Source organism: Flavobacterium sp., assembly GCF_044341265.1.
Lineage (GTDB): Bacteria > Bacteroidota > Bacteroidia > Flavobacteriales > Flavobacteriaceae > Flavobacterium.
Window position 1 is genome coordinate 1 of record NZ_JBIISA010000016.1, and the last position, 57,671, is coordinate 57,671.

A 57,671-nucleotide genomic window follows, 5' to 3' on the forward strand; every position below is an offset into this window, starting at 1 on the left:
ATGGAATTGCTTAAATTACAAGTAAGTAAGCCTCTGTTCGAAACTGGTAAACGCATAGCTCAAACCTTAAAAGCATGGGTGTAAACCAACAAAAAATAGCCGTTTTGTGTAACTATGAGCTTCTTCCAGAGCGAGTAGGTGGCATGGACTATTTTTATTGGATGTTTGATGCAAAATGCAAAGAACAAGGTATTGAAATCGATTGGTTTTTTCCAAATCTCTCAAATCATGGAGGTTATTCTAAACTAAATTTACATTCAAGTAGCAACAAAAATGTTGAGAATTATTTTTTAGAAAATCATTCTAATAATCAGTATTCTCATGTAATAACTCATTTTATTGAGCTTTGCACGCCATTTTATAAAAAACTTAAAAAGATAAATAGTTCTAAGATAATTGCAATTGATCACAATCCGAGGCCATTATCTGGTTATCCTTTAAAAAAACGTTTAGAAAAAAAGACTAAAGGAATTTTATATGCCAAATACATCGATTTGTTTGTTGGAGTATCTGAATATTCTAAAAATCAATTAATTAAGGAATTAGGTTCTTTTATTAAAGATAGAATAAAAGTTGTTTGCAACGGTATAGAAATTCAAAAGTTCAAAGTAAAAACAGATTTTAGTGTTTCTAATAAATTTTTAACGGCCTCACATTTAAGAAAAGACAAAGGAATTCAAGATGTTATTTATGCTGTAGCAGCTTTGAAAAAAGAATCGAATGTTCCATTTACAATTGATGTTTATGGAGAAGGACCTTATGAAACTGATTTGAAAAATCTTGTTGATGAGTTTGATTTAGGGAAAACTATAATTTTTAAAGGAAGTATTTCCAATTTACATGAAGTGTATTCTGAATATTCTTATTTAGTTCATCCTTCACATGGCGAAACATTCTGTTATACTGTTGTGGAAGCTTTGTTGAGCAACTTACCAGTAATTACAACTAATGACCAAGGAAATGTGCTAAAAATGGTAAAAGAAAATAGCAATGGATTTTTATTTGATGTAGGTGATAGCTCTAAGTTGAAAATGATTTTATTATCCATTTTAAATGGAAAAAAAGCTATACTTAATGGTTTGGAAAAAGAGCCAGAAGTTTTGCAATTCTCTTTAGAGAAAATGGTTGATAATCATATAAAATTACTTCAATAATGCTTTTTAACTCGATTTCGTTTTTACTATTTCTACCCATAGTTTTTGCTATTTATTGGATGGTAAACAAACGCAGTTTGGAGTTGCAAAATATATTACTTTTAGTTGCAAGTTATTTCTTTTATGCTTGTTGGGATTGGCGTTTTCTGTTTCTTTTAATTTTTTCAACAGCTTTAGATTATTTTACTGGTTTGAAAATGCATGATGCTAAAAATCAAAAGCTTAAAACTTTTTGGTTTTGGTTAAGTATTGGAATTAATTTGGGATTTTTAGGTATTTTCAAATACTACAATTTCTTTGCCGAATCATTAGCAGAAGCTTTGTCAAAAATAGGTTTTCATGCCAGTTTTTGGACCTTAGAAGTTATTCTTCCGGTAGGTATTTCGTTTTATACCTTCCATGGATTGTCTTATGTAATCGATATTTATAAAAACAGAATAGAGCCAGAGCGCAATGTGGTAACCTATTCTTTATTTGTCAGTTATTTTCCGTTGTTGGTTGCTGGTCCGATAGAACGAGCTACGCATTTGTTGCCTCAAATTAAGAAGCAACGTATTTTCAACTATCATCTTGCTGTTCAAGGTGTGAAGCAAATCATTTGGGGTTTGTTTAAGAAAGTTGTCGTTGCCGATAATTGTGCTTTTTTTGTAAATCAAATTTTTGAAAACTCTTCCAGTCATTCAGCGACCGAACTTTGGATAGGTATGTTTTTGTTTTCTTTCCAAATTTATGGTGATTTTAGTGGGTATTCTGATATAGCTTTAGGAACTTCCAAACTCTTCGGAATTGACTTATTGCGTAATTTTAGCTTTCCCTATTTTTCAAGAGATATAGCCGATTTTTGGCGTCGTTGGCACATTTCACTTTCTTCATGGTTTAGAGATTACGTCTATATTCCACTAGGAGGAAGTAAAGGTTCTAAAGCTATGCAACTTCGCAATGTTATGGCGATTTTTCTTTTGAGTGGCTTCTGGCATGGCGCCAATTGGACTTTTATCTTTTGGGGATTATTGCATGCTTTGTTGTTCATTCCATTATTAATTTCAAATAAAAATAGAGCCAGTATTTCAGATACCAAATACAATTTTAAAGCTTATTCGAAAATAGCACTTACTTTTGTTTTGGTTTCAATGGCTTGGATATTTTTTAGAGCAAATACCATTTCAGAAGCCTTTCAATATGTTGGAGGAATGTTTGATTTTCATTCTTTGTCGGCGAACTATTTTTATAAAAATTCTAAATATGCTTTGCTGACTTTGATATGTATTGTCGCAATTCTATTTTTAATTTTCATTGAATGGAGAAATGTTACCAAAGGAAATCAAGAAGTAAAGCTTTCTAAATGGACTGTTTTTGTTCTTTTATTTATGCTTTTTTGCATGGGAACTTATAGAAATCAAATGAGTTTTATTTACTTTCAATTTTAAAAGATGAAGAAATTTTTACTCAAAATAGCACAATACGGATTTATAGCTTTACTACTTTTTAATGCTATCGCATGGTGCAATTTGTATTTCTTGAGAAACTCTTCTTTCTACAAACCACAATTTTTATATCATGAAGTAAAAGAAACCAACTTCGATTATATTGTTATTGGCTCTAGTATTGGTTTGACAGGTCTTAATACCATTCAAATGGATAGTTTGATTGGAACAAAAGGAATAAATTTATGCATCGATGATACCGGAATTAGTTCTAATTATTTGATGTTACAACATTTTTACAATCAAAAGAAGCAAGCTAAGTATTGTGTTTTAGCCATGAATCATTGGGATTTGGCTACCAAAAAACCAGAATTGAGCACTAATGATTATCGATTTTTACCTTTTGTTAGTGAAGATTTTGTTTATGATTATTATTCTAAATTGGAATCCGGATATTTTAAACCTTTGGCGTTTTCGAAGTATTTACCAATGATTGGTGTAGCTTATTATAATTCAGAAATTTTTTATCCATCATTGGTTGCCAAAATGAAGCCTAATAAACGCAATCGTTTTGATGAAAAAGGTAATTACTCTTATCCTGTAAATGCTGGCCTGAAAGAAATACCATTCAAAACCACAACTTTAAAATGGAACAATCCTTATGTTGATAAAATCAAGGAACTTTGTGATGCCCATAATACTAAACTAATTATTTATCAAGCACCAATTTATAAAACTAAAGTTGTAAATTCCAACACAGCGTTTACCTTTGTAAATCATTCCGACTTATTGAATAATAAGAATGATTTTTATAACGCAATACACGTCAATAAGTTTGGAAGAAAGAAAGTTTCTGCTGAATTTGCAGTAGTTTTGCAAAATCTTTTAAAAACCAATCCATAAGCATGAAGATTTGTTTCTTAACACCCGAATATCCGCATCATTCAACACGCTCTTCTGGTGGTATTGGAACTAGTATCTATAATTTAGCCAAAGGTCTTGTTGCTCTTGGTCATCAAGTTTCAGTTATCGTTTTTGCTCAATATGAAGAAGCAACATTTGAAGAAAATGGTGTTACGATATACAAATTAAAAAATATTTCTTTCAAAGGATTATCGTTTTATCTGACACAATTAAAGATAGCAAAACTTATCAATAAATTGTATTCAGAAAATAAAATAGATATTGTTGAAGCTCCAGATTGGACTGGTTGCACAGCATTTGTAAATGTAAAATGTCCAGTGGTACTTAGACTTAACGGAAGCGATACCTATTTCTGTCATTTAGACCAAAGACCTGTAAAAAGAAAGAATCGATTTTTTGAAAAAAGAGCTTTAAAAAGAGCTGATGGAATTATTTCGGTAAGTAAGTTTACAGGAAATTTAACCAATGAAGTTTTTGGTATTAAAAGAGATTTTGAGGTAATACCGAATGCAATTGACATGAGCCAATTTGAAGGAAGTTCCAATTCAAGCGATGAACAAACCATATTGTATTTTGGAACATTAATTAGAAAAAAAGGTTCTTTAGAATTGCCCTTGATTTTTAATGAAGTTTATAAGAAAAACAACCAAGCCAAACTAGTATTGGTAGGAAGAGATGCCTCAGACATTATAACTAATAATAAATCGGTTTGGCAAATGATGCAACCACTTTTTGATAAAGAAGCTTTCAAGAATGTTACTTATTTAGGAAGTGTGCCTTATTCTGAAATAAAAAATCTAATAAATAAGGCATCAGTTTGTGTTTTTCCAACATTTGCTGAAGCTTTACCAGTTTCCTGGCTCGAAGCTATGGCAATGCAAAAACCTATCGTGGCTTGCAATATTGGATGGTCAACAGAAGTCATTGAAGATGGAAAAGAAGGATTTTTAGTGCATCCCAAAGACCATGAACTTTATGCTGCTAAAATAGAAACACTTTTGCAAGATAAAGCCTTACAAGTAGCTTTCGGAAAAGCAGCTAAAGATAAGATTCTGCAAAAATTTAGTATTGAGGTTGTTGCAAAAAAATCATTAGCGTTTTATTCAACAATTTTGAAAGATTAATTTTTATGATTGAGTTTACTATTAATCCCGATTCACATTCAAAATTCTCTACTAAAACTGAGAATGAGTTATCTTTTGAAGATGGTTCCAAATTTAAAATTTTGAATGGAACACCAATATTATTTGGTAAGGATTCGATTTTTAATGAAGAAGAAATTTTAAATCAAACGATTACTACTCAAGACGCAAGTCACTTGGACACTTCAAGTTTGAAGAATTATATAAGAAGAAAATTATTGCCATCTCTTTGCAAAGATTTTAAAATTGAAGAGCGTTACAAAGAATTATCAAAAAAACTTTCAAATGATAGTCTAGTTTTAATTATTGGAACTGGTGAAAAAAAAGAATATTACAAGGAAATTTTTTCTCATTGTAAAGTAATTACATCTGATGTTCACAATGCGTTTAAACCAGATTATATTTTTGATGGGCATTATATTCCATTTCAAAATGATGTATTTGATTTGGTCTTAGCTGCGCAAGTTATAGAACACACTATTAATCCTTGGTTATTTTGTAAAGAATTACAAAGAGTTACAAAAATAGGTGGATTATTACAAATTGAAGCACCTCAAAATTTTCCTTATCACGCTGAGCCGTATGATTTTTTCAGATTTACATTTACTGGTATGCGAAGTTTATTTCCTCAATGTGAGGTCGTGAAAAGTGAGATTACAGAAGGAGGAGCTTCAATGGTAGCAGTAACTTTATCAAATTACATCGTAAATACTACTACAATTAAAGTTTTAAGAAGTATTTTTCTTTTTCTAACAATGTTGTTTTTCGGATGGATAAAATATTTAGATAAACTTCAAAGCACAGTAAATAAACGCACAATTTCATCACCAAAAGGATATGCTTTTACTTTCAGAAAAGATACTGTTTCAAGAAAATCTTCTGATTTATTAAAGGAGTTTTATTCATTAAATAGTTAATAATTATTTAGCAATTGCACTCTAATTAATTAGTATTTAAATTAAAAATAAAACTATTTTTGCAAATCTTTCTAATTGAACGGAAGTAGTAAAAAATCAGAATTTCTCTATGAATTTAAATTTCAAAGAATACAAAACGAGTCGAGGTGAAATTATTCTTTATCTAGGTACTCCTAATCTTGAAAAACTGGATGAACTTTCCAAAGGTTATGGCGATATTTGGCATAGTTCTTTTGAGCAAGGTTATAAAAATGCTTTTCCAGATTTGGTCTATCAAACGTTTGTTTTCTTTTGGTTTATCAATGATTTTGATAATCTTGATGAATGTATCAGTTGGCGTTTAAATCCTAACCATTTTGCAGTAAGAAAATCAGTTTGGGATTTACTTGGAGGTTTTGATAATGATTTTGAAAGTATTCAATTGGCTGCTTTTGATTTTGCTTACAATGCTGTTAGAAATAGAGGTGCAATTCCTTTATATGCCAAAGGTTTGTTTGATGTTTCAGAAAAAGAAACCATTACAATTTCTACAAAAGACAGGTATGTTTTCTTTAGAAAGAATTTTAGAGCGGCACATTCCATTTTTATGTTATATCGTAAAGGATTATGGAAACCTGCAGAATGGAAAGCTTTTTTAGGTGTAAAAAACAACTACAAACAACGTCCAATTCCAAGTGTAATTCCACCAAGAAAGCTTGACGAAATAAAAGGAAATCCAACAGTAAGTTACATCATTCCAACCATGATGCGTCAAGATTTTACTTTGAATTTAATGGAGGATTTAAAAAAGCAAACCTATTTGCCAACGCAAGTTATTGTAGTTGATGCAACTCCAGAAAGTAGTAGAGATGAATCGTTATATAATCCTGAGAATTATCCATTTGAAGTAATTTTTAAATGGCAAACTACAAAAGGTAGTTGTCGTGCAAGAAACGAAGCGATTGATTTATGTACTGGAGATTATATCGTTTTTGGAGATGATGATATTAGAGTAGAAACCGATTTTATTGAAAATCATATCCGTTTGCTTCAAACTTATGGTGCTGGTGCTTGCAATGGTTTAGACATTCAAGCCGATCATCAAAAGCAAACCTTAGATGATTTGAAAGTTAAATTAGATAATTATCCTTTTGAACGTTGGTATGTTGGTGCTTCACAGAGTTTTAGTAATGCCAATTCTTGTGTGAAAAGAGAATTTGTAACCAAAGTTGTCGGAAACGATATCAATTATGATGGTGGTTACGGAGAAGATAGTGATTTCGGAATTACACTGACTAAAATTGGTGTACCAGTTTTATACAATCCTTTTTCTACTAATTTACACTTGAAACCACCAGTTGGAGGTTACCGTTTTTGGGGTTCACAAGCCAAGATTATGGGTAAAAAGCGTAAAACCCAGCCATGGGAATTAGATACACCAGTAAAAAATATTCGCCCAGTTCCAAGTCCGACGATTATGTATCAAATTCATAAGCAATTTACGCCTCAACAATTTATAGAATACAAGCATAAATATTTTGTAATGTATCTTTTTAAAGGTAGCAAATGGTCTATTCCATTGAAATTGATAAAATTACCTTATCGAATGATGCAGTTTAACAAGTCGGTATTTTATGCAAAAAAATTGGTTCAGCTAGGAAAAAGAACAAAGTAAATGGTAAAATCAATCACTATTTTAGCAACATCAATTAAGGAAAACGTTAGTTTTTCAAGTGATTTTAATGCCAAAATAAGTGTCGATTGCCAACAAATTGCTTCTAAGTTCAATTCATTTTCTATCGAATTTGTTTTTGAAGTTCCAATTGTTTCTTTTAGAAATCATGATTATTTATGGGTTGATGTCAATGAAACTCGAATTGCTACTTCTTTATCTTCTAAAATATTAAAACTTAGTAATGGTTTTATAGTTCAAGCCAATATTAATAGAGGTATTTGGGAAGTAAGTCCAAAAAATAAAAAGGTTCTTTTATGGAAGTTCAATCCAGAATATTCTAATTCCTTAACCGAATACACTGGAATAAAAAATACAAAAAAATTAGTTTCAGCTAATTCTGCGCTTCACTTTGTGGAACAACCGAGCTTGCTTTTTACCAAAGCGGATGCTATAGAAATTAGTCGTTCTAAAATTCCGTTTTCAGCTATAGCTTGTTTTACAGATCATTGCGATTATGATACTTTACCCAATTTAAAATTACAACGTCAGTTATTTGCAAAAACGAATATTAAAACTACCAAAGGTTTTTTTCTCAATCATTTTTCTAAAAGAAACGATAATGCTTCTTTTGAAAACGATAAAAAGGAATTGGAATTTTGGAAAAATGACGGACATGAATTATGTTATCACTCCTTGTCACAATCCATAAAATCTGATGCAGAAAGTTTTGAAGATTTTCAAAATTTTCAACATCCTTTTGATGACATTCCTGTTTGGATAGATCATGGTTTTCAGCCTTATAATTTTTCGCTTTATAAAAACAACAAAGTTTCAAATACCACTTTTGAAAAGCAATTATCAGATAAAAAAATACAAGTTCTTTGGAATTACATTGATTCAGGAACAGCTACTTCTGGTGTTATTAATCAATTAAATACTACTCAATTTACACTAAATAATTATCGAAAAGGAATTGCTAAATTTTCTTTTAAGACTAAACTAGTAATGCTATTTAAGAATATCATTTTTCATTATGATAATGATGAAAATCGTGTTCGAAATTATATTGACGCTGTTGCTAATGCTCGAGCCATTATTAAAAAGAAACAGTTTTTGAAGGTATTCACTTTGATTAAGAATATAGTTCCTTTGTTAATGGTAGTGTTGAAAGTGTTATTTTTTTGGAATTCAGAGAAGAACAAACCCTACAAAGTAGCTCATTTCGCTCCAATTTTATTTAAACACAGAATTGATGTTAAAGATTTTTTTGTGTTTCAAACTTTAGAAATTGTTGATTTTAAAAAATCTTTACATCCACAAAATATTGAATCCTTGATTAGTGAATCGGGTATTTTTATTGCACATACTTATTTCTCTGTCGATATGAGTCATTATTCAGGGAAGCTATTCAAACAAGAAGGTGTTTTTGATGATGAAGTGGTGGCTAATTTTGAGAATTTATCACTTAAAATAAGAGAAAATAAGATTTGGAATCCAACACTTTCTCAACTCATAGAATATTTTAATATCTTTGAAGAGACGGTTTTTGATGTTGATGCTAATGGAGTTATTTATATCAAAAATCCTAACAATTTGTTATCTTCAAGAACCATTAATTAATGAATTTTATAATTACCAAAGACCCAAAATGGATTCAAAAATGGGACGAATTTCTATTAAATGAAAGTCGTGGTAGTCATTTAATTTATTCCCAATGGTTGCAATCTTATGCTTCTTATGGTTTTGATTATGAGATTTTTATTGTTCATGAAGACGAAGTAATTATTGGCGGATATGGTGCGGTAATTGCTAAAAGTTTTTTCTTCAAATTTTATATAGTTCCACATGGACCAATTGTTATTGCTGGAAAGGAAGATAAATTAGAACATATTTTAAGTCAGCTTTCTATTCAAGCCAAAAAGAGAGGATGTTGTTATGTGCAATACAGTTTACCAATTTCGAATGAGGTTGCTATTGAGCCTTATGGATATTCTACCAAAAATTTAAGTAGTACTAATTTAATTGGAAAAGAAGGCAATTTATTCAAATACGTTTACAGTAATTACGGAATAAATTGGGTTGATTTTAATACAACAACTTCAGCCGATGAATTATTACAACAAATGTCTGTTCAAGTAAGACGAAACATTAATTTATCCTATAAAAATGCTGCTGAAGTTTCTTTCGCAATAACCGAAGATGAATGTAAATTTGCCTACCTAGCCATTGAAGATAATGCCAAAGAAGCTCATTATTCCGTGAGGGCTTTTGAAGATTTTAAAGCCACAATTTTAGAATTAGTAGCCAAAGAAAGAGCTTATTTGCTAACTGCAAAAATCGAAGGAGTTATTAAAGGCGCTGGATTTGCAGTAAATTGTGGAAATCATTTGACTTATATTTCTGGTGGAACTAAAAAAGAGAAGCCCGATTTGAAATTAGGTTATTTATTGCATTGGGAACTCATCAAGAAGTCTTACGAATTGGGTTATAAAGGATACAACATATCTATGGGAGGTTCTAAAGGCGTAATGGAATTTAAAGCCAAATTCAATACGCAAACCATCTCATTTGAAAAACCACATCGACATATTATAATAAAGCCAATAATTTTTAAATTATATTTAATATTAAATTCTATTTTTGTTAAAAATAAGAAAACCATTTCTATTTTATTAAAACGTTTCAAATAGTACTCCAAATGAAGATTGAAAATAAAGATTTTTGGGAAAAAGAAAATATTATTGCTACTCAAGAAGTATTAAAAAAGGCTTCCGATTTTGAGGAATTTATGTTCGAAAAAGCAAAAGAACGCTATAGTTCTATTGGAAGCATTCAATCTATTAAAATTTTTGGTTGTGGAACAGGTAGAGAAATTGAATCAATTGCAGAGTTTTATAATCCAACAAAGATTGTAGCTTCTGATATTTCTGAAAATATGATTGCCAAGTGCAATGAGAATTTGAAGCTGTGGAATATTGATTCCATTACAGAAACTGTTGTTGGTGATGCCAAAGCTTACAATAAAGTGGATAATGTATTTGATTTGGTAACCATTTTAAATAGTATGTTAACCTACGTTCCTGTAAGACAAGATCGATTGACGATTTTTAAAAATGCTCTTCAAATATTGAAGCCTAAAGCGATCATTATTGGTACTGTTCACAATCAAGTTGGAGCAACTGCTAAAACCTATTATTTTAAGTTTAGAGGTTTGTTTTCCTTTGTTTTAGGAGAAAAAGTTGGTAATAGAAATACAGGTTTCAACGGATATAAAGTACCAGGATATTACTACAGTAAAAAAGGTTTGATAAACGACTTAATGACTGCTGGATTTAAGGACGTTGAAGTTTATTCACTTGAAGAATATTATGCTTTGTATGGTAAGAAGTATAATAGAAAAACTGGTTACAATAACTTAATCTTTATAGCAACAAAACCCTAATTTCTGTGGGAAATTCATCTAAAGTTTGTTTGATTATTTGCACGTACATGCGCGCGAAACCCTTGTTGAATTTATTAAATTCAATAAAACATCAAACGCTTTATCCTGATGAAATTTTAATAATTGATGGTTCTACCAATGATGAAACTAAAACTGTTTTAGAACAAAATCAATTTGATAAACTCATTTACTTTCAAGTTCCGCCAGAACATAGAGGTCTGACACGTCAGCGTAATTTTGGCACATCAAAAATTGGTAAAGGAATGGAAATCATTTGTTTCTTAGACGATGATACCGTTTTAGAACAAAATTATTTTGAAAATGTTGTAAAAACTTTTAATGAAAATCCAGATGCGGTTGGAGTAGGAGGTGTTGCTATTAATGAGAATAAATGGAAAGTAAATGATAAAGGAATAAAGCAAAGTTCCAAATATTACACTCTTGAAAATTATTACATTAAAGAATCTTCTAGAAATTATCTAAGAAATATTTTAGGATTAGGCGCCAATGAGTTGCCAGGAATAATGCCAGAATTTTCTAATGGAAAAACATGTTATTATCCATTAAATGAAAAGGCATATCCAGTTGATTTAATTGTAGGAATGTCCATGAATTTTAAGAGAGAAGTTTTCAATAAGATAAAATTCTCAACTTATTTTGAAGGTTATGGCTTATATGAAGATGCCGATTTTTCTCTAAGAACGTTACAATTTGGACAGAATTATATTGCAACATCAGTACAATTAAGTCATTATCATGATCATTCTGGTAGACCAAATAAATATAATTATGGCAAAATGGTATTGCGAAACGGATGGTATGTTTGGCGAGTAAAATATCCAAATCCGAGTCTTGTAGCAAGATTTAAGTGGAATTCTATTGCTTTTTTATTAACTTTAATCCGATTTACAAATATTTTTACCACCAATAAACCTAAAGAAGCTTTTACAGAAAGTTTGGGTAGAACTGTTGGTTGGTTTAGTTTGCTTTTCAATAAACCCAAAAGAAATGATTGATATAAATAGATTTAAGAATATTTTTTTTAAAGTAAATACTCAAAGTATCACAATACTTGCGATGCTTTTTTTGTTTATAAATGCTTATTTACAAGTACTTTTTTTTAATCAAACTTTTATGAATGTTGGCGCCAATGCTGACGAAACGGCTTACAGAGAGTTTTTAAATGCTACTACTGATTTTAGTTTTAGTTTGGTTTCTAATGCACAAGCACAACCCTATGCGTTTTTTGGATTATTGTTGAATAAATTTTTTCAAGACGCTCAATTTACCAACCGATTAATAAGCTTAATTTCTGCAGTTTTCTTATTGCTTTTTCTCTTTAGATATTATAAAAAACAAAAATTTACAAACCTTATACAAGGGAATCCTTTTATTAGTAATTTGATTGTTTTTAATGTTTTATCTTCTGTTTTATTAGTGTTATCTTGTCATTTTGTGGGTACATCAGACATGATTTCTGTTGCATTTGCATTGCCAGCTTTCATACTTTTAACCGAAGTTTTATTTTATAAAAAGCAGCATAGTGTTATTATTATTGGATTATTGTTTGCACTATCATTCACTTCGCGACCAACATTTTTAATCAGTTTAGCTGCATATTTGTTGAGTATTGTTTTTATAATGCGAAAACAATTATTCTCAAAGCAATTGATTTTTGTTGGTTTGTTTTTTGTTGCATTTACGGCATTAATTAATTTTAGCCCAATTGTAAATCAAGGAAAAATTGTTTTAGATATTAAAACAATTGCTAAAGAAACTGGAACTTCATGGTTTGAAATGAATTATTTGATGGCAAAGAAATGGGATGCAGGAGAAATACCAAATACGCAATGGCTTTCAAGTGATGATGTTATACAATATAAAAAGGAACATCCAGATTTTGTTTTTCCTAAAAATTATATTGATATTATGGTTAATGATACAGGAATGTTTACCAGACAATTACTTCGTTTGTTTGGAACTTCAATGTATTCTTCCTTTAGGTATATGTATGTGTTATTTCCGTTTTTAATTGTATTTCCATTTTTGAAAAAGAAAGAAGAAGATTTAGTAGTCAATAAAACAGTATATTTTACCCTAAGTTTTTATTTTATTTCTTTACTGATTTTTATAATAATTGCTATAAAATTAATGGAGTTTAGATGGATGCACATCGCTATAGTTTTTTATGCTTTCTATACTATTAATGCTACCAAAACGATATCAGAAAATAAGAGAGTTCTTCTTTTTAATAGTGTTTTTGTCGTTGGTATCTTGTTTTTTATTTTGAAAATGCTAAAAGGATAACTTTTAATTTTTATAAATGATTATTTAAATTAAACATCAAATAGTTTATGACATTTTGTATCATTACTCACGTTATTCATTTGCAATCTGAAGGCAAGTATTTAGGTTATGCTCCTTATGTAAATGAGATGAATGTATGGTTAAAACATGTTGATAAAGTAATAGTTGTAGCACCATTAAAACATATAGATAAGACTGCTATTCATCAGGCATACCAACATCATACTATTGAATTTATTGAAGTGCCTTCTTTTTCATTAATCAATTTTAAAGAAATAATCAAGTCGATTATATCGTTACCAGGATTGTTTTTTAAAATACTTGGGGCTATGAAAAGAAGTAATCATATACATCTAAGATGTCCAGGAAATATGGGTTTGTTGGGTGCTTTAGTTCAAATACTTTTTCCAAAAAAAGCAAAAACTGCAAAATATGCAGGTAATTGGGATTCTAATTCGAAGCAACCTCTTTCCTATAAAATTCAAAAATCGATATTGAGCAATACTTTTTTAACCAAAAACATGCAGGTTTTGGTATATGGAGATTGGAAAAATCAAACTAAAAACATCAAATCATTTTTTACAGCAACTTATAGAGAAAATGAAAAATCAACTGTTACAGCAAGAAGTTTTAATAGTAAACTTCAATTTTTGTTTGTTGGTACTTTATCCAAAGGGAAGCAACCCATTTACGCTGTAAAATTAGTTGAATCACTAAAAAATAAAGGTTTAAATGTACAATTGTCAATTTATGGTGAAGGTCAGGAAAAGGAAACTCTAGAAAATTATATTCAAGTTAATAATTTGAATGATGTAGTTTTTCTTAAAGGAAATGTAAACCGTGATGACATGAAGTTGATTTATCAGCAAAGTCATTTTTTGATTTTACCTTCCAAAAGTGAAGGTTGGCCCAAAGTTGTTGCTGAAGCAATGTTTTGGGGTTGTCTTCCTATTGCTTCAAAAGTGTCATGTGTGCCTAATATGCTTGGCAATGGAGAAAGAGGGATTTTACTTTCAGAAGAGTTGGAGGAGGATAGTTTGTCATTAGTAAATTGTATTCAAAATCAAGAATTGTATGATGCAAAAATAAATGCAGCAATAAGTTGGTCTCGTAACTTTACAATTGATAAATTTGAAAGCGAAATAGAAAAATTATTAAAAACATGAGAATTCTACAAATTATTGATTCATTAGATATAGGTGGTGCCGAAAAAATGGCCGTCAATTATGCTAATGCACTCTCAAATCAAGTAGCATTTTCGGGATTAGTAACTACAAGAAAAGAAGGAAGTTTAAAAGAACAAATAAATTCTAATGTTCCTTATTTATTTTTAAATAGAAAAAAAACTATTGATTTTTCTGCAATTTTCAGGTTAAAAAAATATTGTAAATCTAATGATATTCAATGTGTTCAAGCACATAGTAGTTCTTTTTTTACTGCTTTTTTGTTGAAGTTGATTTTGTTTAAAATCAAAATTATTTGGCATGATCATAATGGTTTGAGTGAATTTTTAAATGCTAGAAAATCATTAGCTTTAAAAATTGCTTCCTATTTTTTTGAAGGGATTATAGTTGTAAATTATCAATTAAAAAATTGGGCTGAACGAGAATTGAATTGTAAAAAAGTAATTTATCTAGCAAATTTTACAAGTATTTCACAAAATGGTTTGAAAGAAACTGCTCTTTTTGGTGAAAATGAGAAGCGAATTTTGTGTTTAGCTAATTTAAGATTCCAAAAAAATCATTTTTTATTGATTGATGTTGCTAAAAAATTGAAGTTGTCTCATCCAGATTGGACTTTTCATTTGGTAGGAAAAGATTTTAATGATGATTATTCAAGTAAAGTAAAAACTGCAATTACAGAAAATGATTTGCAAAATCATGTTTTTATTTATGGCTCTAAAAACGATACGCAAAACATAATTGAACAATCTGAAATAACAATTTTAACCTCTCAATCCGAAGGTTTACCAGTTGCTTTGTTAGAATACGGATTGAATAAAAAGGCAGTTGTTTCAACAGAGGTTGGAGAAATTCCATTAATAATTGTAAACAATGAAAATGGATTTATTGTTCCAAAGTTTGATGCAGAACAATATTATAGTGCTTTGATTGCAATGATTGAAAATAAAGATTTAAGAATGAAGTTGGGTGAAGCTTTGTATAAAACTATTCAACAAAATAATTCAGAAGAAGCTGTTTTAAACAAGTTTATAAGTTGGGTAAAAACCAAATAGTATGCAAAATAAAGAGAAGAATTACCTTTTTTTAGTTTTCATCCACATTGCGCTTGGAGTGTTTATTTATGCTGTACCATTTATTTCTAAAATTTATGGTGCATTAATGTTTATAGTTAGTGTTTACTATATAATAAAAACTCAAAACAAGAATAATGAAGTGCTTTATGCTTGCGCTTATATTGTAGGAAGCGAAGTTTTTCTGCGGATGACTAATGGAAATCCCAATCACGAATTTTCTAAATATGGAATAATTATTTTTATTTGGATGGGAATGTTTTATAGTGGTTTTTCTAAAAATGCAATACCCTATTGGATTTATCTTATATTACTAGTTCCTGGACTTGTAATCGCAACACAGACATTAAACTTAACAACTGTTGATATTAGAAAAACGATTTCTTTTAATATTTCTGGTCCATTATGCTTAGGTTTTGCCTCTTTATATTGTTACAACCGGAAAGTAAGAATAGAAGAGATTAATAATATTTTACTTGTAATGGGTTTGCCTATTTTGTCTTGTACAACTTATTTAATTTTATTTACTCCCAAAATTAAGGAGATTGTTACAAGTACAGTGTCTAATGTAGAAACTTCAGGTGGTTTTGGTCCTAATCAGGTTTCAACAGCTCTTGGTTTAGGTATGTTTATTTTTTTTACGAGAGTTATTGTTGCTTCAAGAACCAAAATTTTATTTTTAATAAATCTTGTAATCGTACTTAATATAAGTTACAGAGGCTTATTAACATTTTCTAGAGGAGGAATGATTACTGGTATTGTAATGATAGTTATTTTGGTGGTTATATTTTATATTAATTCAGAATATAAAGGAAGAGTAAAATTAAATTATTTAATTGTTATTTTAACAGCAGTATTAGTTGGAATATGGTTTTATACAGAAGATCAAACTGGAGGGTTAATTGGAAAAAGATATCAAAATAAAGATGCATCAGGTAGAACAAAAGAGAGCAATTTTTCCGGTAGAGAGCAAATTGCAGAATCAGAAATTAATGCTTTTTTAGAAAATCCTTTTTTTGGAATTGGAGTTGCTAAAGGAACTGAGTATCGACTTGAACAAACAGGCGAAATTGTTGCATCTCACAATGAATTAACAAGATTGTTGGGAGAGCATGGTTCAATTGGAATACTGATTTTATTAATATTATTTTTCACACCTATATTTTTGTATTTAGATAACAAACGGCACATTTATATGTTTTGTTTTTTGGCTTTTTGGTTACTGACGATAAATCATGCTGCTATGCGAACGGCAGCACCATCTTTTATTTACGCACTTTGTTTATTAAAAATTAGATTCATTAACGATGAAGCAGTTGCTTTACATAGGGAACAAGTTATCAAAACACGGTAATACGGCAACTTCTATAGAAACATTAGGTAGTTTTCTTGAAGTTGAAGGTTTTAAAGTGTTCTATGCTTCTTCTAAAAAAAATAAGGTTCTTAGGTTTTTAGACATGATTTTCTCTACAATTTGGTTTTCTAAAAAAGTAGATTATGTTTTGATTGATACCTATAGTACTCAAAATTTTTATTATGCATTAGTAACAAGTCAGTTATGTAGAATTTTAAATGTGAAATATATAGCTAAATTACATGGTGGAGATTTACCTAATAGATTGCAAAAAAGTCCATTTCTTTGTGAATTACTGTTTAGAAACGCCTATAAAATAACAGCGCCTTCAGCTTATCTGATGAAAGCATTTGAAGTAAAATATTATGAAAATTTAATTTACATCCCAAATACTATTGAAATTGATAAATATAATTTCTTAAAAAGAGAATACAATTTACCTAGGTTGTTATGGGTACGTTCTTTTTCGAAAATATATAATCCAAAAATGGCAATTGATGTATTATATAATCTCAAGAAAGATTTTCCAAATGCAACTCTAACAATGGTAGGTCCTGATAAAGAAAACCTTATTGATGATTGTAAAAAACATGCTTCAGAGTTAAATGTAGAAGTAGAATTTACTGGAAAATTAGCTAAAGAAGAATGGGTTGAATTGTCTAAAGATTATAATGTTTTTATTAATACAACACATTTTGATAATACTCCAATAAGTGTTATTGAAGCTATGGCATTAGGTTTACCAATAGTCTCAACCAATGTTGGAGGAATTCCATTTCTAATATCGGATAAAGAAAATGGACTATTAATTGCAGACAATGATACCGAAGGAATGACTAATGCAATTCTTGAAATTTTCAATAATGAAATTTTAAGAGAAAAAATTACCATAAATGCAAGAAATACTGTAGAATCCTTTGATTGGAATGTAATAAAGCAAAAATGGTTTGAAATATTGAAATAGTGTTTAAATTTGTATAGATTTTACTAACTTGCGTCACAGTTGTAAACGTACTAATGAATAGCAATAAAAAAATACATTTTGAGGTATCAGAAAGAAAGGTTCTTCTGAAGATTTTTGATGTAATCTTTGTATTACTATCATTGTACATTATAAGCTCTATTTTTGATTTTAAATATTTTACATTTTCTACTACAAATTATTATTGGGCAATTGTATTAGCTATCTATGTTAATATTTTTGGATCTGTTTTTGAAATGTATAATTTGCAAGTAGCAAGTAATCAATTTCAAATAATTAAAAGTATAATACTTGCTTCTTCTACAACAGTATTAATTTATCTTTTAACTCCAATTTATACACCTGTTTTACCTTCAAATAGACTACAGATTATTATATTTTTTGTAGCTATTTTTGGATCCTTACTAGCTTGGAGAATTTTTTATGTAAAATTTTTAGCATCTCATCGATTTGTAAAAAAAGCTATTTTAGTTTGTGATAAGGAGCAATTGCAAGAACTTGTTACAGGGATTGAAAATGCTGATCCACATTATAAAATAATAGCATTTGTTAATTCTGATGGGGAAGATTCTTTTAATTTTAAATACAAATCAATTAAGAATATTCATCCTAATGAATTAGAAAATTTTGTTAGAAATAATTCTATTTCTGAAATAGTAATTGCTTCTCAAAAAACCGAAGGAATAACAGTTAGTTTATATAATCAACTGATTCATTTATTAGAAAATGGTTTTATAATTAGAGAGTATACACAAGTATATGAGGCTATTACACAACGAATTCCTGTGCAATATGTTTCACGAGATTTTTACAGATATTTCCCTTTTAGTAGAAGTAATCAAAATCATTTGTATTTATTGGTATCTAGACTGATTGAAGTAATTTTTTCAGTAATTGGGTTGTCAATTGGGTTGTTGTTTTTTCCAATAATTTTAATTGGTAATCTTATTGGAAATAGAGGTGGCTTATTTTACACACAAGAACGTGTTGGCAAAAATGGCGAAGTATTTAAAATTTATAAATACAGAACTATGGTGAAAAATGCTGAGGCAAATGGAGCAGTGTTTACAACCGCCAATGATAGTAGAATTACACCTTTTGGTAAGTTTATGAGAAAAACTAGACTTGATGAATTTCCTCAATTTATAAATATACTAAAAGGAGATATGGCAATTATAGGACCAAGACCAGAACGTCCTATTTTTGTTAATGAAATCGCAGAAATAATGCCATTCTACGAAACTAGGCATGTTGTAAAGCCAGGATTAACAGGTTGGGCACAAGTGAATTATGCTTATGGCGATTCTATAGAAGATAGTTTGATGAAGCTACAATATGATTTATATTACATCAAGCATAGAAGTATTTTTCTTGATATCAATATTATCATTAAAACGTTTAGCACAGTATTGTTTTATAGAGGACAATAAGTTTCTTAAATGCTATTAGTCTCTAATTTTTTATTTCGCTTTAGTAATTTGAACAAAATATAATTGTTAGCCAAAATAAATGGAATCATTAAAGGTAAATGGGGCTTTCCTATCATAATTGCAATATAAACTAAGGTCATTGCAAAACAAACATTAGCCATTTTTCTAAACCAAATGCTTCCCAAAAACCCTAAGATTATATATATTGGATTAAACAGCAAAGCATTGTAATTCCACAAAACTTCTTTGTGTTCTGAGTATAATCCTACTAGGCAAAGAAAAATCCCCAATAATCCTGATAGGAATAGATAGGATAATGAAACATACTTATTATTGATTAAAGCTATTACTAGTAGAATAAGAGCTATGAAATAGATACTATTTAAAAAAGAAAAGGAAGAAGTAAGCTCAGCTCCTTTAATTAAGGTTTCTTTTTTTGTAACCAAAGGTTTACTTTCAATTTTGGCTTTGTCTAAACTATTTAACAGCTCAATAGGAAGAAATAGTTTTTCAGCTTTTGCATCTGTTTTTGCTCCAAAAATTATATTTATACCCAATTTATAATAAAAGTGATTATCAAAATAAGGATAAAGTAATTCTCTATATGAAATGGATTTATCATCCACTTTTTCGATTAATTTTTGACCTACAATGGCATTAATTTTATCTACAACCATCGTAGTACAATTTCGGTCTATAAATTTGTACGTATAATTTCTTTCTTCAGAATAAAGAGAAGCATTTAAAAGTTCAAATAGTTCTTGTTTTTTTGCTAATGGAAATGATAAAGTCTGTTCGATAACTTCGCGATTATCACTTTGATATTCAAAAATGAAGTCTTCATAAGAAGTAGCATTTATAAAATATTGTAAGTCACCTTTTACAAATTTTAAATAGAAATTTTCTGTTCTAAAATCGAAAGCACCATAGTTATATACAACGTCTAAGTTATTTATGGAATCTTTAATTCGTATGGCTGTATGACCAAAAGTGGAGTATAGTTCGTTTCCCCTTCCACAAGTAAAAATACTTACAGAAGCATTTTCTGATAGTGCTGAATTTTGAGAGAAACCAATGGTTTGAAAAAATAAGATAAGTAGAAGAAGTAATTTTTTAATCATAATGGTTATCTAAAAGCACTAAAATCAACTTTTACAGAAAAAATATTTGAATATAAAGCGGCACTTTGATCACCTAAATCTGTCAAAGCATAATCGACTTGAATTCCTTTGTATTTAAATCCAAGTCCAATATTGGGTTGAAAACCTACTTTTCTAGAACCATCTAATTGTGTGATGTTTTGAAAATTACCAACACCAGCTCTTAGAAATACTAAATCAGTATAATTGTATTCAAATCCTAAAGCAGGATCGATACTTACAAAGTTAGTTGATAATATATCATTGGTTCTAGCAAATTGCATATTCAAATTTCCAGAAGCTTTTAAATACGTTTCATTATGAAAATCGAATGTTTTCGACATTCCAAGTTGTGCTTTTGGTAGTGTAATTTCTGAACTTTCAGGTAAATCTTGATTTTCACCCGGAATGGCATTTTTTATTTTAGCATATTCTTCCTCATTAATAGCCCATACATTGTAGGTAGTAGTAATGTCTCTCAACATTAAACCAAATTTCCAATCGTCTCTTTCAAATTGTAATCCAAAATCGAAACCAAAACCCCATGAATTTGCAAAATCTCCAATAACACGTCGAATCACTTTTGCATTAACGCCATATTGAAAACCTGGTATTTTAAGTCTTCTGGCATAAGATAAAGTCAAGCCATAATCAGCAGTAGAAAATTTACTGATTCTATTAAAATCAATATTCCCATCACCATCAATAAGTTGTGTGGTGTTTAATATATCATCTACTCCAAATCGTATCAAGGAGATTCCCCAAGCACTATCATCATCAATAGGTTTGGCATAAGCTGCATAATCATATTGAGCAATATTTGCAAAATAACTTGCATGCATTAACGACGCTTGACCATCTTCCAATCCAAGTAATCCGGCTGGATTCCAGTAACCAGAATTAACATCATTAGTATGCGCCACAACAGCATTAGACATTCCCAATGCAGCAGCATCTACACCTATGTTCATAAACTCGTTAGAATATTTTCTAACAGCTTGACTATGAGCTAAAGTGCAGCCTAAAATGAAAGTTAAAAAAAGAATTTTCTTCAAAGCAAATATTTTTTCAAAAATAGAAATTTTTATTGAGCTAACTTCATATACAATTCATAATAATATCTCAAATAAAAACTCTAATTACAAACGTACTTATGTATAAACTTATTGTATTACATTTGTCTTTAGAAAAATTAAAAGCATGAACATCAAAAAACACACTCCTAATATACTTACTTTATTAAATTTATTATGTGGTTGTATCGCCATAGTTTTTGTCTCTAAATTGAGGTTTGACTTAGCTTTTTATTTTGTTTGCTTGGGAATATTTTTTGATTTTTTTGACGGTTTCTTCGCCAGAAAGTTTGGAGTTGCAGGACCTTTGGGTGTTCAGTTAGATTCCTTAGCAGATATGGTTACAAGTGGAGTCGCTCCTGGTTATGTAATGTATCAAATGTTGTCGTTTGATGGAAGTTTTATGCAAATTACAAATGATTTGTCTTTTTTTCAAGTCTCTTTTTTAGGTTTTATTATTACACTTGGCGCTTGTTATCGATTGGCAAATTTCAATATCGATACAAGACAATCTGATTCTTTTATTGGTTTGCCAACTCCTGCAAATGCACTTTTTATAATGAGTTTACCATTGGTTATTGAAGAGTGTCATTTTCTTACTTTAAGTGAACTTCTAAATATAAAATGGGTTCTTTTGGCAATTACATTGTTAAGTGCTTATGTAATGAATGCGGAAATTCCGTTGTTTTCATTGAAAATAAAGAATTTTAGTTTTCAAAAATATAAATTACAAATTGGATTTTTAGTTCTTTCAATAGTAATGATTGCTACTTTGCAATATCTTGCAATTCCCTTAATCATAATGACTTATGTTTTATTGTCGGTTGGAAATAATATGTTGGCAAAAAAGTAGTTATTTAGTATTAAGATTTTAGTAGTAAGTATCAAGACTTTTATGGCAAAAGCTACCACGAGAAAAACACCAATTCGAAAAAGAGCTACCAAGAAAAAGCAAACTTTTTTTTCTTTAAAGTTTATTATTATATCGCTTTTGATTATTCTTTTTTCTTTAGGAATATATCACTATCGTAATGCTATTCTATATTATTTTAGTTTCAAAACAGATAAAGTTTTAAAAGAAGATAAAGTGGCTCAAGCTAGAATTTATCAAATTTTAAAGCTCATAAAGAATTGACTTTCGGGTTTGATGTTTCTCAATATCAAGGCGAAATAGATTGGGAACAAATAGATTCTGTTGAAAATAAATTTCCATTACATTTTGTGCTTATTAGAGCAACAGCCGGAAATAATAAAGAGGATTCGGAGTTTGATGACAATTGGAAAGCTGCCAAAGAACATCATTTTATTCGTGGAGCTTACCATTATTATCGTCCAAACGAAAATTCAATCGAACAAGCCGAAAATTTTATTAAGACAGTAACTTTGCAAAAAGGTGATTTGCCTCCAGTATTAGATATAGAACAATTGCCAAAAGAGCAATCTATTGATAGTTTGAAAGTAGGATTGAAACGTTGGTTGAAAAAAATTGACGCACATTATAAGGTGAAACCTATTATCTATACCGGCGAAAAATATTATGAAGATTTTCTAAAAGAGGAATTCAAAGGATATACTTTTTGGGTTGCCAATTATAATTTCTTTGTAGAAAATATAAAAGAAGATTGGCTTTTTTGGCAATTCACAGAAAAAGCAACAATAAAAGGAATCAATGAAAAAGTTGATTTGAATATTTATAACGGTACACCTAAAATGTTAGAATATTTGACGATTAATTAATTTCCGTTTAATGAAATCATATAAATTATAAATCCGAAAAAGCACGCCATGCCTATCAAAAATAAGTAGGATTTTGGATGTGCAAAATTTATAGTTGCACCAAGATTCGGGTTTCGTTTATCAACTAATAATCTGTTGTCTTCTTTGTTATAATAAAACAAACCCCATTTCCAATTATTAGGGTCTTTATGCCAATTATCTAAAGTTTCTTTCGATGGATTTTCCATTTTTTTAAACGTCTAAATCTACTTTTGGAGCATTAAAGTCAATTTTGGTTTTACGTAATTCAAAATTCTGACCTAAATAAACTCTTCTAACCATCTCATCTTCAACTAATTCTTCAGGTTTTCCAGCTTTTAGAATTCCTCCTTCAAACATTAAGTAGGTTTTATCAGTAATAGCCAAAGTTTCTTGAACGTTGTGGTCAGTAATCAAAATTCCGATGTTTTTATTTTTTAACTGAGCCACAATTCTCTGAATATCTTCAACTGCAACAGGGTCAACTCCTGCAAAAGGTTCGTCAAGTAAGATAAATTTTGGATCGGTTGCTAATGCACGAGCAATCTCAGTTCTACGACGTTCACCACCAGAAAGTAAATCACCACGATTGGTTCTAATGTGTTCCAAACTGAATTCATGAATTAAGCTTTCCATTTTTGCAATTTGCTCTTCTTTTGTGTGATTTGTCAATTGCAATACACTCAAGATATTATCTTCAATACTTAATTTTCTAAAAACAGATGCTTCTTGAGCCAAATAACCAATACCATTTTGAGCACGTTTGTACATAGGAAACTCAGTAATATTCATGTCATCAAGATAAATATTTCCAGAATTTGGTTTTACCAATCCAACAATCATATAGAAAGAAGTAGTTTTTCCAGCACCATTTGGTCCCAAAAGCCCAACGATTTCTCCTTGATTTACTTCAACAGAAATTCCTTTTACAACGCTTCTACCTTTGTAGGTTTTGATTAAATTTTCGGCTCTTAATTTCATATCTAGATTATTAGATTTTTAGAAAGTTAGATTTTTAGACAAATTAACGAATAAACATATAACCTAATTGATGATTTAACAATTATTTAGTTTCTTCCTCTAATGATTCCCAAAATTCGTACGCTCTTCTTAAATGAGGAATAACTATAGTTCCACCAACTAAAGTCGCAATTCCCATAGCCTCCATCATTTCTTCTTTTGTAATACCTTCTTTGTGTGAGGTTTCTAAATGGTATTTTATACAATCATCACATCTAAGAACTGTTGAAGCTACTAAACCCAAAAGTTCTTTAGTTTTTACATCTAATGCACCTTCTGCGTAGGCATTAGTATCTAAATTGAAAATACGTTTTACAATTTTATTATTGTCAGCCAATAACTTTTCGTTCATTTTAGAACGATATTCATTAAATTCTTTAACTTGATTGCTCATCTGCTTTTAAACGTCTTTTTACTACGAATGCCGATATAAATATACTGACTTCATAAATTAATAACATTGGAATTGATACTATAATTTGGCTTACCACATCTGGTGGCGTAACTATTGCTGCTACAAAAAGAATAATTACGATGCCATATTTTCGGTATTTTCTAAGAAACTGTGGAGTAACTAAACCTAATTTTGTTAGGAAATAAATAATAATTGGTAATTCGAAAAACAAACCACATGCAATTACAGATGTTTTTATCATACCTATATAAGAGTCAACATTGAATTCGTTTTTAATAACACTACTTACAGTAAATGTGGCAAAAAAGTTAACCGACATTGGAACGATTACATAGTAACCGAATAAAACGCCAAGAAAGAATAAAATAGAGGCAATAAAAATAAAATATTTAGCATTTTTTCGTTCTTTTTCATAAAGTGCCGGACTAATAAAACTCCATAACAACCATAATATGTAGGGAAAAGCAAAAATAAATCCAGCCGTTATACAAGTCCAAATTAATATAGTGACTTGACCTTCCATATCTGTATTTTGAATCACAAACGGTAATTCAGTAACACAAATACTTTCCTGAAATCCAACGTAGTTGGATAACTCACAAAACAAACGATAAGTTATAAAATTTGGATTTGTTGGTCCGAAAATAATATTGTCAAATATAAAATCACTTATGAAAAAAGTTGCTGTTGCTCCAATTAGAACAGCAATTGTACTTCTTACCAACAACCATCTTAATTCTTCAAGATGTTCCATAAAGGACATTTCCTTCATTTCTTTTTTAGCCATTATACAATTCCTTCTTTTAAAATATCGTGTAAATGAATCACTCCTTTATATTGATCATTATCAACTACAACTAATTGTGTAATTGAAAAATCTTCCAATATGTTTAGTGCATCAACTACCATATCAGATGTTTTTATTGTTTTTGGATTTACCGTCATAATATCTTTTGCAGTTAATCCTGTAATGGTTTCTGTTTTATTTAGCATTCTTCTGATGTCGCCATCCGTTATAATACCAACTACTTTATCATTTTCAATAACAGCAGCAACACCTAGTCTTTTCTCAGAAATTTCAACAATTACATTTTTGATACTTGAGTCTGGACTTACAAATGGTTTTCTGCTAGTATCCAACATATCTTGAACTCTCAATAATAATTTTTTTCCTAAAGCACCTCCTGGATGATATTTTGCAAAATCTTCAGCTTTAAAATTTCTCATTTCCATTAAAGCAACTGCCATAGCATCACCCATAACTAACTGTGCTGTTGTGCTATTAGTTGGAGCCAAATTATTTGGACAAGCTTCACTTTCTACATAAGTATTTAAGGTAATATCAGATTCTTTTCCTAAAAATGAAGTTATATTACCAGTAATTCCAATTAGTTTATTACCAAATCTTTTTAATAACGGTACCAGAACTTTTATTTCTGGACTATTACCACTTTTTGAGATACAAATAACAACATCTCCATCTTGAACCATTCCTAAATCACCATGAATAGCTTCAGATGCATGTAAAAACATAGAAGGTGTTCCTGTTGAGTTCATTGTGGCAACAATTTTTTGTGCAATAATGGCACTTTTTCCAATTCCAGTAACAATTAAACGTCCTTTGGTATTGTATGTAATTTCAACAGCTTCTACAAAGCTATTGTCAATGAAATCAGTAAGTTTTGCAATTGACTGGCTCTCTGATAAGAGTGTTTTTTTGGCCGATTCAATGATGTTTTCTTTAGTTATCAAAATAGATTTGTTATAAAATTTGTATGAATAAAAGAAAGTTGTATATTTATGGTTGCAAATTTATGTAAAAATACTATTAAGTAAGAATGAATTCAAACGAAATTGACATACACAAAGAATTAAAAAAATATTTTGGTTTTAACCATTTCAAAGGTTTACAAGAAAAGGTTATCAAAAGTATTTTGGCAAAAGAAAATACATTTGTAATTATGCCAACAGGTGGCGGAAAGTCATTGTGCTATCAACTGCCTTCGCTTGTTCAAGAAGGAACTGCAATTGTAGTTTCTCCTTTGATTGCTTTAATGAAGAATCAAGTTGATGCTATAAGAAGTGTTTCAACTAATGATGGCATCGCGCATGTATTAAATTCGTCATTGACCAAAACCGAAATCAATCAGGTTAAAAAGGATATTACTTCTGGTATAACCAAACTATTATATGTAGCACCAGAGTCATTAACAAAAGAGGAATATGTAGAGTTTTTACAATCTGTTCCAATATCTTTTGTTGCTATTGATGAAGCACATTGTATTTCAGAATGGGGACATGACTTTAGACCTGAATACAGAAATTTACGAACTATTATTAAACAACTTGGGAATGTTCCTGTTATTGGATTAACAGCTACAGCAACTCCAAAAGTTCAAGAAGATATACTTAAGAATTTAGATATGTCTGATGCTACTACTTACAAAGCATCGTTCAATCGTCCGAATTTATTTTATGAAGTACGAACAAAAACCAAGAATATTGAAGCTGATATAATCCGATTTATAAAACAAAACAAAGGTAAATCAGGAATTATATATTGCTTAAGCCGAAAGAAAGTTGAAGCAATCGCTGAAGTTTTACAAGTAAACGGAATCAGTGCTGTTCCTTATCATGCAGGTTTGGATGCAAAAACTAGAGCAAAACATCAAGACATGTTCCTTATGGAGGATGTTGAAGTTGTTGTTGCAACAATCGCCTTCGGAATGGGAATTGACAAACCAGACGTTCGTTTTGTAATTCATCATGATATTCCAAAATCTTTAGAAAGTTATTATCAAGAAACAGGTCGCGCAGGTCGTGATGGAGGAGAAGGACATTGTTTAGCGTATTACTCTTATAAAGATGTAGAAAAGTTAGAAAAATTCATGTCAGGTAAACCAGTTGCTGAACAAGAAATTGGCTATGCTCTTTTACAAGAAGTAGTTGCCTATGCAGAAACTTCTATGTCAAGACGTAAGTTTTTATTACATTATTTTGGTGAAGAGTTCGATAGCGAAACAGGTGAAGGTGCCGACATGGACGACAATGTTCGTAATCCAAAAGCTAAAGTTGAATCTAAAGACAATGTCAAAAAATTATTAGAAGTTGTTCGCGATACCAAATATTTATATAAATCTAAAGAAGTTGTTTTTACCTTAATTGGAAGAGTAAATGCAACCATAAAAGCTCATAGAACCGATACTCAATCCTTTTTTGGTTGCGGAAAAGACCAAGAAGAACGCTATTGGATGGCTTTAATTCGTCAAGTTTTAGTAGACGGAATGCTTACAAAAGATATTGAAACTTATGGAATTTTAAAAGTTTCAGATAAAGGTCACGACTATATTAAGAATCCAACTTCCTTCATGATGTCAGAAGATCATGAATATAATGAAGCAGAAGATGATGCCATTGTAACAGCAGCTAAATCTTCAGGAACTGCTGATGAAGCTTTGATGGCGATGTTACGTGATTTACGTAAAAAAGTAGCAAAAAAATTGGGTGTTCCACCTTTCGTTGTTTTTCAAGATCCATCTTTAGAAGATATGGCTTTGAAATACCCAATTACTATGGATGAATTGATAAATATTCATGGAGTAGGTGAAGGTAAAGCGAAGAAGTATGGAAAAGAATTCGTAGAATTAATTAGCAGATATGTAGAAGATAACGACATTATTCGTCCAGATGATTTGGTTGTAAAATCTACTGGAGCTAATTCTGCAAACAAATTATATATCATTCAAAATATCGACAGAAAACTTTCTTTAGAAGATATTGCTTCTGCAAAAGGGATGAAAATGGATGATTTGCTAAAAGAAATGGAGCAAATTGTTTATTCAGGAACAAAATTGAATATCAAATATTGGATTGATGAAATACTAGATGAAGATCAACAAGAAGAGATTCACGATTATTTCATGGATTCAGAAACTGATAAAATTGAAGATGCTCTAAAAGAATTCGACGGCGATTATGATATCGAAGAATTACGATTAATGCGAATTAAATTTATTAGCGAAGTAGCTAACTAGGATGCAGTGTTCAGTGTTCAGTTGACAGAACTGATTACTGAGCACTGATTACTGCTAACTGTAAATCTCTCCTCGATGCGGTTTCAATGCATCACGAACTTGAATCATATTTTCGTCTGTAACTACCATAAATGCTATGGCATACATTTCATTTAAAACTTCAAATCCAGTGATGTTAATTGGTACCTGTTCTATTGCAATATATTCTTTCAAATGAATTTCATGATGTTCAGCTGTTTTTGCAGCAACTTCACCACGAAAATCCCATATAAGTTTTATTTTTCTTGACATCTTTAATAAAATTGAACGTCAAAGATAACTTTTTATTAAATTTGAAGAAATTCAAGATTATGAAATGTTTCAGATATGTGTTTTTTATTTTCTCAATTACATGTTCAGCTCAAAACCTTACTTTGAGTGATGCAAACCATCTAGCTTCTTTACCTATAAAATGTCTTCAACAAGAATATCCTAATAAGTTAGGTCAAATGCTCATTGATAGTACAGAGATTAAATCTCCAAAAGAGCTTCATCCAACTTTTTATGGATGTTTTGATTGGCATTCTTCTGTTCATGGTCATTGGAGTTTAGTTTATTTACTTAAGAAGTTTCCAAATCTTGAAAAAAGAGAAGAGATTATTAAAAAATTAAAAATAAATCTTTCAAAGCAAAATATTCAATCTGAAATAGATTACTTAAATAAAAAGCATGAAAAATCATTTGAACGAACTTATGGTTGGAATTGGTTATTGAAATTACAACTTGAATTAGAAACTTTTGATGATCCATTTGCAAAAGAACTAGCTCAAAACCTAAAGCCATTATCTAATTTAATTATAGAAAGATATATAGAGTTTTTACCAAAACTATTATATCCAATTCGTGTTGGAACACATTCTAATTCAGCATTTGGCTTGACTTATGCATGGGATTATGCTGTTTTTTCTAATAATATTGAGTTTCAAAATGTAATAAAATCCAATGCAAAGCGATTGTATTTATCAGATAAGGATTGCCCATTTAGTTGGGAGCCAAGCGGTACCGATTTTCTTTCACCTTGTTTTGAAGAAATGGCACTTATGCAACGTGTTTTATCAAAAAATGAGTTCATTGTTTGGTTAAAAAAGTTTGCTCCACAATTATTTAGTAAAAAGTTTACTATTGAAACTGCTAAAGTTTCTGATAGAACCGATGGGCATTTGGTACATCTAGACGGATTAAATTTTAGTAGAGCATGGAATCTTTATTACCTTATCAATCAATATCCTAAAGAGTTTTCGCATCTAAAAAAAGTTGCCGATATTCATTTAAACTTTTCTTTACCTTCAATTGTAGATGGAAATTATGAAGGAGAACATTGGTTGGCTTCCTTTGCTTTAAGAGCATTTGAAGAAAAAAAATAATTCATTTGATTACTTTTGTCAAAAATTACCTTTATGCCTCGCGAAATTCAAACTCAAGTCTCACCAGAAGTAGCTCACAACGAATCATTAATTAATGAACATGTTGCAAGATTATTGAATACTTCTGTGAAGGAAATTCAAAAGGTTGTGGTTTTAAAACGTTCAATTGATGCTCGTCAAAAAGCTATCAAATTCAATGTAAAAGCAACTGTTTATTTTAAAGGTGAAGATTTTATTGAACAAAAAATTGAACTTCCAGAATATAAAAATGTATCTAATTCACAAGAAGTAATAATTGTTGGCGCTGGTCCAGCTGGACTTTTCGCAGCTTTACAACTTGTAGAACTTGGTTTAAAACCTATTGTAATTGAAAGAGGAAAAGACGTTCGTGGCAGAAGAAGAGATTTGAAAGCCATAAACGTTGACCATATTGTTAATGAGGATTCCAATTACTGTTTTGGTGAAGGTGGCGCAGGAACTTATTCAGACGGAAAATTATATACTCGTTCCAAAAAACGTGGCGATGTTGACAGAATTTTGAGATTATTAGTAGGTTTTGGAGCTTCAGATGATATTCTAGTAGAAGCTCATCCACACATCGGAACCAATAAACTACCTCAAATTATTCAAGATATACGTGAGAAAATAATAGAATGTGGCGGAAAAGTTTTGTTTGAAACTCGCGTAACGGATTTCATTATAAAAAATAATGAAATTCAAGGAATTGTAACCCAAAATGGCGATACTATTTCGGCAAATAAAGTAATTCTTGCAACAGGACATTCAGCTAGAGATATTTTTGAATTATTGGATAAAAAGAAAATTTTCATTGAAGCTAAACCATTTGCATTAGGAGTTAGAGCAGAACATCCACAGGAATTGATTGATAAAATCCAATATTCGTGTGATTTCCGTGGTGAATTTTTACCGCCATCACCTTATTCTATTGTAAAACAAGTAAACGGTCGAGGAATGTACTCGTTTTGCATGTGTCCTGGTGGCGTAATTGCTCCTTGCGCAACAAGTCCAGGTGAAGTGGTAACTAATGGTTGGTCGCCTTCAAAACGTGATCAAGCTACTGCAAATTCAGGAATAGTTGTCGAATTGAAATTAGAAGATTTTAAACCCTTTGCTAAATTCGGAGCACTTGCCGGAATGGAATTTCAAAAAGCTATAGAACAAAAAGCATGGCATTTGGCAGGTCAAACTCAAAAAGTTCCTGCACAACGAATGGTTGATTTTACTCAAAATAAAGTTTCTACAACTATTCCAAAAACTTCTTATGTTCCAGGAACGACTTCAGTAGAAATGGGACAAGTTTTACCGGGATTTCTATCTCAAATTATGAGGGAAGGATTTAATGAATTTGGAAAAACAATGCGAGGATATTTGACAAACGATGCAATTCTTCACGCACCAGAAAGCAGAACATCATCTCCAGTCAGAATTCCGAGAGATAACGAGACTTTAGAACATGTTCAAATAAAAGGTTTGTATCCGTGTGGTGAAGGAGCAGGTTATGCCGGCGGAATTATTTCTGCTGCCATCGATGGCGAAAAATGTGCTTTAAAAATAGCTGAAACTTTAAAGATGCTCTAAAAAATAGGTTATGAAGAATTTCATCATTTTAATTTTAATAGTTTTTTCTTTTCAAATTGGTTTTGCTCAAGTTGAACATGTAAATCAATTGTATAGTAATGGCAAACCCAAAGAAGTTGGTACATATGTCGACGGAAAGAAAAATGGTGAATACATTACCTACTACGAAAATGGTAACGTTAGGTCTTATGCCAATTATATTTTCGGAAAACGACAAGGTGTTCAAAAAGAGTTTTACAAAAATGGTCAGCTTAGGTCGGAATTAGAATGTATTAATGATGTTTGTCACGGAATTAGTAAGACTTATTATATAGACGGAAAATTAGAATCTTCTTCTCGTAATAAAAATGGAGTTAAAGATGGAAAAGTTGTCGGTTACAACAAGGATGGGGTATTAACTGTGAAGGAAGAATGGGATAACGGTAAACTTGTAGGAGAGAGTGTTTATTATTACGATTCAGGTCAAATTAGAAGAAGAGTAGTTTTAGATAAAAAAGGAAATGTAAAAACAACAGAGTCTTACTACGAAAATGGGAAGAAAAACTTTTTTTCTGATGTTGATAAAAATGGAAATGGCGTTAATTATTCCATATATCCAAATGACACTATAAAGTCTAGAAATTATGTAAAAAACCATAAAATAGTTAAAGAAGAAACATTTACAGAGCAAGGAAAACGCAAGAAAATTACTGAATATAACGAAGATAATACTTATAAGAATATCAAAGATTTTGATGATTATGAAAACTTAAAAAGTGATTCAAATTACGAAAATCATAAAATGGTTAATTCCATAGTATATAATGGTGACATAATTGAAAAAGCGAAACATAAAAATGGCCATCGTGATGGCGATTTTGAGTCTTTTTATTTGAATGGTACTTTGGCAGAAAAAGGAACTTATTTTAAAAGCGAAAAAATAGGAAAGTGGAAATCCTATTATGAAGATGGTGCTATTAAATTTATTGGGAATTACGTAAAAACTAGTGATAGAGGCAATTTTAAAGATAGTATTCATACCTACTATTTCAATTCAGGTCAAATTGAAAAATTTGAAAATTATTACATCGCAAAGATTAATAGAAGTAGTAATAGACCAGATGATTTTTATGAAAGAACTCACAAAACTGGACAATGGAAAACGTTCTATGAAAATGGTAAATTGAGTCAAATTGCCAATTATAATGAAGATAAATTGCACGGTGAATTTATTGAATATTTTAACGACGAAACTAATTCTGTAAAGTTCAAATGCACTTATCGCAACGGACTAAAAATTGGTTTAGAACAAGAATATTATGAAAACGGAAAACTTTACAAGTCTAAAGAAAAAGATAGTAATGGTTATCAAATAGGAAAAGATATTGTCATTTTTGAGAATGGTATTGTAAAAGAACTAATAGAATATTTAGAAAGCCAAAAACAAGGAAAATATCTTCAAAATTATGAAAACGGAAAACCAAAAGTTGAAGGACGCTACAATTCAGGACAAGAAATAGGAATTTGGAATTATTACTACAACAACGGAAAATTGTTCAAGTCAATTAGGTATGATGAAGGCGTTAAAGAGAAAACATTCTTTTATAATGATGGAGTTAAATTTGCTCACATTTTATATGATTATGACGAAGATAGCGCCAATGAAACCTTTACTTTTTACAATAAATTGGGTGCGATTATTTCGTTTCAAGAATTGTTTGACAAGAAATGTGATAATTGTAAAATAATCGAATTTAATGTAACTATCAACACAGAAGAAGATGATATCTTTTTTGTAAATTTAAGTGCAATGGATGAAGTTCAGAAAAGATCAATAAGTTCAAATTTTACTTTCAATTCAGTCAATCATAAATAAAAAAAAACCGCTCATTTTCATAAGCGGTTCTTTAATTAACAATTAGTTCTTTTTCAATCTATCTTTAAAAACCTTTTCAAATTTTTCAATTTTGGGTTGAATTACCATTTGGCAATAAGGTTTGTCTTTGTTGTTTTCATAATAACCTTGGTGATATTCTTCTGCTTTATAGAATTTTTTTAGAGGTTCTAAAGTCGTTACAATTTTATTTGCAAATACTTTTTCATTCAATTCAGTAATCAAATTTTGAGCTGCTTTTTTCTCGTTTTCGTTTTTATAAAAAATCACAGAACGGTATTGTGTTCCTGAATCAGCACCTTGACGATTTAGTGTTGTCGGGTCGTGAACAGTAAAAAATACTTGAAAGATTTCATCTAAATTAGTTTTAGTTTTGTCGTATGTGATTTCCACAACTTCTGCAGCGCCAGTTCTACCAGTACAAACTTGCTCATAACTTGGATCTTCTACCATGCCACCAGCATAACCAGAGTAAACGCTTTTTACACCTTCAAGGTTTTGATAAACGGCTTCTACACACCAAAAACAACCACCACCAAGAACAATAGTTTCTAAGTTTCCAGTATTTGAAGCAACTGCATCTGGAACAAAATCTAACGAAATGGCATTCATACAATATCTTTTACCTGTTGGCTCCGGACCATCATCAAATAAATGTCCTAAGTGCGAATCACATCGTCCGCAATTGGCTTCAATTCTTCTCATTCCATAAGAATTGTCATCTTTAAAAGTGATACTTTCTTTATTGTCTTGTTCGAAGAAACTTGGCCAACCACAACTGCTCGTGAATTTTTGATTGGATTTAAATAATTTGTAGCCACAAGTCGCACAATAGTAAGTTCCTTTGGTTTCATCATTCCACATGGTTCCTGTAAAAGCTCTTTCGGTATCTGCTTCTCTCGCTACAGCATACAAATCAGGTGATAAAACTTTTTTCCATTCGGCATTTGAAACATTTAGTTTCATAGTATCCGTATTTGAATAGTAAGGATTTTCGGGTTTACTAATTACATTTTCCATAGCTGAAGTATCTTTTTTTGAAGTTTTTTTGTTTGATTGTCCACAAGCCGTTAGCGTAAGCAAAGGAATCAAAAACAAAATAGTGATTATTTTTCTCATAACAATTAAATTAATTGATGTACAAATTTACAATAGAAGTACGTTGCAAAATGTCTTACAGTTTACAAATTGAGATGATTTAAGGAAAGTTTAACGGTTGTTGACGCTACTAAATTCTGTTAGGATTTATTTTTTCGTATTTTTGACCATCATAAAAAATCTATGAAAGAAGAACAAGTAATTTTAGTCAACGAAAAAGACGAACCTATTGGTTTAATGAACAAACTTGAAGCTCACGAAAAAGCAGTTTTGCATCGTGCGTTTTCGGTATTTGTTTTAAATGATAAAAATGAAGTCATGTTGCAACAACGTGCACATCACAAGTATCATTCACCTTTACTTTGGACAAACACTTGTTGCAGTCATCAACGTGCTGGCGAAACTAACATAGAAGCTGGAAAACGTCGTTTATTCGAAGAAATGGGTTTCAAAACTGAATTGAAGGAATTGTTTCATTTCATCTACAAAGCACCATTTGATAACGGTTTAACCGAACACGAACTAGATCATGTAATGATTGGCTATTCTAATGAAGAACCAAACATCAATTGTGAAGAAGTAGAAAGCTGGAAATGGATGACCATTGAAGATATCAAAGAAGATATGATTCAAAATCCTGATATTTATACAGTTTGGTTCAAAATAATATTTGATGAGTTTTACCATTATCTAGAAGAACATAAATTATAAACCCATAACTAAATGAAAGTTACCGTTTCAAGAAAAGCACATTTCAACGCAGCACATCGATTGTATCGAAAAGATTGGTCAATGGAGCAAAACGATTTGGTTTTTGGAAAATGCAATAATCCCAATTTTCATGGACACAATTATGAGTTAATCGTTTCTGTTACAGGTGAAATTGACCAAGAAACTGGTTTCGTAATTGATGTAAAAATATTGTCAGATTTGATTAAAGAACATATCGAAAATGCTTTTGATCATAAAAATTTGAATCTTGATGTTCCAGATTTTGCCGATTTAAATCCAACTGCCGAAAATATTGCGGTTGTAATTTGGAATAAATTAAGGAAATACATTGATACTAATAAAGAATTAGAAGTGGTTCTTTATGAGACACCAAGAAATTTTGTAACCTATAAAGGAAACTAATATGTCTTTAAAAATAGGAGATAAGCTTCCCAGTTTTTCAGCAAAAGATACTAATGGAAACATTTTTAATTCGCAAGACTATATTGGAAAACAACCACTTGTAATTTACTTTTATCCAAAAGATGATACACCTGGTTGCACAGCGCAAGCTTGCAGTTTTAGAGATAATTATCAAGAATTTAAAGATTTAGGAGCCGAAGTAATCGGAATTAGTTCTGATACTGTGACTTCTCATTTAAAGTTTAAAAGCAAATTCAATCTTCCATTTATTTTACTTTCAGATAATGATAAAAAACTGCGTAAACTTTTTGGTGTTCAAAACAGTTTGTTTATAATTCCAGGTCGTGAAACCTTTGTAATTGATAAACAAGGTGTGGTGATAATGGTTTTTAATAGTATGTCATCTGAAATTCATATTACAAAAGCACTAAAAGTTTTGAAAAAATTGACAAATTAGTTTTGGGTTAGCTATACTTTTTAACCATTCACCGAACTTGCTATATAATTGATAGAAATTATTAATTCGTTACGTTAAAAATATCCATCTTTGCATTCAAAATTATAACAAATGAAATTTTATCCCTTGCAATTTCAACCTATTCTTAAAGATAGAATTTGGGGCGGAACAAAACTGAAAGATTATTTAAACAAACCAATTTCATCAGAAATCACAGGTGAAAGTTGGGAAATTTCTACTGTAGAAAATGATGTTAGTGTAATTGCTAATGGAGTTTTTGCAGGAAAATCGTTAAACGAATTAATAAATGAATCTCCAGAGCAAGTTTTAGGAACAAAAGTTTATGAAAAGTTCGGAAAACAATTCCCACTACTTTTTAAATATCTTGATGCTCGCGAGGATTTATCTATTCAAGTGCATCCTAATGATGAATTGGCGGCTAAACGACATAATTCCTTTGGTAAAACCGAAATGTGGTACGTTATGCAAGCCGACCAAGATGCAAGATTAATTGTTGGTTTCAAAGAAAAATCCTCTCAAAAAGAATATTTAGAGAATCTTGAAAACAAAACTTTAATTGATATTCTGGATACCAAAAAGGTAAAAAAAGGAGATGTTTTCTTTTTAGAAACCGGAACGGTTCACGCAATTGGTGCAGGAACTGTAATTGCAGAAATCCAACAAACATCTGACATTACTTATAGATTGTACGATTTTGATAGAGTAGATGCTAATGGGAATACACGAGAGCTTCATGTTGATTTAGCGTTAGATGCTATAAATTATGATGTAGTTGATGCTGAAAAAAGCTATTCTAAAGTTGAAAACGAAGCTAATGCTATAGTTGATTGTCCTTATTTCACAACAAATTTTATTCCTCTTGATGGAAGTTTAGAAGTTGTAAATGATGAAAATTCCTTTTTAGTTTATATGTGTGTTGAAGGAAGTTTTGAATTAAAACATGATGATGTAAACTATTCTTATAAGACAGGTGATACGGTTTTAATTCCAGCAAAAATGAGCGAATTTGAAATTCACGGAAAAGCATCTATGTTAGAAATTTACATTTCTTAACTTGTATTCAAAAGATTATGTGTAATTTTGCACCTGAATTTAAAAAATAAAGAAAATGCCAAGCGTTAAAAATTTAAAAAAAGACATCAACTTCGTTTTAGGAGATATTATTGAAGCAGTTTATATTCACGAAATGACTAGCGAAGGAAAGCCAACAGCAGCTACTAATGCAGTTATAGATGAAGCAATTACATCTTTTGATGCTTTAATCGTTAAGGTTAATGCTAAAAAAGTAGAAAATAAAAAAGCGCATTTCAAACAAATCAATGCAGAATTAGAACAAACTGCTAATCAATTGATTGAAAAAATCAACGCACTTTAATTAAAAAAATCATCAAAAAAGTGTAAAAAAGTTTTGGAGATTTAAAAATCACTATTATATTTGCACCAGAAATGAGACCGGCCAGCGTAGCTCAGTTGGCTAGAGCAGCTGATTTGTAATCAGCAGGTCGTGGGTTCGAGTCCCTCCGCCGGCTCTTCGTAAAACCATCACAGCAATGTGGTGGTTTTTTATTTGTATTAAATCCATAAAAAAATCCATCTAGTTTTAATTAGCCCTTCGCTACTTTAGGAATCCTTTCGTGTGGTTTTTTTTCAAAACTCATAAAAAAACATTTTTTCAAGATATAACATTTTTATTATTAGTTAAACAAAAAAAACCGGATATAAATAAAAATGTAAAAATAATTTTATTTTTTTAGGAGTCTAGTTGTGCGGATATTTCCCACAACAGATAGTCTCGATTTGCATTCTGTCCATACAAAGAAAAAAAAATCATTCAATTCGTGGTAGAACCATATTTATTATAAAAACAGCCATTAAAAATAAGGGCTATTTTATTTAAAGATGTAAATTAAATTCTTTTAGTTCTTTATTATTTTTTGAAAATAGGTAAATTCAGAACTATTGATTTTGATGATATATATACCCGATTGGCAATTGGATAAATCAATGTTTTTTTTCACCGGTAGTAAAAGAATCACTTTCTTCAAATACAATCCTACCACTGATATCAAACACTTGAAGGTCAATTTCACCACTAAAATTTGGGATGTTTATAGTAATCAATCCTGTTGATGGATTAGGTGTTACTGTTATATTTTCTATTGAAAAAGTTTCAATACCCAATGGTTGACAGTAAGCCGTAATGGTTTGGGTGGTTGTAGATGTACATCCGGCGGCATTAACTTTGGTTAGCGTAATTATACCCGGTAAACTAGTCCAGTTGATGTTTACACTGGGTTGGTTATTAATTGAGCCAGTTATAGTGCCACCGCCACCGGTTATAGACCAAGTCACTGATTCTGCTGTATTAACCACAGTAGAGTTGTTGGTAATGTTTTCATTCACACGGGTTAGACACGCAGTAGTACTTCCCATAATTGCTGATGGAGATGCAGTATTAATGATAATGGGTGAACTAGTACCCAAAAGCACATTAGCACTACTTTTGACTGTTACGATGTAGGTTCCATTTTGAGTGAAATTGTATGTTGGATTGGTTGCCGTTGTTGTAAAACTAGTTCCCAATGTGGTATTGGTAAAAGTCCAAATAAAAGAAGTTCCACAAACATTTGGAAAGAATTTAAACGTATTACAAGCGGTAATATATTTGCAAATTACATTGGGGGTGTTAGGTGCAAAATAAGCTGTTTCTTGTTTGGCATCAATGACATTAGGCAATGCAGGCCATGCAATAGCGTTAGGAACTGTTGTTCTGGGACCATTAGTTGTAAAGTTACAGGCGTTAGGATTTTCTGTAGTTGAGAGTTCATTTGGATTGTGAATTACGGATAATTGCTGATCATATCCAATATCCGTCATCGTAATGTACAGTTTATTATCCGGACCCATTTGTATGTTCCAAAGCCCAGTAAGCGTAGATGCAACTTCTTTTCTGGTATTGTTTATATTTAACGAATTAACATTAAACTGGTATAATTTTTTAGCAAAATAATCAGTGACATATAACAAGTTGGAATCAGGACTAAACGAACAGCCAAACATCTGGCCAAAAAGACCTGTTGATTGTGGTAATGCAATGGAAGAAAAAACAGCTCCCACCAAACCCTCTGCCTTATTAAAGTCGTAGATACGGCTAGTAAAGATTGCGTTATCTACGTTCCAAATAAGAAGCTTATTGCCATTAGGTGATATTTCAATCATATTATCCGTCGAATAGCCACCACCTATTGGAGTAAGTATCCTTTCGCTATGGTATGTCAAACCGGAACTTGTTAGAGAAAACACTACTAAATAAGGAGTACTTACTTTATTTAATATAGCCAAAATCCAATAATCGTTGCTACCGCATTTTTTTACTGCAGAAATTCCGCTTAATCCCAATAAAGCCCCATCTGCAGCAGCATCAAAACCATAAGTTGCCGGCAATGTTATAGGTTGTTGTATGACTCCCATAGTAGCAGTTGTTCCCGAGACATTGACTATATTATATCGGAATCCTCTATCGGACGAAGTTTCATAATGAGGCTGTTGGGTAAAAATATAATATTCTGAGATTTCATTTCCTACGAGTGGTGGTTTTGGAATCGGCAATACCTGATAACTGTTACTGCCAACATCAATCATCATTAAATCTGTTGTGTTGATTTGAACATGTTGGTTATTCCAAACTTTAAAACTGTTGGTATAAAAAAGTAAATTCCCGTTGGCATCACACTGCGAATTACACGATACGTTATTTTGGTCGAGATATGGAAAAGTTGAATCAAAAACAGCCTCTCCAGTTCTAAAATCTAATCCACAATGGTTACTAACATACCAATAAGCATTGCTGTTATTGATAGGTGCGCAATTAGTAACATAAATCTTTTCAGTAGAAACACTTGAACTTCCGGTGCTGTTTGTCACTGTTAAAGTTACGGTATAAGGTGAATTGGCTGCTGAAGTATATATATGTGATGCGTTTTGTGTATTGGCCGTATTCGGATTGGAAACTGTGGCAAAATTATCCCCAAAATCCCAGGAATAAGTTGTTGCAAATGGTGCATTAAAAGTTGTTGCCACTGTAGAACTGGCGCAAGGTGAAAAATTACTTGGTGTTATAGTTGATGAGATTAAGTTAGATGAGCCACAAGTTGCTGTATAGATTAAGTTTTGAGTTGTGTATAAAGTACTTCTGCTTGAACTTAAAACCGCCAACATTCGCTCAATTTGTCCAGTTGTAAAATGGTTTTGACAATAGTTATTACCATAATCCATATAATTGGATAAATCGTCCAAGATTGCGGGCGTCTCAACACAAGAATTGGTTCCAGTTATACAATTAAAATTGGGTGCGGCAACTCTTGGTGTATCACAAACCTTATCACCATCCGAATAACAGTCGCCAGCACTCGCTGAACAACCGCCTTCGAAAGTATGATATAAACCAAGGTAATGACCTACTTCATGAACCAATACTTTTCCCAAATTATAATTGGGAAACATATTTGGATTTCCATTTCCAAAAACATCATATCGCATTACAATTCCATCGAAAATATATGACGTATTGGGAAACATTGAATATCCCAATATTCCTGAAGCAGTTCCGTCAATACTCTTAACAACCCATATTCTTAAGTATCTTTCTTTGGTTATTTGCGTATTTGCTGTATCGACTAAGTCTTGCTGTGCATTAGAAAAATGATTGGATAATGTAGCATTGTTAACATGAATAATGCCCATTGTGGTTTGTTCGTCCGAGGCAGTTACAGTTGGTATTGGATTTGCACCATCGACCTTGGTTGCTAAACAAAATTTTATTCCGGTATTTAAAAAATAATCATTGAGTGCCGTGATCTGGTTTACTACCTGTGCATCCGAGATATTGGTTAAAGCGGTTCCATCATGTACAATATAAACCACCACAGGAATGGTGATAGAACCTGGCGGTGGAATAGCGCTTTCGGTTTTATTGGCAACACTAATTCGGGCATTTCTTAAATCTTTTTCAAACGATTCTAATCTTTGCTTTACCTCAGGAAAATTATCCGTCAAACTCTTTAATAATGCGTCCGTTACACAAGGTTCACTAGTAGTTTGGGAATAAGAAACAGTGTTAATAAAAACGAAAAGGGTAAATAAAATTTTTTTCATAAATCAGTTTTTTACTTTAGATGCATTAAAACAAAAAAGGTTGCGTTATCTAATTAAAATAGTGAAAATAAAAACAGGCATCGCCAATAACCCCAGCTGCGCAAAGTGTTCTTTATTGATCTGAGCTGTGCAAATGTATCCAGACTTTGCGCAGCTAGGTGTTTTTTTTATTTGTATTAAATTCATAAAAAAATCCGTGTCGTTCAAAATCTTTAACGACACGGATTTTGTATTTATATAAGAAAAATTACTTTCTCTTAATTACTCTTTCTACAGCTTCAACAATAGCTTCGTTGTTAAGTTTGTATTTATTCATTAATTGCTCTGGAGTTCCGCTTTCACCAAATGAATCTTGAACAGCTACAAACTCTTGTGGTGTAGGATTATTTAAAGCTAATGTTCTTGCAACACTTTCTCCTAAACCACCAAGTATATTATGCTCTTCGGCAGTTACTACACAACCAGTTTTTGCAACAGATTTTAGAATTGCGTCTTCATCCAAAGGTTTAATGGTGTGAATATTGATTACTTCAGCAGAAATTCCTTTTGCTTCAAGTGCTTCAGCTGCAATTAACGCTTCCCAAACTAAATGACCAGTAGCGATAATAGTTACATCGGTTCCTTCGTTTAACATAATTGCTTTTCCAATAACAAAAGGTTCGTCAGCTGGCATAAAATTAGGTACCACTGGACGACCAAAACGCAAATAAGCTGGCCCATGATGATCTGCTAATGCAATTGTTGCTGCTTTGGTTTGATTGTAATCACAAGTGTTGATTACAGTCATTCCTGGCAACATCTTCATCAAACCAATATCTTCCAATATTTGGTGTGTTGCTCCATCTTCACCAAGTGTCAAACCTGCGTGTGAAGCACAAATTTTCACATTTTTATCTGAGTAAGCTACCGATTGACGAATTTGATCGTAAACTCTTCCAGTAGAAAAGTTAGCGAAAGTTCCTGTAAATGGAATTTTGCCACCAATAGTTAAACCTGCTGCAATTCCAATCATGTTAGCTTCAGCAATTCCGATTTGGAAAAAGCGTTCTGGATGATTTTTTTTGAAATCGTCAAACTTTAACGAACCAATTAAATCGGCGCAAAGTGCAACAACATTTTCGTTTTTCTGTCCCAATTCGGTCATTCCTGCGCCAAATCCTGAACGTGTATCTTTACTTCCTGTGTTAGTATATTTTTTCATTTAATTTGGAATGTATAATTGTGTGTTTATGTCTTTTTTTGGTGAAATTTTAAAAATATGATCTTTAAAATTTTTTTGTTTAATTGTAATTTTTGATGGATAAGGAAAGGTAATTTTGAAATTAGCATTTTCAAGCCGAAGGTGTGCGCATCGACTTAAGAAACTTTCATTTAATTTGAAGTTGCTTTCATCATAAATTACTTCAATCGTTTTTTTTATTTTTTTATTTTTCTTGTTTGAATACGCGAAAATTGTGAGTTGTTTGGATTGGTTCACTTTTTTTTCCTCTTTCTCATAATAATAAGTCGCAAAAGTGTGATTTTTTTCAATTGCTTTCGTCTTGTTACTTTCAATATATTGAAATGCAATATCATTTAATTTTTTATGAATTTCGAATTTATGAGAAGTATTATTTTTATAATCTATCAAACTACCCTTCATTGAATAGCTACTCCCAGAAAAATAATAGGTAGTATCAGAGGAATTAAAAAGAAAAAAATCAATCACATTGTTTTGGTTATTTGTATATTCTATAAATGAATCAAAAGTATAAGAACTTTTTGTAGTATCCTTTTTTAATAAAAAAATAGTAATTAATGATAAAATAATTATTTTCATTTTAATAATCCCCCAAAGTTGCTGCGTTTTGTCCTAAAGCATTTGCTAATTGTTCGTCACTTGGTGCTTTTCCGTGCCAAGCATGAGTGTGCATCATAAAATCTACACCATTACCCATTTCGGTATGAAGAATTACGCAAACTGGTTTTCCTTTTCCAGTTCTTGATTTTGCTTCGTTCATTCCAGCGATAATTGCTTCAATATTGTTTCCTTCGGTGATTTCTAATACATCCCAATCGAAAGCTTCAAATTTAGCTCTCAAGTTGCCCATGTTCAAAACGTCTTTGGTAGAACCATCAATTTGTTGACCATTGTAATCTACAGTTGCGATTAAATTATCTACATTTTTTGCAGAAGCATACATAATTGCTTCCCAATTTTGACCTTCTTGTAATTCACCATCACCTGTAAGAGCGTATACCAAATGATTGTCATTGTTCAATTTTTTTGCTTGAGCAGCACCAATTGCAACAGATAAACCTTGTCCTAATGAACCTGAAGCAACTCTTACACCAGGTAAACCTTCATGTGTCGTTGGATGACCTTGCAAACGCGTGTTTAATTTTCTGAATGTAGCTAATTCAGAAACAGGGAAATAGCCACTTCTTGCTAAAACGCTGTAAAAAACTGGAGAAATATGACCGTTTGACAAGAAGAAAATATCTTCGTTTGTTCCGTTCATTTCAAATCCTTCGTTGCGTTTCATGAGGTCTTGGTAAAGCGCTACTAAAAATTCTGCACAACCAAGAGAACCTCCTGGATGACCTGAATTTACGGCATGAACCATGCGAAGAATGTCTCTTCGTACTTGTGTTGTAAAATCTTGTAGTTGTTGAATGTTAGACATTTTATGTAGTTATAAATTATAATTCGTCAAAAGTAAATCTATTTTTTTGGTGAGACAAAAGATTTTATTACAAGTTATCAAGATATTGGCAGTCAATTTTATAATTTATAAATGATTTTATGTAAATGATTTCTTTTTTTCAGAACTAGTTTTACAGCAATCCAAAACACTATGAAAAGTTCAAAAAAAATATATTATTTAGTTGATTCTCTGGATGATTTCAGTTTTTTAAAAGGAATTGGAGATGATATAGGATACCAAATAATTGTTTACCTAGATGGAAAATTCATGTTAAGAACATTAGAACTTCAAGAAGAAAAACCAGAAATAATTATTTTAGATATACATATGCCAATTTTTAATGGTGAAGAAATAGTAGAAATAATTAGAAAAAAGCAGTCTTTAAAGCATATACCTATAATTATGATTTCAAGTGCTTATCCAAAAAAGTTAATTAGCGAATTCAATAAATTAGGAGTGAAGCACCTTTTTAAGAGAAATAATTTAAAAGATTTTAAAGGAACCATTGAAAAGGTTTTAGAGGAATCAATGAAAATGGATGAGGTTGAATGTAACTAAATTTTTGTAATCCGATTTATAATCAAGGCAAGTGCATTTGTTCTTTGCATAGTTTTTTTATTTTGAAAATCATAAATCATTATTAAAAAATTGCATTTCGTAATTCAAGTTTTTTAATTCTGTTATCTTTGCGAATTGAAAATGCCTATATGAAATTCGATTTATTACAAAAAGATGCCCACTCTAAAGCTAGAGCTGGAAAAATTACTACTGACCATGGAGTTATAGAAACTCCTATTTTTATGCCAGTTGGAACTGTTGCCTCTGTAAAAGGAGTACACCAACGCGAATTAAAAGAAGAAATAAATCCTGATATTATTTTAGGGAATACCTACCATTTATACCTTCGTCCACAAACAGAAATTCTTGAAAAAGCTGGTGGATTACATAAATTTATGAATTGGGATAGAAATATCTTAACTGATTCTGGCGGATATCAAGTATACTCGCTTTCGGCAAACAGAAAAATTAAGGAAGAAGGCGTAAAGTTCAAATCACATATTGACGGTTCCTACCACTTTTTTACACCCGAAAATGTAATGGAAATTCAACGTACCATTGGTGCTGATATCATTATGGCATTTGATGAATGTACTCCATATCCATGCGATTATCGTTATGCACAACGTTCCATGAAAATGACACATCGTTGGTTGGATAGATGTATTAATCATTTGGAAAAAGTTCCAGTAAAGTATGGTTATAATCAAGCATTTTTTCCAATAGTTCAAGGAAGCACTTATAAAGATTTGAGAATGCAAAGTGCCGAATACATTGCCAATTCTAATCAAGTTGGAAATGCTATTGGTGGACTTTCTGTTGGTGAGCCGGCCGAAGAAATGTACGCTATGACAGAGGTTGTTTGTGATATTCTTCCAGAAGACAAACCACGTTACTTAATGGGAGTTGGAACTCCGATTAATATTTTAGAAAATATAGCTCTTGGTGTAGATATGTTTGATTGTGTTATGCCAACTCGTAATGCAAGAAACGGAATGTTATTTACAGCAAACGGAACCATAAACATCAAAAATAAGAAGTGGGAAGATGATTTTTCTCCTTTAGATGAAATGGGAATCACTTTTGTGGATACCGAATACACAAAAGCTTATCTTCGACATTTATTTGCTGCCAATGAGTATCTTGGAAAACAAATTGCAACTATCCACAATTTAGGTTTTTATATGTGGTTGGTTCGTGAAGCAAGAAAACATATTATTGCTGGCGATTTTAGAGTTTGGAAAGAAATGATGGTTAAGCAAATGAGTCAACGATTATAAAATTTATTGATGCTTACAATATTAGATAAATACATATTAAAACGCTATTTAACCACATTTTCTGTAATGTTGTTGATGTTTATTCCTATTGGGATAACCATTGACGTATCTGAAAAGGTCAATAAAATGATTGAGAACAATGTGCCTTTTAGTGCTATTGCTCAATATTATGTCGATTTTACTATTTATTTTGCTAATTTACTTTTTCCTATATTTTTATTTCTATCTATAATTTGGTTTACTTCAAAACTTGCTAATAATACTGAAATTATAGCCATATTAAGTTCAGGAATTTCATTTACAAGATTTTTGAGACCTTATATTATTGGAGCAACAATAGTTTCCATATTTGCTTTGTTGATGGGATTCTTTTTGGTTCCAAAAGCCAGTGAAGGATTTAAAAACTTTAGATACATGTACCTTATTGGAAACGGACAAAATGAGATGCGCGACAACTCAGATGTTTATCGTCAAATCAATAAAGAAGAATATATTTATGTAAGTAGTTTTAATTCGGTTTCTAAAATGGCATTTAATTTTTCTATGGAAAAATTTGAAAAAGATAAATTAAAATACAAAGTATCTGCTAGTAGAATAAAATGGAATCCAAGAGATAGTTCCTATACTTTATTTGATTTCAAAAAAAGAAAAGTAGGTGAGTTAGGTGATGTTATAATTTCTGAACAAACAAAAGATACAGTTCTTAATTTTGATTTAGAAGATTTAACACCAGTTGTTTACATTGCAGAAACACTGTCTTATTTTGATTTGACTAAATTTATTGAAAAAGAAAAAACTAGAGGTTCTACTAATATCAACACTTATTTAGTGGTTTTATATAAAAAATATAGCATACCTGTTTCTGCTTTTATTCTAACAATTATTGCTGTAGCCGTTTCTTCAATGAAGCGAAGAGGAGGAATGGGAATTAATCTTGCTATTGGTATTTTGCTTGCTTTTGCTTTTGTGTTTTTAGACAAAGTTTTTGGCGTTTTGGCAGAAAAATCATCAGCACCACCAATAATTGCAGTGTGGATTCCAAATATTCTTTTTGGAATCTTAGCAATATATTTATTACGTAATGCTAAGCGATAACAACAAAAGTTACTTACATCTTCATTTGATAGTTTTCATTTGGGGTTTCACGGCAATTCTAGGAAGACTAATTACTCTTGATGCTTTACCATTGGTTTGGTATCGAATGTTGTTTGCTGTCGGATTTATTTTTATTTACATCAAATACAAAAGAATGCCTATAAAGATTCCTAAGCGAATTCTTTTGAAGTTTCTTGTTGCTGGATTAGTAATTGCATTGCATTGGTTTACTTTTTTTAGAGCTATCAAAGTTTCAAATGTTTCTATTACGCTTGCTTGTTTATCAACAGGTGCATTTTTTACTTCACTTATCGAACCTATTTTCTTCGGAAAAAAGATTATTTGGTACGAAATTTTCTTCGGATTGATTGTTGTTTTCGGACTTTCAATCATATTTAATGTTGAAGGAAGATATACCGAGGGAATAATTTTAGCATTGACCTCTGCCTTTCTTTCTGCTTCTTTTGCAGTAATCAATAGTAAGTTTGTTAAAGACTATGATCCAACGGTAATTTCTTATTACGAATTGGGCGGAGGTGTTTTGTTTTTCTCAATATTCCTACTTTTTACCAATAGTTTTAATTCTGAATTTTTTCAACTGACTACTTCCGATTTTATTTATTTATTGATATTAAGTTCGGTTTGTACAGCATATGCTTTTATTGCCTCAACAGCGGTTATGAAATTTTTAAGTCCTTATACAGTGATGCTTACCATTAATTTAGAACCTATTTACGGAATCATTCTTGCGGTTCTAATTTTTGAAGATAAAGAACAAATGAGTCCACAATTTTATGTTGGAGCTGTAATTATCTTATTAACTGTTATTTTAAACGGAATTTTAAAAAGCAGATTAAAAGCAACTTAGCTTTTGTTTAAAACTTATAGTGTAAAATTACTTTTACAAAAGATTTAAAATTTTATCTTTGTAGTTCGAATTTTAATTAAAATGCACAAATCCTATGGAATATTTAGATTTTGAGCTTCCTATTAAAGAGTTGGAAGACCAATTAGACAAATGTCAGATTATTGGTCTAGAATCAGATGTTGATGTAACCAATACTTGCAAACAAATCGAGAAAAAACTTGAAGAAACAAAGCGTAAAATATACAAAAATTTAACAGCTTGGCAACGTGTTCAACTTTCTCGTCATCCTAACAGACCTTATACTTTAGAGCATATTACAACTTTAACTAAAGGAACTTTTTTAGAACTTTTTGGAGACAGAAATTTTAAAGACGATAAAGCCATGATTGGTGGTTTAGGTCAAATTGACGGACAATCATTTATGCTTATAGGTCAACAAAAAGGAATCAATACCAAGATGCGTCAGTATAGAAATTTTGGAATGGCAAATCCTGAAGGCTATAGAAAAGCACTTCGATTGATGAAAATGGCAGAAAAATTTGGAATTCCTGTAGTTACTTTTATTGATACTCCCGGAGCATATCCTGGTTTAGAAGCAGAAGAAAGAGGTCAAGGAGAAGCAATTGCAAGAAATATTTTTGAAATGTGCCGTCTTAAAGTGCCAATTATTTGTGTAATTGTTGGTGAAGGTGCTTCTGGTGGAGCTTTAGGAATTGGTGTTGGTGATAGAGTTTTAATGATGGAAAACACCTGGTATTCTGTAATTTCTCCTGAATCTTGTTCTTCTATTTTATGGAAAAGTTGGGAATATAAAGAGCAGGCAGCTGATGCATTAAAATTGACTTCTGCTGATATGAAAAAGCAAAAATTAGTCGACGATATTATTCCAGAACCACTTGGTGGTGCTCATTATGATAAAGAAACAACTTTCAAAACGGTAGAGCAATATATCATGAAAGCTTTTAATGAATTGAAAGATTTATCAACAACTGAATTAGTTTCCCAGAGAATGGACAAATACAGCAAAATGGGCGAATATAAAGAGTAAAATCTTACAAAATTAATCAAAATCCGTCTCGTCCTAAAAGCTAGGATTAGACGGATTTTTTTTAGGTTGTTAACAAAAAATACTTAGTTATAAACAATAAATAGTAATAACTAAAGTTCATAAAAATTACAGAATTGGTTACTTTCGCTACATGGAAAATCTCAAAAATATAAACCCAATTAAAGTAGATAAAACTACTATAATCAATCTAGAAAAAGGGAAGTTACCTCCACAAGCATTAGACCTTGAGGAAGCAGTTCTTGGTGCGATGATGATTGATAAAAAAGGTGTTGATGAGGTTATTGATATATTACAATCTGATGCCTTTTACAAAGATGCTCATAAGCACATATTTGAAGCAATTTTTCAGTTATTCACAGATTCTCAGCCTATTGACTTGTTAACAGTTTCGGCTCAGTTAAAAAAGAATGCTAAACTAGAATTGGCAGGAGGTGATTTTTACCTTATTCAACTTACACAAAAAATATCTTCTTCTGCACATATTGAGTTTCACTCGCGAATTATTTTACAAAAATTCATTCAAAGAAGTTTGATAAGAATATCTTCAGAAATCATTGAAGAATCTTACGATGAAACTACAGATGTATTCGATTTACTTGACAAAGCCGAATCTAAATTATATGAAGTAACGCAAGGAAATATCAAACGAAGTTCAGAAACAGCTCAGAGTTTAGTAATTCAAGCTAAAAAACGAATTGAAGAAATTGCAAACAAAGAAGGTTTATCAGGAATTGCAACTGGTTTTGATAAATTAGATAAAGTAACTTCGGGTTGGCAACCATCTGATTTAGTTATTATTGCGGCTCGTCCAGGTATGGGTAAAACAGCTTTTGTACTTTCAATGGCAAGAAATATGGCTATTGATTTCGGTCATCCTGTAGCATTATTTTCTCTTGAGATGTCTTCTGTTCAGTTGATAACTCGTCTAATTTCATCAGAAACTGGTTTGTCATCTGAAAAACTTCGTACAGGAAAATTAGAAAAACATGAATGGGAGCAACTTTCTGTAAAAGTAAAAGATTTAGAAAAAGCACCTTTATATATAGATGATACTCCATCGTTGTCCATTTTTGATTTGCGTGCCAAAGCAAGACGTTTATCTTCTCAACACGGAATAAAATTGATTATTGTCGATTACCTTCAATTGATGACAGCAGGAGGAAACGGAAAAGGTGGTGGAAATCGTGAGCAAGAAATTTCAACAATTTCAAGAAACTTAAAAGCTTTAGCAAAAGAATTAGAAGTTCCAGTAATTGCGCTTTCACAATTATCTCGTGCGGTTGAAACTCGTGGTTCTAGTAAAAGACCATTGCTTTCTGACTTACGTGAATCTGGAGCAATTGAGCAAGATGCCGATATTGTATCGTTTATTTATCGTCCAGAATATTATAAAATTGAAGAATGGGATGATGATGAACAATCGCCAACTGCTGGTCAAGCCGAATTTATTATTGCAAAACACAGAAATGGTTCGTTAGAAAATGTTCGTTTAAAATTCATTGGAAATCTTGGAAAATTCGATAACCTTGAAGAATATGGTGGCGGATTTGACGATTTACCTTCTAAAATGAATTTAGGTGATGATAATCCATTTTTCACCAAGAATTTACCTTCACCAAATGAAGCCTTTGGAAGTAGTTCCAACTCCAATGACGACGATAGTGATGTGCCATTTTAAAATATTGAAAGTTCTGAGAAATCAGGACTTTTTTTTATATTAAAAAACACGTAGTTTTACGTGGTTTTAAACCAAAACATTATTATAATTTTATGCACTTCAAAGTAAGGCATAAATTATATGATTGATAATAATTTAAATAGTGAGCAATTTATTAATTTGATAAAGATTCTCTTTACGGTCTCTTTGTCAATGGCTCTTTTAATTATTATTATTTTTCATTATTACAGAAACAAGTATTTAACCTTAACTAAATATAAATAATCATGGCAGAAAACACAATTACATTAGAGCAAGCACAAAAATGGGCAAGAAATTGGAGAAACAATCCTAATACAAAAGTTATTGCTTTTCTAATTCCCGAAGTCGATTTAACTCAAGTAATGGCAGAGAAAAATACTGTCAACATTAGAACTTATCTTGGTATTGATGATCAAAACAATTCTAAATTAATGATTGTTGGAGTTGATTCTAATGGTAAAGATTTGATAGATGATAAGAATGGTCAATACATTTATGATATGACGTCGGCTTGCCAACCTGATTGTGATGTCAATAGTCCGTTATTTAATATTTAATAAATAAAGATGTTTCATATATTAAGAACTATTTCATTTATATTATTAATATTAAATTTTATACTTTTTCTTTCTCAATTCAAAAAAGAAAATAAACCATATAAAATTTATGCCATTTATTTATGCGCGATGCTTTTAAATGAAATTTTAATAAGGGTAGTTGTAATTTATGGATATCAAAATTTAATTTTTTCGCACACCTATTTTTCGGGACAATTTATTCTGTTAAGTTTATTTTATTTACAGTTACTGAAAGAAAATTATCAGAAGAAGATTGTAAAATTTAATTTGATTTTTATTCCATCTATTTTAGTAGTAAATTTTTTAATTTTCCCAGAGCAATTACACGAGTTTTGTATGATTGAAATACTGTTAACTTCAATAGCTATTATAAGTTACAGTACGTTTTATTTTTACAATATGTTGTCTAATAAAAAAGAGTTTTATTTAATAAATTGTGGAATTCTAATCTACTTATTTGGAAGTACAGTTACTTTTCTACCAAGAAATTTGTATATTTCTTATGGAAAAAGTTTTTATATGTTATTAAGTAATTTAAACATTGTGTTGTACATAGTATATCTAGTTTTTATTTTTTTAGAATGGCGACAAATTAAAACAAGAAGTAAAGGATGAAAAAAATTAACGATTCCATTGTTGGCAATAACGTTGACATTTATGTTGTTGTAGGATATTTATTCATTGCGTTCTTGTTAATGGCTAGCGTCTTAATTTTGTTCTTTTATTTTTCAAGAAAGAAAATCATCCAGAAAGAAATTGAAAAAAAAAATCTAGAAATTAATCATCAGAAAGAACTTTTACGTTCCGTAATCCTTACTCAGGAAGCTGAAAGAAAAAGAATTGCACAGGATTTACATGATGATATCAGTTCTAAATTGAATGTAGTTTCACTAAACACACATCTTTTAAAAACTCCAAATTTATCTGATGACGAGCTGCTAGATATTACAAATAATATTACCGATTTAACTCAAAAAGCATTAGAAAATTCCAGAAGAATCGCACACGATTTATTGCCTCCAGTGCTTGAGAAGTTTGGACTTCATGCTGGTGTTGAAGAGTTAGTTGTTGAATTTAATAGCTCTAAAGTTGTCCTAGTGAAATATACTAATGAGTTGAATTTTAATATTGATGACATAGATAAGCATCTTCACATTTTTAGAATACTACAAGAGTTGCTAAATAATTCAGTAAGGCATGGAAAAGCTACTGAAATTTCAATCGCTTTTAAATCGATTGATAATCAAAACACTTGCATTTATTCAGATAATGGAATTGGATTTGATAGCAATTCTGATTCTGCTCAAAAAGGATTAGGTATGAAAAACATTGAAAGTAGGATCAATTTTTTAAATGGAACTTTTTCTTTGAATTCATCTTTAAATAATGGTGTTAAAATCAATTTTACATTTTAATCTATGGATAATATTATCAAAATAGTTTTAGCTGATGATGAAGAATTATTCCGAAAAGGAATTTATTTTTTGTTACAAAGAGAAAAAAATATTGAAGTAGTTTTCGAAGCTTCTAATGGTGCTGAAATAATTGATTATCTAAAAACATGCGAAACTCAACCCGATATCATTCTAATGGATTTAAAAATGCCTGGAATAAATGGAGTTGAAGCTACTAAAATTATTCATAAAGAGTTTTCGGAGGTTAAAATTATCGCTTTAACTAGTTATAATACAAAATCATTTATAGCTAATATGATCAATGTCGGAGCTGTTTCTTATTTGGTAAAAAATGCTTCTCCATCCGAAATGGTTGAAACAATTAATGAGGTTTCAAAAAAAGGTTTTTATTATAATGATACAGTTTTGGAAGTAATTCAAGATGATATTATTTTATCAGGTAATAAATCTAATAAAAGTGCTTTTGATGATGAATTTTTGACTAGTCGTGAACGAGAGGTTTTAACTTTAATTTGCCAACAATTGAGTACTAATGAAATTGCCGAAAAGTTATTTATAAGTTCTAGAACTGTAGAAGGGCATAGAACTAATTTGATGTTGAAGACAGAATCAAAGAATATTGCAGGTTTAGTTGTATATGCAATACAAAATAAATTGTTATTAACAGACGAGCTTTAACTTGCTAAAGAGTGACCGCCCCAACCAATAATTTCAAACAAATTTGGGCTAAATGAATTTTCATTTCCAAGAACACTGTTTATACCATTAGCAACTGAAGAAAATCTTGTTGCTTCACTTAAAGTAATAATTAATCTTGCAATCGAATCATATTCAGCTTGACCAATATCTTTACTATTTTTAACATTATTCAGAATATTAATACTTTCAAATAGGTTTTTATCTGTTATTACAGGTAATTTCATTCCAAAGCCTAAACTTTTGTAAGTTCCATTAACAGCTAATTTTTTAGCTTTAATTGTAGTTTCTTCACACGGAAAAGGAACTATATTAAATATAAATTCTTGATTGTTTTTTGTTTTAAAACCTAAGATATTTAATGAAGCAATTATTGGAGGATTTTTTGAATTGGTTTCCAATCCAAAATTCATTAGAAGTGTAATTTCAGCACCATTAGGATGTGAAACATTGATTGAATCACATGTGACTTTATTACCATTTAATTTTATTGAATTAATAATGGTTTGAATATCAGAAATATAAATTCCTTTTGAATCAAGTCTTAGTCTGTAATTCATTTAATGATTAGCTTAAAATGAATTTTATTGATAAAACAAAATATGCTAATAACATTACTAATAATAATGTAAGCCCTAATTTTTTAAAAATATTCATGCTTTTAAAAGAATTACTCATGGTTATTGTTTCGTTTATGTTCATGTTAAATTGTATTAAATTGTTAATCCAAAATTAACTACAATAAATTTCTCTCATATACGTAGTTTTACGTGTTTTTAGTTTTAATGTAAAATATTTAACAAAACATTATCTTTGACTATATAATCTAAAAATAGTATCTTCGAAGATAAATTTATTCATTTAATATGAAATTCTTAAAGTCAGTTTGTCTAATGCTTCTTTTGGTTTGTGTAACCAAGGTTCACGCCAATTTTATATTATTACCAATGGATGATGTTTCTCAAAAAAATCATCTAAAAGCCTATGGTATAACCTATTGGTGTCTTGATAAACAATATAAAGCCAGTTGGTTGTTGAATTATAGAGGAGGTTCTTTTTTGTTGCCTGATGCCCCAGAAATAAGAAAAGAATGTCAAATTAGAGGTGTAAGTTTTGAACTTCTTTCTGATGGTGAAGCCAATCAAATTCTTGACGAAATTTCTTCACCTTCTCAAAATATGGAAACTGTTGTTTTAGAAAAAGCACCTAAAATTGCTGTTTATACACCAAAAGGTAAGCAACCTTGGGACGATGCTGTAACTATGGTTTTAACTTTCGCTGAAATTCCTTTTACACCAATTTATGATGAAGAAGTGCTTAATGATCAATTAATTTTATACGATTGGTTGCATTTACATCATGAAGATTTTTCAGGACAATATGGTAAGTTTTATGGCGCCTATAGAAATGCTCCATGGTATATAGATCAAAAAAAGGAAGCCGAAACTTTGGCAGCAAAACTTGGTTTCTCAAAAGTGTCTGAGGCAAAGTTAGCTGTTGCTAAAAAAATAAGGGATTTTGTAATTGGCGGCGGTTTTATGTTTGCAATGTGTTCAGCGACAGATAGTTTTGATATAGCGCTAGCAGCCGAAGGTGTTGATATTTGCGAGCCAATGTTTGATGGCGATGATAGTGAAGCAAATTATCAATCGAAAATTGACTATGCTAAAACTTTCGCTTTCAAAAATTTTATTTTGGATAGAAAACCTGAGCATTATGAGTTTTCAGATATTGATATGACCGAAAAAAGAAGAATTCCGATGGAGAAAGATTACTTCACATTGATGGAATATTCTGCAAAATGGGATGTAATTCCTAGTATGTTATGTCAAAATCATACCCAATTAGTAAAAGGTTTTATGGGACAAACAACTTCATTTGAAAGAGAATTGATAAAATCTAATGTTTTAGTTTTAGGTCAGAATGAATTGAATGAAGAAGCACGATACATACATGGTCAAAAAGGAAAAGGATTTTTTACTTTCTTTGGAGGACATGATCCTGAAGATTACCAACATAGAGTAGGTGATGCTCCAACAGTTTTAGATCTGCATCCAAATTCTCCTGGTTTTCGATTGATATTAAACAATGTATTATTTCCTGCAGCGAAAAAGAAAAAACAGAAAACATAAAATTAAGGTTCACTACATTCTTCTGTTGTTGAAATAAATAACTTTTTATATTCCTGATACATAATTTCAGTATTTTCTAAAACTTTGCATTCTTTGCAAGTTTTGATAGTATTGTTGCTCCAACCAAAGGTGAACAAATCCATTTTTGCATATTCCAAACATTGTTGAGAATTTAATCTGCTTTGAAATTTCTTCTCAACATTTTCAGGTGAACCATTGTTGGCTTTTTGCTCTTCATTTAATTTTTTCCAAGCAGCAATCATTTTCAAACTATCACCAGAAACCAAAGCGTCAACATATACTTTTGCTTTTGGATTATAGGAAGTATTTTTCAAAAGAGATAGATTTGAATAAGCAGAAAGAGCTAATTTTTGGTGGTCATAAAACGATTTTAATTCCTGAAGTTTTAGTTTTTTCAAATTGTTCCAATAAGGTAAATCAACTATTTCTAAGTTTTCAAGTTCGGCTTTTCCTTCAGCATATCGTTCTTCTAAAACGGTAATGGGTTCTGTTTTGTCTTCCAAATTAAATACAGGATAACCATTAAAACTGATATAACCACTTGTGCCAAACCAAAGATGATGGGTGTCTTTTAATTGTTTTTTTGTGTATTTTGAAGTATCAAATTTACTATTCATTTCACATAACTCTGTATACCAATTAATTGTATCATTAGCAGTTTCAGGTGTTATTTCTTCAGTAACTGGAATTGATTTGTCATCCGATTTTTTTTCTTTTTGGCAAGAGATATTGCTAATGATAAAGAGAAATGAAAGTGTTAATGAAATATGCTTTTTCATTGTGATTTTTTTGTAAAAGTAATATAAAATGAAAAATCCCAAACTCAATTGTGATTGAAATTTGGGATTTTATGGTAGTAGCTAAAAGTTATGTTCGTTATATTCATTGATATAGTTTGAAAATTTAGTTTTGAACGTTTTGGTATATTGTATAAGTAATTGATTTATATTTATTTATTTTCAATTTAGCACTAAACCCACTATTTTCCAAACTGCTATTGTGTGCTGTTTTTATTGAAGTCCTTTAAAAAAGTTCCAAACTTCTTCCGCATATTCTATATCTCTATTTTGAACTCCACTTGCAGGTGAAGAATTGGTATAAACGGTCTTACTTGGCACAGCATGACCAGCGTTATTTAGAACAAAATAAATCAATGGTTTTGCACCACTGTAAATTCTTTTTTCTACGTTGCCTGCATCTGTTGTGTTCAAGTTAAAAGTTGATATGGTTGGATTAATATTTTGTAAACCGTTTCTTTGTAACCAATAATCTAAGGTTGCTGTTTGAGATATTACTTTTCCTCGATTACAATTGCCTCCAATATTAGCAACACAACCGCCATTTGCAGGCATTGCAGGATCACTTGTTCCGTGAGTTATCAAGATTGGTAATGGTAGATTAGAGCCATTTGTACAAATCCCGCTTTCAGGAAACTCTGGTAAATTCCCACTTGAAACAGCTATAGCTTTGATAGTTTCAGGAAATTGAAAAGCATAGGAATAGGTCATTAAAGCACCATTACTTGTCCCTGTTAAATACATTTTGTTTGAATTAATATTTAACTCTGAGATTAATTTTGAATTTAACTGATACAAAAAGGAAATGTCGTCACCTTGACTTCCAGATATATCATCACTTCTACAATCATTCCATCCAGGATTTCCTTGAATGTCGAGTGAACCTTCTGGATAGACTACTAAAAACTTTTCATTGTCTGCAATTGTTCGAAAAACGGATAATGGGTGAGTACCAATTTCTGAAACTCCAACACCAAGTCCACCGCCACCGTGCAAAACTGTTACAACAGCATTTACAGTTGTCATTCCTAGTGGTCTATAAACTAAATATTTTCTGGTAATGTTGTTAATTGTTATATAATTTGTTGTCAAACCTTCTTGGTAAGGAATAACATTAGGATTTGAAGGATTTTGATTGTCGTCATCCTTGTTACAACCAAGGGTAAAAATCACGACAAATAATAAAAATGTTCTAATCATATTTTGTTTATTTTGATAGTCATACTTGGTTAGATATTATTTTCATTAAAAGGTTTAATCTTGGTACGCTATTTTTTAAAATAGCACACAACTTGTATATATGTATGATAAATTCAATTTCACTTAACAAATATAACAAAAGCAATTACGACTTTATTTTAAATTTTTCAATAAAAAATCCCAAACTCAATTAGTATTGAAATTTGGGATTTTAAATTTTGGAATTTGAAACTATTTATTGTTTTCTATAATATAATTCAAAACTTTAGTCATTAAATGCACTCTGTCTTTTCCAATTACGTTGTGTTTGTGCATTGGATAAGGGAAATAATCTACTTGTTTTCCAACTTCCACAAATTTCTTTACTAATGATAAATTGTGTTGTTCTACAACGACATCATCATTAGTTCCATGAAT

General features: G+C 30.6%; 55 protein-coding genes and 1 tRNA gene (1 of these 56 running past the window's edge). 38 read left to right on the forward strand and 18 right to left on the reverse strand.

Going from position 1 to position 57,671, the window contains the following annotated elements:
- The first annotated feature begins 74 nt into the window (after window positions 1-74).
- The 16 genes from ACIQ06_RS09130 to ACIQ06_RS09205 all read left to right on the forward strand — a co-directional run bounded on the left by ACIQ06_RS09130 (window position 75) and on the right by ACIQ06_RS09205 (window position 18,984).
- Window positions 75-1,154 carry a glycosyltransferase family 4 protein gene (locus ACIQ06_RS09130; RefSeq protein ID WP_396145640.1) on the forward strand — a complete coding sequence of 360 codons (1,080 nt, stop codon included), beginning with the start codon at window positions 75-77 and terminating at the stop codon, window positions 1,152-1,154.
- Window positions 1,154-2,581, forward strand: coding sequence for an MBOAT family O-acyltransferase (locus ACIQ06_RS09135; RefSeq protein WP_396145643.1), 1,428 nt, complete (start codon window positions 1,154-1,156; stop codon window positions 2,579-2,581). The genes ACIQ06_RS09130 and ACIQ06_RS09135 overlap by 1 nt, the downstream gene beginning before the upstream one ends.
- A 3-nt stretch (window positions 2,582-2,584) precedes the next feature.
- A complete protein-coding gene (locus tag ACIQ06_RS09140; protein WP_396145645.1) occupies window positions 2,585-3,481 on the forward strand; it encodes a hypothetical protein in 897 nt (298 codons plus the stop codon).
- Window positions 3,482-3,483: 2 nt separating this feature from the next.
- Entirely contained in the window at window positions 3,484-4,626 is a 1,143-nt protein-coding gene (locus ACIQ06_RS09145; RefSeq protein ID WP_396145647.1) for a glycosyltransferase family 4 protein, read from the forward strand.
- A 5-nt stretch (window positions 4,627-4,631) separates the two neighbouring features.
- The gene (locus ACIQ06_RS09150) at window positions 4,632-5,561 is read left to right on the forward strand and encodes a methyltransferase domain-containing protein (protein ID WP_396145649.1); all 930 of its coding nucleotides are present in this window, start codon (window positions 4,632-4,634) and stop codon (window positions 5,559-5,561) included.
- Between the two features lie 109 nt (window positions 5,562-5,670).
- Window positions 5,671-7,215, forward strand: coding sequence for a glycosyltransferase family 2 protein (locus ACIQ06_RS09155; RefSeq protein WP_396145651.1), 1,545 nt, complete (start codon window positions 5,671-5,673; stop codon window positions 7,213-7,215).
- Entirely contained in the window at window positions 7,216-8,835 is a 1,620-nt protein-coding gene (locus tag ACIQ06_RS09160; RefSeq protein ID WP_396145653.1) for a hypothetical protein, read from the forward strand. It begins immediately after the preceding gene.
- Entirely contained in the window at window positions 8,835-9,905 is a 1,071-nt protein-coding gene (locus tag ACIQ06_RS09165; protein WP_396145655.1) for a lipid II:glycine glycyltransferase FemX, read from the forward strand. Before ACIQ06_RS09160 ends, ACIQ06_RS09165 begins: the two co-directional genes overlap by 1 nt.
- Before the next feature lie 8 nt (window positions 9,906-9,913).
- Window positions 9,914-10,657, forward strand: coding sequence for a class I SAM-dependent methyltransferase (locus ACIQ06_RS09170; RefSeq protein ID WP_396145657.1), 744 nt, complete (start codon window positions 9,914-9,916; stop codon window positions 10,655-10,657).
- A gap of 5 nt (window positions 10,658-10,662) precedes the next feature.
- Window positions 10,663-11,673, forward strand: a complete 1,011-nt coding sequence (locus ACIQ06_RS09175; RefSeq protein ID WP_396145659.1) for a glycosyltransferase family 2 protein — start codon at window positions 10,663-10,665, stop codon at window positions 11,671-11,673.
- Between the two features lie 118 nt (window positions 11,674-11,791).
- Window positions 11,792-12,964: a hypothetical protein gene (locus ACIQ06_RS09180; protein WP_396145661.1), complete on the forward strand. Its 1,173-nt coding sequence runs from the start codon at window positions 11,792-11,794 to the stop codon at window positions 12,962-12,964.
- A 47-nt stretch (window positions 12,965-13,011) separates the two neighbouring features.
- On the forward strand, window positions 13,012-14,130 hold the full coding sequence (locus ACIQ06_RS09185) for a glycosyltransferase (protein WP_396145663.1): 1,119 nt from the start codon (window positions 13,012-13,014) through the stop codon (window positions 14,128-14,130).
- The gene (locus ACIQ06_RS09190; protein ID WP_396145665.1) at window positions 14,127-15,200 is read left to right on the forward strand and encodes a glycosyltransferase; all 1,074 of its coding nucleotides are present in this window, start codon (window positions 14,127-14,129) and stop codon (window positions 15,198-15,200) included. The genes ACIQ06_RS09185 and ACIQ06_RS09190 overlap by 4 nt, the downstream gene beginning before the upstream one ends.
- Window position 15,201: 1 nt before the next feature.
- Window positions 15,202-16,572, forward strand: coding sequence for an O-antigen ligase family protein (locus ACIQ06_RS09195; protein WP_396145667.1), 1,371 nt, complete (start codon window positions 15,202-15,204; stop codon window positions 16,570-16,572).
- Entirely contained in the window at window positions 16,526-17,536 is a 1,011-nt protein-coding gene (locus tag ACIQ06_RS09200) for a glycosyltransferase family 4 protein (RefSeq protein ID WP_396145669.1), read from the forward strand. Before ACIQ06_RS09195 ends, ACIQ06_RS09200 begins: the two co-directional genes overlap by 47 nt.
- 53 nt (window positions 17,537-17,589) lie before the next feature.
- Window positions 17,590-18,984, forward strand: a complete 1,395-nt coding sequence (locus ACIQ06_RS09205; protein WP_396145670.1) for a sugar transferase — start codon at window positions 17,590-17,592, stop codon at window positions 18,982-18,984.
- A 5-nt stretch (window positions 18,985-18,989) separates the two neighbouring features.
- Here the strand turns inward: ACIQ06_RS09205 and ACIQ06_RS09210 are convergent, their stop codons facing one another.
- Both ACIQ06_RS09210 and ACIQ06_RS09215 read right to left on the reverse strand, forming a co-directional pair.
- Window positions 18,990-20,105: a DUF4105 domain-containing protein gene (locus tag ACIQ06_RS09210; protein ID WP_396145672.1), complete on the reverse strand. Its 1,116-nt coding sequence runs from the start codon at window positions 20,103-20,105 to the stop codon at window positions 18,990-18,992.
- 5 nt (window positions 20,106-20,110) lie between these two features.
- Window positions 20,111-21,094: a PorV/PorQ family protein gene (locus tag ACIQ06_RS09215; protein ID WP_396145755.1), complete on the reverse strand. Its 984-nt coding sequence runs from the start codon at window positions 21,092-21,094 to the stop codon at window positions 20,111-20,113.
- Window positions 21,095-21,323: 229 nt separating this feature from the next.
- On the opposite strand from ACIQ06_RS09215, the gene ACIQ06_RS09220 reads away from it, so the two are divergent.
- Both ACIQ06_RS09220 and ACIQ06_RS09225 read left to right on the forward strand, forming a co-directional pair.
- Window positions 21,324-22,049, forward strand: a complete 726-nt coding sequence (locus tag ACIQ06_RS09220) for a CDP-alcohol phosphatidyltransferase family protein (protein WP_396145674.1) — start codon at window positions 21,324-21,326, stop codon at window positions 22,047-22,049.
- A 278-nt stretch (window positions 22,050-22,327) separates the two neighbouring features.
- On the forward strand, window positions 22,328-22,933 hold the full coding sequence (locus tag ACIQ06_RS09225; RefSeq protein WP_396145676.1) for a GH25 family lysozyme: 606 nt from the start codon (window positions 22,328-22,330) through the stop codon (window positions 22,931-22,933).
- On the opposite strand, the gene ACIQ06_RS09230 is transcribed toward ACIQ06_RS09225, so the two are convergent.
- The 5 genes from ACIQ06_RS09230 to ACIQ06_RS09250 all read right to left on the reverse strand — a co-directional run bounded on the left by ACIQ06_RS09230 (window position 22,930) and on the right by ACIQ06_RS09250 (window position 26,138).
- A complete protein-coding gene (locus ACIQ06_RS09230; RefSeq protein ID WP_396145678.1) occupies window positions 22,930-23,160 on the reverse strand; it encodes a DUF5808 domain-containing protein in 231 nt (76 codons plus the stop codon). The genes ACIQ06_RS09225 and ACIQ06_RS09230 overlap by 4 nt on opposite strands.
- 4 nt (window positions 23,161-23,164) lie before the next feature.
- Window positions 23,165-23,932 (reverse strand): LPS export ABC transporter ATP-binding protein, encoded by a 768-nt coding sequence (gene lptB / locus ACIQ06_RS09235; protein WP_298304389.1) that lies wholly within the window; start codon window positions 23,930-23,932, stop codon window positions 23,165-23,167.
- Between the two features lie 82 nt (window positions 23,933-24,014).
- Window positions 24,015-24,365 carry a carboxymuconolactone decarboxylase family protein gene (locus ACIQ06_RS09240; RefSeq protein ID WP_396145680.1) on the reverse strand — a complete coding sequence of 117 codons (351 nt, stop codon included), beginning with the start codon at window positions 24,363-24,365 and terminating at the stop codon, window positions 24,015-24,017.
- On the reverse strand, window positions 24,349-25,173 hold the full coding sequence (gene tatC, locus ACIQ06_RS09245) for a twin-arginine translocase subunit TatC (protein ID WP_396145682.1): 825 nt from the start codon (window positions 25,171-25,173) through the stop codon (window positions 24,349-24,351). The genes ACIQ06_RS09240 and tatC overlap by 17 nt, the downstream gene beginning before the upstream one ends.
- Complete coding sequence (locus ACIQ06_RS09250; protein WP_396145684.1) at window positions 25,173-26,138, reverse strand: SIS domain-containing protein; 966 nt, start codon at window positions 26,136-26,138, stop codon at window positions 25,173-25,175. The genes tatC and ACIQ06_RS09250 overlap by 1 nt, the downstream gene beginning before the upstream one ends.
- Before the next feature lie 86 nt (window positions 26,139-26,224).
- On the opposite strand from ACIQ06_RS09250, the gene recQ reads away from it, so the two are divergent.
- On the forward strand, window positions 26,225-28,420 hold the full coding sequence (recQ, locus tag ACIQ06_RS09255) for a DNA helicase RecQ (RefSeq protein WP_396145686.1): 2,196 nt from the start codon (window positions 26,225-26,227) through the stop codon (window positions 28,418-28,420).
- Window positions 28,421-28,474: 54 nt separating this feature from the next.
- On the opposite strand, the gene ACIQ06_RS09260 is transcribed toward recQ, so the two are convergent.
- The gene (locus tag ACIQ06_RS09260; protein WP_396145688.1) at window positions 28,475-28,711 is read right to left on the reverse strand and encodes a hypothetical protein; all 237 of its coding nucleotides are present in this window, start codon (window positions 28,709-28,711) and stop codon (window positions 28,475-28,477) included.
- Window positions 28,712-28,770: 59 nt separating this feature from the next.
- On the opposite strand from ACIQ06_RS09260, the gene ACIQ06_RS09265 reads away from it, so the two are divergent.
- Genes ACIQ06_RS09265 through ACIQ06_RS09275 form a run of 3 tightly spaced genes read left to right on the forward strand, consistent with a single transcriptional unit; the run spans window position 28,771 to window position 33,277 of the window.
- Window positions 28,771-29,823 (forward strand): DUF2891 domain-containing protein, encoded by a 1,053-nt coding sequence (locus ACIQ06_RS09265; protein ID WP_396145690.1) that lies wholly within the window; start codon window positions 28,771-28,773, stop codon window positions 29,821-29,823.
- Between the two features lie 33 nt (window positions 29,824-29,856).
- A complete protein-coding gene (locus ACIQ06_RS09270; protein ID WP_396145692.1) occupies window positions 29,857-31,422 on the forward strand; it encodes an NAD(P)/FAD-dependent oxidoreductase in 1,566 nt (521 codons plus the stop codon).
- A 10-nt stretch (window positions 31,423-31,432) separates the two neighbouring features.
- The gene (locus ACIQ06_RS09275; protein WP_396145694.1) at window positions 31,433-33,277 is read left to right on the forward strand and encodes a hypothetical protein; all 1,845 of its coding nucleotides are present in this window, start codon (window positions 31,433-31,435) and stop codon (window positions 33,275-33,277) included.
- A gap of 42 nt (window positions 33,278-33,319) precedes the next feature.
- Here ACIQ06_RS09275 and ACIQ06_RS09280 read toward each other — a convergent pair whose 3' ends face one another.
- On the reverse strand, window positions 33,320-34,414 hold the full coding sequence (locus ACIQ06_RS09280; protein ID WP_396145696.1) for a bifunctional methionine sulfoxide reductase B/A protein: 1,095 nt from the start codon (window positions 34,412-34,414) through the stop codon (window positions 33,320-33,322).
- Between the two features lie 162 nt (window positions 34,415-34,576).
- Here ACIQ06_RS09280 and idi point away from each other — a divergent pair, with 162 nt between their 5' ends.
- The 6 genes from idi to ACIQ06_RS09310 all read left to right on the forward strand — a co-directional run bounded on the left by idi (window position 34,577) and on the right by ACIQ06_RS09310 (window position 37,534).
- On the forward strand, window positions 34,577-35,104 hold the full coding sequence (idi, locus tag ACIQ06_RS09285) for an isopentenyl-diphosphate Delta-isomerase (protein ID WP_396145698.1): 528 nt from the start codon (window positions 34,577-34,579) through the stop codon (window positions 35,102-35,104).
- Between the two features lie 12 nt (window positions 35,105-35,116).
- Window positions 35,117-35,527, forward strand: a complete 411-nt coding sequence (locus ACIQ06_RS09290) for a 6-carboxytetrahydropterin synthase (RefSeq protein WP_298304368.1) — start codon at window positions 35,117-35,119, stop codon at window positions 35,525-35,527.
- A 1-nt stretch (window position 35,528) separates the two neighbouring features.
- Window positions 35,529-35,984 carry a peroxiredoxin gene (locus tag ACIQ06_RS09295; protein WP_396145700.1) on the forward strand — a complete coding sequence of 152 codons (456 nt, stop codon included), beginning with the start codon at window positions 35,529-35,531 and terminating at the stop codon, window positions 35,982-35,984.
- Window positions 35,985-36,095: 111 nt separating this feature from the next.
- A complete protein-coding gene (locus ACIQ06_RS09300; protein ID WP_396145703.1) occupies window positions 36,096-37,058 on the forward strand; it encodes a type I phosphomannose isomerase catalytic subunit in 963 nt (320 codons plus the stop codon).
- A 55-nt stretch (window positions 37,059-37,113) separates the two neighbouring features.
- Window positions 37,114-37,380, forward strand: coding sequence for a hypothetical protein (locus ACIQ06_RS09305; protein ID WP_345089034.1), 267 nt, complete (start codon window positions 37,114-37,116; stop codon window positions 37,378-37,380).
- An 80-nt stretch (window positions 37,381-37,460) separates the two neighbouring features.
- Window positions 37,461-37,534, forward strand: a tRNA-Thr gene (locus ACIQ06_RS09310).
- Window positions 37,535-37,921: 387 nt separating this feature from the next.
- On the opposite strand, the gene ACIQ06_RS09315 is transcribed toward ACIQ06_RS09310, so the two are convergent.
- The 5 genes from ACIQ06_RS09315 to ACIQ06_RS09335 all read right to left on the reverse strand — a co-directional run bounded on the left by ACIQ06_RS09315 (window position 37,922) and on the right by ACIQ06_RS09335 (window position 43,825).
- A complete protein-coding gene (locus ACIQ06_RS09315) occupies window positions 37,922-38,065 on the reverse strand; it encodes a T9SS type A sorting domain-containing protein (protein WP_396145757.1) in 144 nt (47 codons plus the stop codon).
- A complete protein-coding gene (locus tag ACIQ06_RS09320; RefSeq protein ID WP_396145706.1) occupies window positions 38,007-41,159 on the reverse strand; it encodes a M43 family zinc metalloprotease in 3,153 nt (1,050 codons plus the stop codon). Before ACIQ06_RS09320 ends, ACIQ06_RS09315 begins: the two co-directional genes overlap by 59 nt.
- Window positions 41,160-41,406: 247 nt before the next feature.
- Window positions 41,407-42,360, reverse strand: coding sequence for a transketolase family protein (locus tag ACIQ06_RS09325; protein ID WP_396145708.1), 954 nt, complete (start codon window positions 42,358-42,360; stop codon window positions 41,407-41,409).
- Window positions 42,361-42,978 (reverse strand): hypothetical protein, encoded by a 618-nt coding sequence (locus ACIQ06_RS09330; protein ID WP_396145710.1) that lies wholly within the window; start codon window positions 42,976-42,978, stop codon window positions 42,361-42,363.
- A 1-nt stretch (window position 42,979) separates the two neighbouring features.
- Window positions 42,980-43,825: a transketolase gene (locus ACIQ06_RS09335; RefSeq protein WP_396145712.1), complete on the reverse strand. Its 846-nt coding sequence runs from the start codon at window positions 43,823-43,825 to the stop codon at window positions 42,980-42,982.
- Between the two features lie 171 nt (window positions 43,826-43,996).
- On the opposite strand from ACIQ06_RS09335, the gene ACIQ06_RS09340 reads away from it, so the two are divergent.
- From ACIQ06_RS09340 to ACIQ06_RS09380, 9 genes are all read left to right on the forward strand, one after another.
- Window positions 43,997-44,404: a response regulator gene (locus ACIQ06_RS09340; RefSeq protein WP_396145714.1), complete on the forward strand. Its 408-nt coding sequence runs from the start codon at window positions 43,997-43,999 to the stop codon at window positions 44,402-44,404.
- Between the two features lie 149 nt (window positions 44,405-44,553).
- Entirely contained in the window at window positions 44,554-45,684 is a 1,131-nt protein-coding gene (gene tgt / locus ACIQ06_RS09345; protein WP_345089043.1) for a tRNA guanosine(34) transglycosylase Tgt, read from the forward strand.
- Between the two features lie 9 nt (window positions 45,685-45,693).
- Window positions 45,694-46,779, forward strand: coding sequence for an LptF/LptG family permease (locus tag ACIQ06_RS09350; protein WP_396145717.1), 1,086 nt, complete (start codon window positions 45,694-45,696; stop codon window positions 46,777-46,779).
- Window positions 46,766-47,647 (forward strand): DMT family transporter, encoded by an 882-nt coding sequence (locus ACIQ06_RS09355; RefSeq protein WP_396145719.1) that lies wholly within the window; start codon window positions 46,766-46,768, stop codon window positions 47,645-47,647. Before ACIQ06_RS09350 ends, ACIQ06_RS09355 begins: the two co-directional genes overlap by 14 nt.
- Window positions 47,648-47,741: 94 nt before the next feature.
- Window positions 47,742-48,695 (forward strand): acetyl-CoA carboxylase carboxyltransferase subunit alpha, encoded by a 954-nt coding sequence (locus ACIQ06_RS09360; protein ID WP_298304349.1) that lies wholly within the window; start codon window positions 47,742-47,744, stop codon window positions 48,693-48,695.
- Window positions 48,696-48,846: 151 nt separating this feature from the next.
- Window positions 48,847-50,394 carry a replicative DNA helicase gene (gene dnaB / locus ACIQ06_RS09365; RefSeq protein WP_396145721.1) on the forward strand — a complete coding sequence of 516 codons (1,548 nt, stop codon included), beginning with the start codon at window positions 48,847-48,849 and terminating at the stop codon, window positions 50,392-50,394.
- A gap of 266 nt (window positions 50,395-50,660) precedes the next feature.
- A complete protein-coding gene (locus ACIQ06_RS09370; protein ID WP_396145722.1) occupies window positions 50,661-50,972 on the forward strand; it encodes a hypothetical protein in 312 nt (103 codons plus the stop codon).
- A 632-nt stretch (window positions 50,973-51,604) separates the two neighbouring features.
- Entirely contained in the window at window positions 51,605-52,408 is an 804-nt protein-coding gene (locus ACIQ06_RS09375) for a sensor histidine kinase (RefSeq protein WP_396145724.1), read from the forward strand.
- Between the two features lie 3 nt (window positions 52,409-52,411).
- On the forward strand, window positions 52,412-53,086 hold the full coding sequence (locus ACIQ06_RS09380) for a response regulator (protein ID WP_396145726.1): 675 nt from the start codon (window positions 52,412-52,414) through the stop codon (window positions 53,084-53,086).
- On the opposite strand, the gene ACIQ06_RS09385 is transcribed toward ACIQ06_RS09380, so the two are convergent.
- The gene (locus ACIQ06_RS09385) at window positions 53,083-53,664 is read right to left on the reverse strand and encodes a ribosome-inactivating family protein (protein WP_396145728.1); all 582 of its coding nucleotides are present in this window, start codon (window positions 53,662-53,664) and stop codon (window positions 53,083-53,085) included. The two genes, ACIQ06_RS09380 and ACIQ06_RS09385, sit on opposite strands and share 4 nt — an antisense overlap.
- Before the next feature lie 306 nt (window positions 53,665-53,970).
- Here ACIQ06_RS09385 and ACIQ06_RS09390 point away from each other — a divergent pair, with 306 nt between their 5' ends.
- On the forward strand, window positions 53,971-55,236 hold the full coding sequence (locus tag ACIQ06_RS09390; protein WP_396145730.1) for an asparagine synthetase B: 1,266 nt from the start codon (window positions 53,971-53,973) through the stop codon (window positions 55,234-55,236).
- Window positions 55,237-55,238: 2 nt separating this feature from the next.
- Here ACIQ06_RS09390 and ACIQ06_RS09395 read toward each other — a convergent pair whose 3' ends face one another.
- From ACIQ06_RS09395 to ACIQ06_RS09405, 3 genes are all read right to left on the reverse strand, one after another.
- Window positions 55,239-56,036: a hypothetical protein gene (locus tag ACIQ06_RS09395; protein ID WP_396145732.1), complete on the reverse strand. Its 798-nt coding sequence runs from the start codon at window positions 56,034-56,036 to the stop codon at window positions 55,239-55,241.
- A 231-nt stretch (window positions 56,037-56,267) separates the two neighbouring features.
- A complete protein-coding gene (locus tag ACIQ06_RS09400; RefSeq protein ID WP_396145734.1) occupies window positions 56,268-57,254 on the reverse strand; it encodes an alpha/beta hydrolase family esterase in 987 nt (328 codons plus the stop codon).
- 231 nt (window positions 57,255-57,485) lie between these two features.
- On the reverse strand, window positions 57,486-57,671 hold the end of the coding sequence (locus tag ACIQ06_RS09405; RefSeq protein WP_396145736.1) for a DPP IV N-terminal domain-containing protein. 1,944 nt of this gene lie beyond the right edge of the window; the window shows 186 of its 2,130 coding nt (coding positions 1,945-2,130); the start codon falls outside the window, past its right edge; it ends in the stop codon at window positions 57,486-57,488.

What these genes read in the sequence shown, in the direction of transcription:
- ACIQ06_RS09130 (WP_396145640.1), top strand. Translation starts at nt 75, where the DNA reads ATGGGTGTAAACCAACAAAAAATAGCCGTTTTGTGTAACTATGAGCTT.
- ACIQ06_RS09135 (WP_396145643.1), top strand. Translation starts at nt 1,154, where the DNA reads ATGCTTTTTAACTCGATTTCGTTTTTACTATTTCTACCCATAGTTTTT.
- ACIQ06_RS09140 (WP_396145645.1), top strand. Translation starts at nt 2,585, where the DNA reads ATGAAGAAATTTTTACTCAAAATAGCACAATACGGATTTATAGCTTTA.
- ACIQ06_RS09145 (WP_396145647.1), top strand. Translation starts at nt 3,484, where the DNA reads ATGAAGATTTGTTTCTTAACACCCGAATATCCGCATCATTCAACACGC.
- ACIQ06_RS09150 (WP_396145649.1), top strand. Translation starts at nt 4,632, where the DNA reads ATGATTGAGTTTACTATTAATCCCGATTCACATTCAAAATTCTCTACT.
- ACIQ06_RS09155 (WP_396145651.1), top strand. Translation starts at nt 5,671, where the DNA reads ATGAATTTAAATTTCAAAGAATACAAAACGAGTCGAGGTGAAATTATT.
- ACIQ06_RS09160 (WP_396145653.1), top strand. Translation starts at nt 7,216, where the DNA reads ATGGTAAAATCAATCACTATTTTAGCAACATCAATTAAGGAAAACGTT.
- ACIQ06_RS09165 (WP_396145655.1), top strand. Translation starts at nt 8,835, where the DNA reads ATGAATTTTATAATTACCAAAGACCCAAAATGGATTCAAAAATGGGAC.
- ACIQ06_RS09170 (WP_396145657.1), top strand. Translation starts at nt 9,914, where the DNA reads ATGAAGATTGAAAATAAAGATTTTTGGGAAAAAGAAAATATTATTGCT.
- ACIQ06_RS09180 (WP_396145661.1), top strand. Translation starts at nt 11,792, where the DNA reads ATGAATGTTGGCGCCAATGCTGACGAAACGGCTTACAGAGAGTTTTTA.
- ACIQ06_RS09185 (WP_396145663.1), top strand. Translation starts at nt 13,012, where the DNA reads ATGACATTTTGTATCATTACTCACGTTATTCATTTGCAATCTGAAGGC.
- ACIQ06_RS09190 (WP_396145665.1), top strand. Translation starts at nt 14,127, where the DNA reads ATGAGAATTCTACAAATTATTGATTCATTAGATATAGGTGGTGCCGAA.
- ACIQ06_RS09195 (WP_396145667.1), top strand. Translation starts at nt 15,202, where the DNA reads ATGCAAAATAAAGAGAAGAATTACCTTTTTTTAGTTTTCATCCACATT.
- ACIQ06_RS09200 (WP_396145669.1), top strand. Translation starts at nt 16,526, where the DNA reads ATGAAGCAGTTGCTTTACATAGGGAACAAGTTATCAAAACACGGTAAT.
- ACIQ06_RS09205 (WP_396145670.1), top strand. Translation starts at nt 17,590, where the DNA reads ATGAATAGCAATAAAAAAATACATTTTGAGGTATCAGAAAGAAAGGTT.
- ACIQ06_RS09210 (WP_396145672.1), bottom strand. Translation starts at nt 20,105, where the DNA reads ATGATTAAAAAATTACTTCTTCTACTTATCTTATTTTTTCAAACCATT.
- ACIQ06_RS09215 (WP_396145755.1), bottom strand. Translation starts at nt 21,094, where the DNA reads ATGAACATAGGTGTAGATGCTGCTGCATTGGGAATGTCTAATGCTGTT.
- ACIQ06_RS09220 (WP_396145674.1), top strand. Translation starts at nt 21,324, where the DNA reads ATGAACATCAAAAAACACACTCCTAATATACTTACTTTATTAAATTTA.
- ACIQ06_RS09230 (WP_396145678.1), bottom strand. Translation starts at nt 23,160, where the DNA reads ATGGAAAATCCATCGAAAGAAACTTTAGATAATTGGCATAAAGACCCT.
- lptB (WP_298304389.1), bottom strand. Translation starts at nt 23,932, where the DNA reads ATGAAATTAAGAGCCGAAAATTTAATCAAAACCTACAAAGGTAGAAGC.
- ACIQ06_RS09240 (WP_396145680.1), bottom strand. Translation starts at nt 24,365, where the DNA reads ATGAGCAATCAAGTTAAAGAATTTAATGAATATCGTTCTAAAATGAAC.
- tatC (WP_396145682.1), bottom strand. Translation starts at nt 25,173, where the DNA reads ATGGCTAAAAAAGAAATGAAGGAAATGTCCTTTATGGAACATCTTGAA.
- recQ (WP_396145686.1), top strand. Translation starts at nt 26,225, where the DNA reads ATGAATTCAAACGAAATTGACATACACAAAGAATTAAAAAAATATTTT.
- ACIQ06_RS09260 (WP_396145688.1), bottom strand. Translation starts at nt 28,711, where the DNA reads ATGTCAAGAAAAATAAAACTTATATGGGATTTTCGTGGTGAAGTTGCT.
- ACIQ06_RS09265 (WP_396145690.1), top strand. Translation starts at nt 28,771, where the DNA reads ATGAAATGTTTCAGATATGTGTTTTTTATTTTCTCAATTACATGTTCA.
- ACIQ06_RS09270 (WP_396145692.1), top strand. Translation starts at nt 29,857, where the DNA reads ATGCCTCGCGAAATTCAAACTCAAGTCTCACCAGAAGTAGCTCACAAC.
- ACIQ06_RS09275 (WP_396145694.1), top strand. Translation starts at nt 31,433, where the DNA reads ATGAAGAATTTCATCATTTTAATTTTAATAGTTTTTTCTTTTCAAATT.
- ACIQ06_RS09280 (WP_396145696.1), bottom strand. Translation starts at nt 34,414, where the DNA reads ATGAGAAAAATAATCACTATTTTGTTTTTGATTCCTTTGCTTACGCTA.
- idi (WP_396145698.1), top strand. Translation starts at nt 34,577, where the DNA reads ATGAAAGAAGAACAAGTAATTTTAGTCAACGAAAAAGACGAACCTATT.
- ACIQ06_RS09290 (WP_298304368.1), top strand. Translation starts at nt 35,117, where the DNA reads ATGAAAGTTACCGTTTCAAGAAAAGCACATTTCAACGCAGCACATCGA.
- ACIQ06_RS09295 (WP_396145700.1), top strand. Translation starts at nt 35,529, where the DNA reads ATGTCTTTAAAAATAGGAGATAAGCTTCCCAGTTTTTCAGCAAAAGAT.
- ACIQ06_RS09300 (WP_396145703.1), top strand. Translation starts at nt 36,096, where the DNA reads ATGAAATTTTATCCCTTGCAATTTCAACCTATTCTTAAAGATAGAATT.
- ACIQ06_RS09305 (WP_345089034.1), top strand. Translation starts at nt 37,114, where the DNA reads ATGCCAAGCGTTAAAAATTTAAAAAAAGACATCAACTTCGTTTTAGGA.
- ACIQ06_RS09320 (WP_396145706.1), bottom strand. Translation starts at nt 41,159, where the DNA reads ATGAAAAAAATTTTATTTACCCTTTTCGTTTTTATTAACACTGTTTCT.
- ACIQ06_RS09325 (WP_396145708.1), bottom strand. Translation starts at nt 42,360, where the DNA reads ATGAAAAAATATACTAACACAGGAAGTAAAGATACACGTTCAGGATTT.
- ACIQ06_RS09330 (WP_396145710.1), bottom strand. Translation starts at nt 42,978, where the DNA reads ATGAAAATAATTATTTTATCATTAATTACTATTTTTTTATTAAAAAAG.
- ACIQ06_RS09335 (WP_396145712.1), bottom strand. Translation starts at nt 43,825, where the DNA reads ATGTCTAACATTCAACAACTACAAGATTTTACAACACAAGTACGAAGA.
- ACIQ06_RS09340 (WP_396145714.1), top strand. Translation starts at nt 43,997, where the DNA reads ATGAAAAGTTCAAAAAAAATATATTATTTAGTTGATTCTCTGGATGAT.
- tgt (WP_345089043.1), top strand. Translation starts at nt 44,554, where the DNA reads ATGAAATTCGATTTATTACAAAAAGATGCCCACTCTAAAGCTAGAGCT.
- ACIQ06_RS09350 (WP_396145717.1), top strand. Translation starts at nt 45,694, where the DNA reads ATGCTTACAATATTAGATAAATACATATTAAAACGCTATTTAACCACA.
- ACIQ06_RS09355 (WP_396145719.1), top strand. Translation starts at nt 46,766, where the DNA reads ATGCTAAGCGATAACAACAAAAGTTACTTACATCTTCATTTGATAGTT.
- ACIQ06_RS09360 (WP_298304349.1), top strand. Translation starts at nt 47,742, where the DNA reads ATGGAATATTTAGATTTTGAGCTTCCTATTAAAGAGTTGGAAGACCAA.
- dnaB (WP_396145721.1), top strand. Translation starts at nt 48,847, where the DNA reads ATGGAAAATCTCAAAAATATAAACCCAATTAAAGTAGATAAAACTACT.
- ACIQ06_RS09370 (WP_396145722.1), top strand. Translation starts at nt 50,661, where the DNA reads ATGGCAGAAAACACAATTACATTAGAGCAAGCACAAAAATGGGCAAGA.
- ACIQ06_RS09375 (WP_396145724.1), top strand. Translation starts at nt 51,605, where the DNA reads ATGAAAAAAATTAACGATTCCATTGTTGGCAATAACGTTGACATTTAT.
- ACIQ06_RS09380 (WP_396145726.1), top strand. Translation starts at nt 52,412, where the DNA reads ATGGATAATATTATCAAAATAGTTTTAGCTGATGATGAAGAATTATTC.
- ACIQ06_RS09385 (WP_396145728.1), bottom strand. Translation starts at nt 53,664, where the DNA reads ATGAATTACAGACTAAGACTTGATTCAAAAGGAATTTATATTTCTGAT.
- ACIQ06_RS09390 (WP_396145730.1), top strand. Translation starts at nt 53,971, where the DNA reads ATGAAATTCTTAAAGTCAGTTTGTCTAATGCTTCTTTTGGTTTGTGTA.
- ACIQ06_RS09395 (WP_396145732.1), bottom strand. Translation starts at nt 56,036, where the DNA reads ATGAAAAAGCATATTTCATTAACACTTTCATTTCTCTTTATCATTAGC.
- ACIQ06_RS09400 (WP_396145734.1), bottom strand. Translation starts at nt 57,254, where the DNA reads ATGATTAGAACATTTTTATTATTTGTCGTGATTTTTACCCTTGGTTGT.